Here is a 50,071-nt window from a genome sequence, read left to right as displayed (position 1 = left end):
CATGGAGTATTTTAAGCTTAAAATAATGCAAAAAGTTGGCTACCTAAACAGCCGTTTTGCCCTGCAATGGAAGTATGACCCTGAATCCAATTAAACCCCTATCCCCACAAAAAGAAGAAAGAGGCAATAAAGTGTCTCAAAATTGTTCGAAAAGTGCCATTATTTGTCTTAGGGGATTGGATTTGAGCTGATCTTCATTAGGTTTGATTTCTTTTGGTATTGATTTTGTTATATCAAAGGATAGGAGCCTTTGATGATGGCAAACAAAATTGCAACATTTATAATTTTTATGGGAGCTTATTTTTTGGGAGCCTGTTCTGCCGTTAAGTTTTCTCAGAGTTTTGATTGTGAAAAGGATAAATCTTGCGTGGTACAAAACGGAAAACCCGTCTATCCCGGACAGGATTATGTTGTAGATGGCGGTAAGGTCGATATTTTAATTGTAACTGATAATTCAGCTTCCATGTCCTATGAACAAGAACGAATGGCAATTCGATTTGGGCAATTTATTAATAATCTAGAAAAAAAATCTGTAGATTATCGAATAGCTTTTACAACCACAGATATTTCTTCTCCAGAAAATGGTGCCAGAGGGATCAATCAAAACGGAGCTTTACAAGATGGAAAATTAATTACCATGTCCAGTGGTAAGAAGTTTTTATCAAGAGATGATGGAAATTTAAGTCAAAAAATCGAGATTTTTAACCAAGCTGTAAAAAGAAAAGAAACACAAGACTGTGAAACATTTATTAGAAATTGGATTGCAGGTGGAAGATCTTTAAGTGAATCAAGTTATGATACGGAATACAGTCAGAATTGCCCTTCAGGTGACGAAAGGGGTATTTACGCGGCTAATATAGTAGTCAAAAACAATCCTGATTCGTTTTTAAGAGATGAGGCTGACTTGCAGATTATTTTCTTATCTGATGAAGATGAGCGAAGTCAATTGTACGCGAGTCTTGGGTCTTATGCCTTGACTGACTTGGATTTAGGAAGGCAGTTACCACAAAATATACGTACTCAATATCCAAGTAAAAATTTTGGTATTCATCCCATCATTGTGGCCGATGAGTACTGCTTGCCCCTTCAATCACAGCAATTATTAAATGTGGTAAAGGGATCTTACGGATTTGAATATAACAATGCTCGAAAAGCAGCTCAATCGCTCATTAACACGGAAAGAAAAGTTAAGGGACTCGCGCCAGTAGCGATGGTTTTGGGAGATGTTTGTAGTGATGATTATACTCAACAATTGCAAAATATTTTCGATCAGGTCACAGGTCCTATCGTTGATAACTTTGCAATTAAATGTTCAACTCCAGAAGGATTAACGGTTACTGTTTCTACTTCTGACCCATCAGTAAGTCATGAGATTGTGGGGAAAGTGATTAAGTTTAACAAAAAACTTCCCGTTGGAACCAAGGTATCCATTAGCGCTTATTCTTGTAATGACTAGTTGTTAGTATTAAAATCTCCAGTACAGATCAAGAAAAAAATAATAACCTTCAGTGTAGGACCACTTTAGGGTTCTGATGTCGATCGTATTTAAGCTTAAATAGAGATGCAAACGGTCCCATACTTTGACGTAGGAAAAATAACCGCCAATGCTTTTTCTTTCGAAATTATAGTTTGGACCAAGCAGTATTCTATCCCAGCTGGGTAAAATAAATTCATAACCCGATTGTATGGAGCTCGATGCAAAGGATTTAATGGCTGTTGTTTCAGCCGCCTTATCATAAGATAAAACAGCAAGGCTTAAGTAATTGTGAGTGATCATTGAAGTGTTACTATAAGAATCCCACAGAAAAGTTAGATTCAAAGTGCTTTGATCTGTATTGGGTATGCGAGCAAAGCTTAAACCAGTAGCTAAGGTATTTTTCTCTGTAGAAAGAAGCCTCATCTTGGAAGAAAAATTAATACCTCCAGCGGCATTTAATGGAGCCGTCGTTCCCAGGGTCCAATAAGGATAAAAACCATAGTAAATTTGACCTAAATAAGTGATCAAAAACTCGTCTTTTTCGAGAGGCTCCGCGGTTTCACCGGCGACAACTCCTTGGGTGAATAGGGGCTTGTATCGGGAAGAAACATTGGTTTTTGTCTTTTTCACCAGGAGTTCGGTGGATCCTTTATAATTTTCGTTATAGGTTGTTAGATTTATTTCATTTAACTCGTCACCAACCTGAATGATTTGATTATCAAATACTTTTTGCAGATAGAAAATGTTTTGATATTTTCCATTTTCAAGAATTTCAACTTTCTTAAGTTCGGCCAAGCCTATGGTATCACCAGAGGTGTTGTTTTTTATTAAAAAAACGCTATTTATGTTTAATTTTTTATTCCAGGTTGGTGATGCAAATGATTTAGAATCAATTATTTGGTTAATAAAGAAGGGTTCGATATTACTAGCAATTAAAGGTGAGGAATTTAAAAACCAAAAAGAAATTTGAATACAAAAATGTAATTGAGTAAATAACTTCATTGCGTCACTAGTCATATTTTTAATTAGGTATGAAATCAACGATTTAATTGGGATACTGACCCTAAGGGCCTAGGAGTACCCCTGCCTAAGCAATTTTTTTAATCTGCTCCAGCTTGTTTCTTAGTAAGGCTAGTTCTTGTTTCAAATGTGTGTTTTCTTGAATAACACTGTTAAGTTTTCTCTTTAAGAAATCTAATTCATCTTTTGACGAATCTGTTTTTGAAAAATCTGCTTTCTCCTCGTGTTTGTCATCCTTGGTTTTTTTGTGGCGATTGGCACCACTGAAATCAAGACTTGTTTCAGGTTCACCTTCGGAGGTGGAGGTCGCTTGTGAATTTGACGTCACTTCTCCTGGGATTGGATTTTCAGGGAAATGGCCTTGGCTTTTTTGATTGAGTTGATCTTCTATATTATCTGGGATAGCTATTTCAGGATCAATTTTCTCTAGTTTGATGATTCCTTGTTGGATTAAAGTGCGGACTTCCGAAATGATTTTTGCGATGCAGGTCCCAATTTCTGCAGGAGTGGGATTCGTTTCAGAGACGAGATTTTGAATTTTTCGTTGTTCGCTTTGGGTAAGAACATTTAAGATTTCGGCCTTTTTCTCTTCTGAATAGTGGCGCAAGGCTACGGCGAGAGTGAGAGGCTGAATTCTGGAGATAATTTCCGATAAGGTACTTTTCTCCCAAGAGGTCACTTTATCAATACTGAGAATTCTTTTTTTAAGTGCTAATTCCCAATGTGAATTCTCTTGATGGATGAGATTTAAAAACTGATCCTGCTTTGCTTTATTAGATGTCTCTAATAAATTTAGCAATTGAATAAAGCCACCTTTTTTTTTATATCTATCTAGCATTCCCATGAGAAAAGTATCGGCAAAAAATGGATTTACTTTAGAGCGAGGTTCTTTAAGAATGGTCCCTAAAATCATTCTCCTTTAAATCATGCTCCAAAGAATTCCATTTCTAAGTCCTACGGAGGGGATAATAATTTTATTGACGCCAGCCTGTCTCATAATGGTTTTCACAATCAAAATGGCGGGCAAGATCACATCGGCGCGATCTGGCCTTAAGTTGAGCTTTTCCACACGGTCACTCAGAGATAAGGTTTTAATTTTCTGATTCATTTCTACAAGTTCATGAAGAGTGACATAAGAGTTGGGAGTTTTTTTTAACAGGTCTAATTTTAAACGAGCCATGCACTCTAAATTTCCACCAGTGCCAATTGCAGAGGCTAACGAATTGTGTAGCGGGTGATTGCCAATATAGGTGGATAAAGGAGAAATAAAGTCTCCCATAACAATTTTTAAATTATCTTCTTTTAGATTTCGTTTGATGAGCTGGTCTAAAATTCTGACAGTTCCCATGGGAAAACTTTTAGAGTCCATCATTTTTCCCTTTTCGCAGAAAGTGATTTCAACACTGCCCCCACCAATATCGATCAAAATATGGGCACTTGAATCAAGATGAAGCTCCTTGCTGACGGCCAAAAATATAAGATTGGCTTCTTCGTGACCATCAATGATATCGATTTTGATTCCAGTGGATTTTTCAATTCTTTCAACAAACTCTGTTTTATTTTTAGCTTCTCTTAAGGCACTTGTACCTACGGCTTTACAATTTTGAACATGGTGTTTTAAGTTCATGGTTTTAAAATGAGAAAAAGTTTCGATAGACTCAAGGATCGTTGATTCAGAGATAGGTTGATCTAGAAAGACTTCTTTCCCTAGGCGGATAGAGGATCTTAGTTTTTTAACTTCTTTCAAAAAAGGTGGTTGATTCTCATTCTGAATAACATCAGCGATCATCATTCTTATTCCATTAGAGCCAATATCAATTGCAGATAATATTTTAGACATTCCATGACATCATCTATCATCTATTGTTACTTGTAAAGCAATCAGGCACTCTTCTGGATATGAGAAAATTATTTTTTGTTTATGTGTTGGGTTTTTTTGCCAGCAGGATGTCCTTTGGTGCAACAATGGATGTGGGTGGGGAGGTCAATGTTTTTACAAAAATCTCGTCAAAGCCCTCGGCAAAAAGAGGGCAAGTGGCTTTTGTCTTGCCATCGACTCTATTGAACGTAGATGCCACTTTGGATGGGCAAAATTCTGTTTTTATCGAACTTCAGTTATCTTCTGAACGTGATAATTTTAATCAAAAACTTCCTGCGGATCTTGCAAAAGTGTTCTATCAATGGATTTCAGAAGGCCAGGAAGTGTTTTTTCGATATGGCTTATTTCGTAATTTTATCAATGAAAATGACTCAGAGATTTATAACTACGATTTTTTTGATGAACTCAAGATGGCATCTCGGCGTTTTAAGTATCTGCCCGATGCGGATTTAGGGATCGAAGTGCATTATCTTTTTTCAGATTTTTTGTCCATAGGTATGGGTATATCCAACGGAGAAGAAAACAAGAAAGAAGAGTCTGGAAATCAAAAAGATAATTATTTAGTTTTGGACTATAATGATTCTGTATTTAATTTAGGAATAATGTACATGGACGGGTCTTATGATGATTATGAAAAACCATTCAATCTCAAAGAAAGATGGATCATGAAGCTTGGATGGAACTTTGGGTTTCTTAAAATGGGTTTAGAGGCATTAAGAACCCAAGACGCAGCCATAGGTGTGTCGCAATATCATCGGGCCGAAGGCTGGGATAGCACGGCTTTCCCAGAGCAAGTGATTAGTGGAGAGGGGGGATCTTTATGGTTGAAATTTGAAGTTGGCGAAGATAAATCCCTTCTTTTCAAAGGAGATTTTTTCGATCCTAATTTATCTCAAAAAGAGGACGAAATTAAGTCCTATCAAGCGTTTTTCGAAATAACAAAGGATGCCAGATCAGGATTTCTTGGCTACAGTTTTACTTCCTATGGGCAGAATCATTCAAAGTATTCACCTGAAAAAGAATTTGCTTTTGTTGGGGTAAGGCAATTATTCTAAACGAGCCTGTCCCTAAAAGGTCATCTACTTCGTTGGACCGCCAAAAAATTCGTTCCAACTTACAAAAAGTAAGCCTCCACGAATTATTTGACGGAATCACGCCTTGTATCTGACCTTTTGGGGACAGGCTCTAAATATAATAGGAATTAGTATGAAGCTCGTACTTGAAAAGTTCTAAGACTTTTCAAGTACATGCTAAGAAGCTGCCGACGCTCTCAGTTATGGATGAAGTTTATTGATTCTCAATTTTTTTTGTTAGGAAATGATAGAGGTCTAAGTGTATAAGAAGGTAATGTTTGTCGGAAGAAGGAAAAGGTAAGAATTGGAAAGAGCATTAGATTCACAAATTGATGAGGTGAAAAGATTAATTTTAATAATGGGGGGAAGTGTTGAATTAGCTTTGCTCGATGCTGTTAAAGCCATAAGCACGCGAAGCGTGAATCCACTGAAAAACATTCATCAAATTGAACAAAAAATTAACGAGGATCATATTAAAATTGATGAATCCTGTTTAAATATTTTAGCCAAACAAAGTCCAGTGGCCAAAGACTTAAGAATTATTTTATCGATTTTAAAAATTAACACAGATCTAGAGCGTATGGGTGACCAAGTTTCAAATATTGCTTATACAACAAGTGATTATTTAAATCGAAACTCCCTAGAGCAAGTGGTGATGATTATTCAAATGGCTGAATTTGTGCGCAAGATGGTCAAAGAATCTTTAGATTGTTTCGTGCGTGGAGATCACGTGCAGGCTCGTCAAATCCTCTTGATGGATGATGATGTGGATGATTTAAAAAATAAAGTTTTTCATGATTTATGCGAGCATATGAAGAAGAACCCTCAGGATGTGGACGCCAGTTTGGATTTAATTTTGATTGCCCGAAACTTTGAAAGGTTAGGAGATCATGCAACGAACATTGCAGAAGATATTATTTTTGCCTGTACCGGAGAAGACGTAAGACATGGTGGCAAGGGTGCAGGCTAGAATCCTTATCGTAGAGGATGAAAAAGAAATTCGAGAATTGATGGCCCTTCATTTATTGCGTCATGGTTTTAAAGTTGTTGAGTGTGGAAGCCCCATGGAGGCCGTAGCGGCGTTAGAAAATAATATCTTTGATTTGACTGTGTTGGATTGGATGCTGCCGGGAATGAGCGGGGTTGATTTTATTGAGGTTATCAAAAGAAAAAATCCAAGTTCCAGTATTTTGATGGTTACTGCAAAGACAGAAGTTAAAGATATTGTTTTGGGGTTAGATAAAGGGGCGGATGATTACCTAGCTAAACCATTTGATCCCCAGGTATTTATGGCTAGAGTCAAGGCTATTTGTCGAAGAGCCTTGATGGCAGGGACACCCCAAGCTGATGAGCAAATGACAATTTCTGATTTGACAATTAATTTTAAAACCTACGAGGTGAAGATCCTGGATCAGAAGTTACATCTAACTCCCAGTGAATTTAAATTACTTTCTTTGATGATCTTAAATCATGGAAGAGTTTTAACTCGAGAAAAATTAATTGAAAATATCCAAGGAGAGGGTATCAATGTCATTGGTAGAACCATTGATACTCACGTTTTTGGATTAAGAAAAAAATTGGGTATATGGGGCGAGCATATCGAAACAATCAGAGGAGTGGGTTATCGAGTCAGGTTGGACCTCAATTAATTTAAAAAGATACCCCTGGCGCATCTATAGTCAGTATTTTCTGGTGCAGTGTATTTCGTTTAATTTATTGTTTTGGATTTGGTTAATTTTTTTTCCAAATCATTTCTCTTCAGCTCTCTATTTTTCTTTAGGATCTTTATTTATTTCTATTTATAGTTCCTACGTTTTTACTTTTCCAATTTACAAACTTTATCTTAAAACCCTCAGGGTTTCTGATCGGAAAAACAATCCCGATTTGGATTTTATATCTGAAGATTTGACAGAAGAGCAAATGGGTGAATTTTCAGCCTTAGAACAAGGATTGGATCGATTACAAAAAAAATTAAGAAAACGAAAAGATCAGCTCTTCAGGGAGCGTGAAGAGATGCAAGCCTTTATGAGTTCGGTTCAAGAAGGACTTATTAATGTAAGCCTTGAAGAAAAAGTTATTTTCTTTAACTCCAGATTCGCTACTTTGTTTTTAAATTCTGAAAAAATGGCAATGGGACAATTAAAATTAACTGATATTTTTAGAACTCCCGATGTTTATGATTCATTTAAAAAAGTTTTCTTAACTGGACAAACTCAAAAATCTACAATGAAAATGGAAACCGTATTAGATCATTATCATAGAAATTTTTTAGTATCTCTTACTCCATTAAGAAAAACCAAATCAAATGAAATTTATGGCGTTATTGGTGTGTTCCATGATATTACGGATCTGAAAAAGCTCGAACAAGTGCGAATCGATTTTGTTGCCAATGCTTCCCATGAATTAAGATCTCCATTAACCTCGGTTAAAGGCTATGTAGATACGTTGAAGGAAGATTTAAAGAATGGTCAGTTGCAACAGGCCAGTACTTTTCTTGATATCATTTCTAGAAATGTGACTCGGTTGATTGAATTGGTTAATGACTTGTTGACTTTGTCTTCACTTGAATCCCATGGTGAATTACAGCTGGAAAGAATTGTGCCACTTCAGATAACTGATTTGGTAGTCTCTGACTTATCACTCTTTGCGAAAGAAAAATCACAGGTCATTATTATAAAAAGTGGGGTAGATTCTTTTTTCGCAGATGCGCAAAAAGTGGAGCAAATTTTAAAAAATTTAATTATGAATGCCATTAAATATATTCCTCATAACAAGAAAATTCAGGTCATTTGGGAAAAGGACGTGGAGGGAAATACCCTTCTTAGAGTTATTGATGATGGACCTGGAATTCAACAAGAACACCATGATCGGTTGTTTGAAAGATTTTATCGAGTAGACAAAGGCCGATCTAGAGATCAGGGCGGGACGGGTTTGGGCCTAGCCATTGTGAAGCACATTATGATTTCTCACAACGGTAAAGTAGAATTAAAAAGTCAACTGGGTCAGGGATCTGAATTTATTTGTACTTTTCCACCACTATAGAATTATTTAATTAGATATCAATTAGGAGACTTTATTTTTTCAAATTTCCACAATTACTTTGAAGGCATCTATGGTTCTCGGTGGGCACTCATTTGGGAATCCTTGCAGAAAAAAGAAAAACAAGTATTACGAAAAAATCAATTTAGCACAGCTAAAAATGATTTTGATTTGGAAAAAATTAAAGAGGGTGTTTATTGGTTGTCTGATTCTTTTCAGAAAAATCATAAAGAAATAATAAGAGATGATTGTCACCTTCTTGATTATTACATCATGGATCCTGCAAGTTATTTAGCAGCAGAGCATTTTCCTCTATCTGGATCGGATAAAGTTTTAGACATGTGTGCGGCGCCAGGGGGAAAGGGGCTTATTCTTGCCGAAAAAGTTTTTTCCCATGGTGAACTGATACTTAATGAGTTATCAGAGGCGCGAAGGGATAGATTGATAAAAGTAGTGAAAAATTACATCTCTCGTGAAAAAAGAGATTCTATTTGGGTTAAAGGCTGGGATGCCCAGTTTTACGGTTTAAAAATGCCTGAAACCTTTGATAAAATTCTTTTAGATGCTCCTTGCTCTGGGGAACGTCATTTAATTGAAAGTGCAAAAGATATTTTTGAATGGTCACTGAAAAAAAGTGAGAGATTGGCTATCAGACAATATTCACTTCTTGCATCGGCTTATATGGCATTAAAACCCGGCGGATTGATAATGTATTCAACATGCTCTTTGAATCCAATTGAGAATGACAAAATTATTCTCAAGTTAATAAAGAAGAAGAAAAAAGTAAAAACTGTAAAAATTAAATGGCAGTTCGAACATTTAATACCAGAAGAGACTGAGTTTGGTTATATTTTTTTACCAGATAAATTTTCATTTGGGCCCATTTATCTATCTCTGTGTGAAAAAGAAGTATTTTAGTTTTTAAGAATTTTGGCGATTCTGAATTCTTTTAGCGATTGATAACCGTAAGTTTTTTTTCGGTAGATTTCGATAACTTCCTCTTCGATGTCTTGAACCACTTCTCGGTAGGCGGGTGCAGGAATGGTATTCGAAAGTAATAAATACTTGATGAACTGGTCTCTAATTCTTTTAACAAACTGTGCTGAAGTCTCGTTAAGGTTCCTAGAATCCCTGAGATAGGTAATGATAAGTTCAATAAGCACTTGTTTATCGTTCATGAAAAAACTATCGGAACTATTTTGGCCTCCTTAATAGAATTTTTAGTTAAAAAGGACTTGTTTTAAAAAAAAAAAATTCACATTTGCCAAGGTCCTGCAGAAGCTGGTTTTCGAACCGTATCAATATTATACGCCCCATATTTGGAAACTTAAAAAATATCTTTCATGGTTAAAATTTCCTCAAAATATTCGCAGTCAAGAAGGGCTTGGGACACGCCATTAGGTGCAATTAAAACTTTGTGTAAAGACTCTGATGGCTTCAATGGCAGTTTTTCAATTTTTCGATTTATTTCTGGAATAATTTCTGTGGATATCGGTCTTGTATGAAATTTCATTTCACAGAGTGTAATTGTTTTATCAGATCGAGCATAAATTAAGTCTACTTGGACTTTTTCTTTTTTTCCATAGTAGGGGCCATAGGACTTGACTCTTTCTGAGAATCCCATTTTCTCAGCAAAATACATCGCATTATTAATCACATAATTTTCAAAAGCAAATCCCAACCAGACATCAAGATTTTTAGTTAAGTCATTTTTAAAATAATTAATAGCATTATCTGACTCGTAAATTTTTCTTTGTGGATCGATAAAATGGAAATAAAAAAGTAAGAACTCATCACTTACTTTGTATCGTGGGTATTTAGATTTAGGATGAAAATAACTATTTACAGATCGAATAAATCCAGCAAGCTTCAGATTTTCAATGTAGTTTTTAACGCCACCACTTGATTTCATTTTTAGTTTATTTGAAATTTCATTTAAGATGAGAGTGTCTTTTTTTATTATTTGAATAATGTGATAGTAATTTTTAGGTTCACGAAAATGAACTTTGAATATTTTGTCAAACTCGTCTCTAAAAAGAGCATTTTCCTTAAAAAAAAGTTCTTCTAAATTTTGATCTAGCGACAATTTTGAATTTATTTCTTCTAAATACTTGGGAACGCCTCCAAAGATTAGCCATTTGATGAATACCTCTAGAGATGCTATTGTACCAGTTCGGCGAAATCCCATTCCTCATTGATTTAATAAACTGGATAGATGTATAGTCTAGAAAATGAAGTCAATTAATTTCCAAGAGTTTCATCATATTATTGAATATTTGAAGTCCAAAATTATTTCAGCTCAGCTGCAAGAAGTGTATCCCTTTGAAAGGGGCTTGGTTCTTGGATTATATCTGCATAAATCTTTTTGGTTGGTTATAGATTTATCTCCATCGCCGATGTTGTTACTTTATGAAACAAATAAGCAACCAGTCGTTAAAAGTCAAAAGCCTAGACCGGTGACCTTATTTATCAATTCGAATCTAAAAAATCGTCCCCTTGTGGAGATAGAATACCAACCAGAATGGGGACGTCGAGCTTTATTTTATTTTTCTCATTTGGAATCTAAACATCAAATAGAAGTTATTCTTATTCCCAATAACGCTAATTTAATTGTTACCGCAGAGGAGAAAAAAATCTCTTGGATAAAACCTCAAAATCGAGATTTTTCTGCAATTGAGAAGATGACAGAAGCCGAGGAATTCAGATCTCACCAAGTTCTCAAAGAAGAATGGGAAGCGCAATTCTCATCCAAAAATGCGGCAATTCGTGATGAAAAGAAATTATGGGAAGTAAAAAATCTTAAAAATATAACAAAAAAACAAGGTGCCATTGAAAAAATTTTGGCGACCTTGGAAGATAACAAAGAAGAGACCTATTATAAAATAGGAGAGTTCCTAAAATACAATTCTTTAGAAAATTTGCCCTTTGAATGGCTAGAATATGTAGATAAATCTAAAACCAAAGATTGGAATAGAGAAACTGTTTTTAATAAAGCCAAGGGTTATGAACAGAAAAGATCAGGGGCCATCCAGCGTATTGAAAAATTGAAGGAAGAAATTAAGAACTTACAAAATACAAGTTTTGAAGAAAATCAAAAGCTGACGAAACATAAAATTTCTCCTGTACAATCTGCGACGATGGCCTTAAGAAAATTAGAATTGAGCCAGCAGGCTATTGCCTACATGGGGAAAAATGCACAATCCAATATGGAATTATTAAAAAAATCCCAGGCATGGGATTTATGGTTTCATCTAAGGGATTTTCCAAGCGCCCACGTTATTGTAAGAAGAAATAAAAATTATAAGTTATCAAATGATGAAATCGTTAAGGTTATTGAATGGATGGTGTCTGAATATAGCAAATCAAAGATCGAAAAATCGAATGGATCCTTCGATGTAGTTTATACAGAATGTCGCTATGTTAAGCCTATTAAAGGTGATAGACTGGGACGAGTTCAGTTCGCTAATGAACAAAATTTCTTATGGAAAAACCCCCGGTTTTAAAAAAAATAAGACTTAAATGACTAGTTCTTGACTTCAAAACAAACTCTCAAGAGAATATTTTTCGCAGGTGTTTGCCTGCGAATTTATTTATATTGTTTCATAGGAAGGTGAAAATGATAGAAGTCAAAGAACTCTGTAAAGAGTATGGAAATCTAAAAGCCATTGAAAATGTCACTTTCTCAATAAAAAAAGGTGATGTGGTTGGCTTTTTAGGTCCCAATGGAGCTGGAAAATCAACCACAATGAAGATCATCACTGGCTTTATGGCCCCTTCAAGTGGATCCGCATCTATTGCGGGTTTTGATGTTTTTGAAAACCCTATTGAAGTTAAAAAAAGAATTGGGTATTTGCCAGAAATACCCCCAGTATACTCTGATATGTTTGTCAGGGACTATTTAAAATACGTAGCCAAGCTTAAACAAGTGGATAAAACTAAAATAAATTCCTTTGTCGATCGTGCCATTGAAAAAACTAATTTAAATGCTGTTTCGACCAGATTGATTCATAATTTATCAAAAGGGTTCAAGCAAAGAGTGGGAATAGCGCAAGCTATAGTTTCAGATCCTGAAGTGTTAATATTGGATGAACCTACAGTGGGTTTGGATCCCAAACAGGTTGCCGAAATCAGAGATTTGATAAAAGAACTTAAGGGCCAACATACAATTATTTTGTCTACGCATATTCTACCTGAAGTTCAAGCGACCTGCGAAAGGGTTGTCATTATAAATAAGGGAAAAATTGTGGCTCAAGATACAATTCAAAACCTTTCCAGCTTAGAAAAAGGCCAAGGTCGTGTATTTGTCAAGTTGAGGAAGGAAATTCAGGATTTAGGATCTCTCTTAAAAGATGTAGCTGGCGTTCTTGATGTGGATTCCGGGGCTAATAAAAAAGAATGGAAAATTGGATACAAAGGGGATGATGAAATCATTGATCAATTATCTTCTAAGATTGTTTCTAATGGACTTGGATTAATCGAGTTAAGTCCAAGCAAGGTAGATTTAGAAGATGTTTTCTTGAAGCTTACCTATGGTTCAGAGAAAGGAATATAAAATGTCGAATATGCTTACCATCGCTATGAAGGAGTTTAAAAGCTTTACCAAAAATCCCACTTTTTATATTATGATGACATTTGTTACCTTAATATTAAGTGCTCTTTTTACCATGCAGTTGCAGAGGTTTTTCCAAATGGGAGCTATGTCGATGATGCAGCCTGGGGCTGCAGGGCAGGCGAATATTCATTACACTGTCTTTTTAAATCATTTGCAGATACTCAATTTGATTTTAATTTTTATCGTTCCCGCCATCACCATGAGGTTGTTTTCAGAAGAAAAAAAATTGCGGACTTTTGATTTGCTGCTGACTTGTCCTTTAAAGTCTTTTGAAATTGTTGTTGGAAAATACCTTGGGGCTTTGATGGCCCTATTTGTGATTTTTTTCATTGCCTTCCTATACCCTTTGGGAACGGTTTTATTTGCAAAGTTGAATTGGGCCCCTTTACTTATCGCTTTTTTCGGTATTTATTTAATTTCGGCAGTTTATGCAGCAATGAACTTATTTTGTTCGAGTTTATCGGAAAGCATTTTGATTTCCTACGTGACTTCGGCTCTTCTGAACATTGCTGTTTGGTTTATCTCACAAGCTGTTGAATTTGCTGATACCCAATGGGTCAGGGATATTTTAGAACATATTTCTCTTAGCTTTCATATATCGGGATTGATTGAAGGAACTATTAGAACCAATTCGTTAATTTATTTTTTTAGTACAATTGGATTATTTTTGTTTTTAAATGAGAGAGTCGTTGAATCTCATCGTTGGAGGTAATCATGAGTAAATTAGGTCAATTAGGATTGTTATTCGCAGGTATCACTCTGGCGGCATTTGCTGTCACTCGTTTTTTTATCAGAGAATGGTACCCTTTCTATTGGGTGCTTCTTGGATTAATTGGAGTTTTTCTTGGTCTTTCTATTTTAGTAGATAGAAAATTCTATAAAGAGTTTTTTTCAATGAAAACCACAAAAAATGGAATGAACATGGGGGTGATGATCATTCTGGTTTTTGTTTTGCTTTTTGTTGTGAACTTTCTGGGCGCAAGGAATGTAAAGACTTTTGATTTCTCTCAAGCGCAAAGGAATTCTTTGTCGGAACAGAGCTTGAAAATCATCAAAACATTAACAGAAGAGCTAAAAGTTAGATTTTTTTATGCCCAAAAACAAGATGGGAATGAAGAAAATAGAAAGGCCTTTCGGGAACTTATAAGAAAATATCAGGACAACACGAATAAGATTAATCTAGAGTTTGTCGAAGTGAATGAAAGACCTGACTTGGCAGAAGCCTATGGAGTTAAACAAGGTAAAGGGATAGTCTTTCTTGAATATAAAGGGAAAAAACAAAGTATTGAAAAAATAGACGAGCAAGACATCACCCAGGCACTTATCCGTGTGATGAGTGATAAGTCTAAGAAGATCTATTTTTCTGAGGGCCACGCTGAGTATTCCTTGTCTGATTCTCAAGGAGCAAAGGGCCTTGGAAGATTAAAGACTGTATTGGAAGGCAAGAATTATGAAGTCAAAACCTTCGCCCTTTCACAGACGGGAAAAGTTCCAGAAGATGCTGATGTTTTAGCTATTATCGGTCCAATGCAAGGTTTCTTAGAGCATGAATTGAAAGCCCTTACTGATTTTGTGGCAAAAGGTGGAAATTTGATTCTGGCTCTGGAACAGAAAAATAATACCGGTCTTGATAAATGGTTAACATCCTATGGTCTTGAAATGGAAAATAACTACCTTATCAGCGTCGCAGATTCTCCCTTGCCAAAAGGAATTACCTTTGCTTTTCAATACTCTTCGCAAAGCGAAATCACCAAGCTTTTTGCAAAAAATCAGGTTTCACTTTTCTTGCTTCCACAAGCGGTTAAAAAATTAGGACAAGCGCCCTCAACGATCGCCTATGATGATCTAGTAAAAGTGGGTCCGGCCGTATCGTTAGAAAGTTTATCTGCAAAGAAACCAAGTGCTGAGGGTAATTTTACTTCAGTTATTTTTGCTAAAGGAAAATTAAGTTCGTCTGATAAACATGATTTTCAAATGGTTGTTTTCGGAGATGCAGATATTTTTAATAATGAGCTCATTGATGCCAATATGAACAAAGATCTCGTGGCTAATTCCTTTTCTCAATTAGCTAAAGATGAAAATCAAATCAGCATCAGCCCTAAGGAACTGAGTAAAACAGAACTAGATCCTTCACAGGCTAAGCAGGCTTTGTTTTATTTTGGAATCATTATTCCCTTACCATTAATCATGTTGATCACATCAATTGTTATTTGGTTCAGACGAAGAAACGCTTAAAAGGAGTTTTAAATGAGAAACAAAGGAACATGGATATTATTTTTAGTAGTCGTGTTGCTTTCTGCCTATGCCTACTTAGGAGAATATAAAGGAAAAGAAAAAGAAAAAGTAGTCAAAGAAGAACAGTCTAAAATTTTCAAAGATTTAAAACCGGAACAGATTAATTATATTCTTATCGAAGGGGATAAAGAAAAAATTTCTTTATCCCGTACTTCTGAAGGTTGGAAGATGGCAGAACCCGTGCAGGACATGGGGGATAGTGAGGGAGTTGAGTCTTGGTTAAAACAACTTGTTGAGGAAAAAACTATTTCAACGGCGGTGGAAGGAAAAGACATTCAGTGGCAATTTTTTGGATTTGATAAGAAAGCTGCCAAATTAACACTTTCTACCACGGCTGGGGCCAGTGCCTCTGTGGAAGTGTCGGATAAAAAGAATTTTGAAAATAATTCATTTCTGCGAATTCCAGGCCAGAGCAAAGTCTTTGTTGCAAGCTCTTCCTGGTCCGGGCACATTGGAAAAAAATCATTTGATCTGAGAAATAAAAAAATTTTTAGACATCAGATTTCAAATGTTCAAAGTGTGGTGATTAAAAATAAAAAAGATAAATTTAGCTTTGTAAATAAAGAGGCTAAATGGTTGAGTCCTGAAAAATCAAATTGGATTTTGGATCAAAATAAAGTCCGTGAATCAATTTCTAAACTCAATGAGACTATGGCCCAAGCTATCTTGGTTGAGTCTTCGGAAGTCCCAAGCCAAAAAAGTAAGTACAATTTGACAAAGCCTGAAATTCAAATTGAGGTGAATTTATTGGATAAAAAATGGACAGCCTCTCTGGTGAAAGATAAGGACAATTCTTTTATCATGTTAATTAATGATCCGTTTTTGATTGTTAAAGTAGATAATTCTTTTGGAAAAAAATTTGAGTCTGTTCAATTAAATGAATACAGAGATACCAAACTTCCTTTTTTGGCATTAGATAAAACCAAAGTGAAAAATATCGATTTTGAAACTTCTTTAAAAAAATCGAGTTTTGTGGAAAATAATGGAAAATGGGAATTAACTAAAGAGGATTCCAAGATCGAGGTTCAGCAGGAAACAGTTAAAGGCATGATGGATAAAATTAAAGATTTAAATGTTCTTAATTACATTAATGATGCTGAATTTAAAAAAACGAAATTATCCCACAAAATACAGTTTTTGGATCAAGATAAAAAAACAGTATTTGAGCTGACGATGTCTGACTCCATTAAGAAGAAAGTGGCTGATTTAGACAAAAATGTGAGGATTGCAAGAACAAATCTTTTTAATGAACCTTTTATCATTGAAGATCTTGAAATCGACAAATTGCAATTGAACGAAATGACAAAGATGAAAGAAAAAGTTCTAGAAAAGACTCCAGAAAAAATACAAGATAAGTTACCAGGGACTAGCAGTGAAACCTTACCGAAGAAATAAAATATGTCTTTGAATCAAGTGATTATTAAATCGCCAACAAGGGTTGATCTTGCTGGTGGAACCCTTGATATGTGGCCTCTGTATTCCTTTTTGGGGGGTGCCGTCACCGTAAATGTGGCCGTAGATATTTTTTCGGAAGTTGAATTGATTCCAAACTTAAAAGGCAATGTGGACCATGAGTTAATCACTATTGATTCATTGGACTTAAATTATCATAAAACGTTTAAAAATAAAGATGATCTTCTTAAGTCTGATGATAAGGAACTCTGTTTTTATAAACCTCTGATCTCTTTTTTTACTTTCGAACGGGGTTTTAAATTAAAAACTAAATCCCAAAGCCCGGTTGGTGCTGGCCTCGGTGGTAGTTCTAGTTTGTTAATTTCATGTTTGAAGGCTTTTTATAAAATGACAAAGCGTCAGATGCCATCAGCCCATGAGATGGTCTTCTTGGCCCATAATTTAGAGGCTCAGATATTAACAACTCCAACGGGAACCCAGGATTATTATCCTGCAATGAGCGGTGGGTTAAATATTTTAACTTATCATCCAACTGGCATTGAGCAAAAAATCATATCTACAGAGAATACGCCGCTAAAAAAACATTTTTTATTGGTGCATACGGGAAAAAGTCATCATTCAGGAATTAATAATTTTGAAGTCTTAAAAGCTGCTGTAAGAAAAGATAAAGAGACATTAATGACATTGTCAGCTCTCAAAGAGGTGGCCAGTGAAATGGCCTTGGTTTGTGAAAAGAATCGATGGAGTGAAATTCCAAGGCTATTTGATTTAGAATATAAGTTTAGAATTCAGTTAACTAGTGCTTTTTCAAGTCCAGAAATAATTAAGTTGAAAGAAATAGCCATGAAAAATGGCGAGCAATCTATTAAAATTTGCGGTGCGGGTGGCGGAGGTTGTGTTCTGATCTGGACAGAGGAATCAACCAGAAGTAGCATTATTAATGAATGTCAAAAACAAGGCTACCAAATATTGAATTCTCTTCCCGTGGATCCGATTTAGACTCGGATAAGGGATTTACTTTATCTAAAGGAACTGACCCCGTTCATCGCTTTATGGGCTTATCCTTGGCCGGAGGTAAAACAGATAAGGCCTGTCTCGCCATTGTGGAGTATTACCCTCGTTATCATAAGATATTTTTAACTAAAATTTTTGATAAAATTAAAAATGAGGACACGGTCTCTGCAGATCAAAGAATTATTCAACTTGTTAATGACTATAAAGCATTTACTGAATATTTTGCGGTGGATGTTCCTTGGAATTTACCTTTATGTTTAAATTGTAAATTAAAGTGTCCAGGTATGGAAAACTGTCATCAAGAACATATAAAATGGATGAATAAGTTAAATAATAAACGAAATAAAAATAAAAAACCAAAAAAATCGATCACTCCCTACACCCAGCGAGCTGCAGAGCTGTATATTAACCATGAACTTGAAGAGACCTTTGATTTGTCTGCGGCCTTAGGAGCAAATATGGCGCCTTTATTAGCGAGGGCCATCTTTTTAAAGAAAAGAATTCCCATGAATTGGATAGAAGTTTATCCCAAACTTTCGATCTGGCGGTTAGGTAAATCCTTTAATATTAGCAAAAATTATTTAAAATATCACCGTCATTCCATTGATGGAAATGAATCCAGAGAAATTATTCTAGATACTCTCTGTGAAAATAAATTAGCCTTTGTTTATGAACAAGACTTTAAGATCATGATTCAAAACAGCCATGCCTTTGAAGCCTTTATCTGTGCCTTTACTGGGGTTCTTAAGTACTTCAAGTTAACAGAAAAAAAACCTGATGGCTTTCCCAAAAAAGAAAGTTGGCTTGAGATTCCATTGGAAAAAATAAATTGGGAAAAAATTTAGATGGAATAACGCGAGTTCTGAGGGAAAATCTGTAACTGCGAAGAAAGTCTTTAAAAGAAAGCTATTCAAAACATTTCTGATCGTCAGTGAGCAAATTATTTAAGTGGGCCTCAATACCAGCTGACTGCATTTTAGTTTCAACAAATATTTTCTGGTAATTAGTTTTTAAAACATGCCCCACTTCTTTTGGATTGCACTCGAGCATTTGGGATAGAACCTTAATGGTTTCTCCACTCCCACGAGCGGCATCTCTTGAAATACTCAATTTATTGTTTTCGATAAATTCAGGCAAGCTTTCAGCTCGGTTAATCTCTGAGGGGAGGGGTTCGTGACAATTTGAGGTCCCTGATGAAATTCCAAAGGCTTGGGAAGAGGTAATATGGTTTAGAGTCATGGAGAAAAGTTTATTTTCTTTCGGTTCAAAGACCATGGACCCAAAGCCACAACCTGGCATGCCAAATTGACCCTGTCCCATAAGTTGCGGCTTTAAGCCTTGGTTTTTAGTATTTGCAAAGGCAACAGTGGAAAAATTCAATAGATAAAATAATGATAATAATAAAAAGGAATAACTTTTAATTAAAAATAGTTGGCTCATTTTTTTCATCAGAGTCCTCGCCTTCGTGTTTAATTTTAGGAAGAGGACGAAAGAAATCTTTTAATCCTGTGACACTCATTGGGGATGAATTCACAGAGGTAGCCCAAGTCTCTGGAGTTTCCATACAAAGAAAAATATTCCAGTTGGGGCTGTGGTTTTTAAACCGTTTATAAATAAATTGAAACATTTCATTCCTCTGATGCCAATCGTAACGCATTTTTCCAGTATCTGACAAAAACATTTCTGAATTATTGACATAGGAGTCCATTCCGAAACGTTCCTTCATGAGATACCTTTGTTCTGGTTGAAACCTCAAGGTTCCCAACGAAAAAACTTTAATATCTTCTGGCGTGAAATTTTTAATGATTTCATCAACTAAAAAAGCATAGTTTTCCTGCCAGTTCTCATGCCAAATAATGGGATCGATATGAAAGGCTAAGGGAAATCCTTTGTTCTTGCATTTGATAGCCGCACTGATTCTTTCAGAAAAACGAGCCGTCGAGTGTTCTTCTTTCTCAATGATATGGGGTGGATTTATCGACCAACTGACGATAACATTCGGGCAGGGCCCCAAGTCTAAAAACTGATCCACATTATCTGACTTGGTTTTAAACTCAAGGGTCCAGTGTGGAAATTCATTAAAAACAGGTATGAGGTCTCTAGAAAAAAGAGTCAGAGGATCCAGACTCAGGCTATCAATAACCTCTCCAGTTCCCACCCGATAGGGGAGTTTGGGAAACTCTTCCATCATGGATCTGAGTTCTTCAATGGCCTTATCAATATTTGCATAGGCTTTCATTATGGGAGTATTTAGATAGCTTTGTAAATAACAATAACTGCAATTGAAGTTACACTGGGAACCCAGATTCAGAACATAGTAATTGCAACAAGTGATTGTTTTTTTTTGGGTAGCGCCTGGGCATCTTTTGAAAAAATACCCTTTGAAATTGGTAACGAAAAGATTTTTTTTACTCCATTCAAATTGGTCCTTAGATAAATTTCCTTTGTGATCCTTTGTGAAATCAGAAGTAACGATTTCAATTTTATCATTTGGGTAAAGAGAAATAAGCCTTTGGCTTAAACGTGAATCAAGAGTTTCCCTATCAATATAGATTTTATCTAACACTGTATTTAACACTGGATTTGTCACTGGATTTGTCATGGGCATCGCCATTCATTTTGATTTTTTTGTAGAAGCTGGATCACATTTTGTAATTCATCGGAGGAGGAAACAAAAAATTGAATTTGTAACCCGGCACGATCTTGCTTGCGAAGAAATTGTGATTGTACCTTTGAGCCCCAGTTGAGATTTAGTTTTTGAAGGGGGTGTTGCAGAAAGCTCTTAGGATAACGTAACTCCTTAATTTTAATTAAACTGGCATCGGTAATCAAATTTTCAGTGATTTCAGAAATATCCATTTTTAGCATTATTAAATCACAAGCCCATTCTAAAAATTGAAGAGCTTGGCTTTTTGAAAGCGGAGAACTAGATATCGAATGAAGAAGAGAGGCTCTTTCTTTGATTTGCAAATTCAATAGAAAGAGTAAATCCTGAGGTCGAATTTTCTTTTCTGAAATCCAATTCAAAGTTTCGGAAGTCCAGTGAAGTTTAGATTCCCTCATCAGATAAAGAACTTTTTCATTGGGAGGAATATGGTATTTTTTGAATAACTCTTCTTTGTTAATCAATGGAGACAGCGTTGGATTGGAAATAATTTCATAAATATCTAGAAAATCAAGACAAGGAAAAAAATTGAATAGCAATTCAACCCATTTTGAAAACTCAGCTCCTATGCTAAAATTTAAATACTCAGATTGATCTTTATGAATACAAAACCCAAAGCGATTAATTGCTAAGTTGAAATGTTCTAAAATAGAAGATTTATTTCCGCTTAAATAAACAATTCCAGTTAACGCTTCTTTTGATATAAACGACTTTTCCATAATGGATAGGATTTCTAGCATAGCTCTAGCTTAATGTCTAGGAAAGGACCCATGGAATGATCATCTAGATTATCCCATGGGTCCTAAGGACCAAAATAGAATGAGGGCTTCCGAGTTTATTCAGTTTACTCTTTAAGCTCGAATAGAATAAACTTAACCAAAGAACGAAAATAGTAGGAACAATATTTGTAGGCACTTTGCAGTAGGGTTAGAATGGCGGATTGGAGAAAAACAGCAGAGATCAATGGGGATGTGGTATTCTTTAGATACGCTCCAGAGGGAGTAACTAAAGGAATCGAAGAGGTGTTTATTTGGGATCTGGATAAGACTTATTTAGATACTTCGATTGATTCTATTCAGGGCCTTATCAAGACGGTGATGGAAAAGGCCCTAAATAAAAAAAATGTACCTGGAACAGACACCTTATTAAGAAATCTGGCAGAGTTTCGAGCCAAAACAAAAGGAAGTGAATACTTTCCCATATATTTTATCACAGCAAGTCCTCCACAGCTTGAGGATCGAATTACAGAGAAATTGTATATTGATAACATCAATCCTTTGGGTTGTTTTTATAAAGACAATTTGAAGAATATCAAACCTGGTCGTTTTTGGCGCTTAACTAAACAAGTAGGATACAAACTTCAAGCCCTGATGCAGTTAAGAACCCTACTTGGTGAGAATGTAAAACAAATTTGCTGGGGAGATGATAGTGAAAGCGATGCCATTATCTACAATTTATATTCAGATATCTGCGCTAGAAGAATCAGTCCTAATGATATACGAAATATCTTAGAACAGCTCTACGTCACCGGTGATCAGGTCGACGTTATATTAAATTTGCAATCCCAAATTCCAGTTAATGATCCTATTGAAAAAATTTACATTAATTTAGCGACAGATACAGATCCTGAATATTATTTAAAATTTGGTCGTCGAACCTTACCCACCTACAACACGTTTCAAGTGACGCTGGATTTGTATCAACATCAAAAAATCAACTTTGAAGGAATGTCGGAAGTCATGCAAGATATGATTTACAATTACCATTTTACAGTTGAAGAATTAATGAAGAGCTTTGATGACCTCATACGAAGGAGCGTGATCACTGAAGATACTTTTATTGATTTAAAATCTCATTTTGTAGAAAAGGGACTTCTTCATAGCACCTATGCCCCCTCTCATAATAATTTTGATAAGAAATTATTTATCGAAGAACCTTGGGTTCAAGACCATATTGATTACATAAATGAATACAGATAGGGGTTACGCCTATGGCTCAACTCTTCGTTCTCGTCGGTCGGGCTCCCTGCGACTTGGCCTTGCCAAGCCTCAGTCGCCGCCCTCCTGCGGCCTCGATTTGAGCCATAGGCGTAACCCCTTGCAAAGGGACCATCTAGAAATAAATTTTACTCGAAATTTAGTGGGATCACTGTCGAGATCGGCTCGCCTTCAAAGGCTTTGAATTCAATTCTTTTTAGAACCTCAAACAAACAAGATTTAAAATCGGAATCTCTCAGTTGGGAGCTGGCGATATTGGGATTAGAAACTTTACCTGATTTTTCAATGGTGAAAGAAAGGGTTACAGATCCTGAAAGACCAGGGGTTTTTTGTAATAATTTATTATAGCATTGAAGGAACTTATGTTTGTGGTTTTGAATTAAATTGGCAACATAATTCTCTGATAAGTTTTGATCTGACTGAAAGGAGTTAAGAACTTTTTTTTGATCCTCGTAGGAGAGGACTTTATTTTTTTTATAGACTTCCCATTCACGAAGTTGAACTTTGAGCCCCTGAAAAGAAATAAAAATGTGCTCATTGGAACCATAATTTTGAATTTCAATATCTCCTCGATGAAGAATGAGATGTATCATTTCATTTTCTTCATCGACAATCAGTTTGCTGTTATCTAGAAGATGAATTTTCTCTCCCGAGGGAAATTCAATTTCAGCCTTAGAGGACTCGGATGTTTCAATAGAATCCAAGGAATTTAAGAAGATTTTTTCAGTAACACTTTTCTTTTTTAGTTTAAATTTTTTTGTAATAAAAACCTCACCAGAAATTTTTTCAAGAGTCGCAATATTTTTTTGTGAGGGCAGTTTTTTTTGGTAACTATTGGTTAACAGATAAGCAACAGTAACGAAGCCTATCCCTAGAGCTAGGAATAAATAAGTGAAAATATTATCTTTAAACATCATCTTTATAGTTAAAGATTATTTTTTATCATTAGCCTCAGGTTGTCCAGAAGTAGTTGGAGTTGCAGGACTAGCTGCTTTAGGAACAGCGTCTGTACCAGAGGCAGGTACCCCAGAAGAAGACGCCCCAGGAGGAGCCGTTTCTGCGGGAACGGCAGGAGTGGATTGAGTCGCTGCAGGCATAGCCGGAGCCGTAAGGGCGGGTGTTCCCAGTTGATCAACCACGCTCTTATTTTGGTGGGCGAGAAAGTAAGTTAAAGCGACACAAGAAATAGCGAAGAAAATCGCCATGTATCGAGTGAGTTTTGAAGCTAAGCTTTGGGCTCCGGTGGCTCCAAGAAGAGAATTTGAACCGCTGCCGCCGATACCAAGTGCCCCACCCCCTTTGGAATCTTGGACTAAAACAAGGGCGCAAAGTGAAATAGCAATGAGAATGTGGACAACAGTTAAAAAACCTATCATATGGATCTCCGATATTGTGTAGCGCCCATATCATCATTTATTGGGAAATTCACAATAAATTACACCGTGCGTTGGTTTAATTTTTGGTTTATTTCAGTATTTTGTATGACACATATAGGGACATGCCATTTATCGTTTTTGAAGGGTTGGATGGTTCTGGGAAAAGCACGCTGATGGGGCTGCTTCTCAAGGAGCTTGATAATCAAAAAATTAATTATGTGACCACCCGGGAACCTGGTGGAACCCCTTTGGGGGATAAACTAAGAGACTTGATTGTGAACAAAGGGGAAACAGCCCCCGTTCCTAGGGCTGAACTGCTTTTGTATGAAGCTTCCAGGGCTCAGCTCATCGAGACTCTTATTGAGCCCAAATTGAAGGAAAAAAATTGGGTTCTTTCTGATCGTTTTTCTGCCAGCTCCATCGCTTTTCAGTGTGGGGGACGATTTTTAGATCGAAAAGATGTCGAGTGGTTGAATCAATTTGCAACCAAGGGACTCGAGCCTGATCTTTATATTTTATTAGATATTTCGGTGGAGGAGTCTAAACAACGCCGACAAAATCGAGCCCTTCAATTTGGACTTGAAGAAGATCGAATTGAGTCTGAGAAAAATGAATTTCATCAAAGAGTTCGTGATGCTTTTTTACAATTAGCAAAGGAAACGCCCGAGCGATGGCTTATTGTTGCAGCCTTTTTAAGCAGTGAAGAGATGTTGAAACAAGTCATGCAAAAGCTGAAAGCGCGAGGATGGCTGGATTAAAAGAAAAAATAACGGGTCATGATCGAGTGTGGAATCGGATGGTTCAAGCTATAGATAGTGAAAACCAATCAGGATCTTTTCTTTTTACAGGCCCTGAAGGCATTGGGAAAAAGAAAGTAGCGATGGCCTTGGCTCAGTATTTTTTGTGTCAGACAGAAAATGGTTGTGGGTTTTGCAATTCTTGTAAGCGGGTGGCGTCTGAATCAAAGACAAAGGAAGGTTCAGAACCTTCAGATTATCTTGGCCATGAAGGGCTGCTTTTTCTTGAACCACAAAATAATATTATAAAAATCGATCAAGCGGAAAGAGTGAAAGAATTCTTAAGACTCAGAGCTTTGTCCAGAAAAAGATTTATTATTATTGATGGGGCTCACAGAATGAATTTATCTTTTGCCAATGCCATTCTTAAAACTCTTGAGGAACCTACGGAAGGGGTTATCTTTATTCTCCTGACTCATTCTCTAAAATCAATATTAACCACCATCAAATCACGATCACGAGTGATTCGATTTCATAGCTTATCTGAAGAGGAGATGAAGAGGGTCACTCAGGAATGGGCCTACACCGCTGAGAACTTTATCTACAGAGGTCAGCTTCATCTTATTAAAAATTTAATGGAAGAGGAAGGGCAAAAAACTTTACAACAGACTTTAAAGTTTATTAAAGAACTTTTCTTAAATCCCCATTTGTTTTCCCAAACAGAGTGGCGGTTTTTTTATAAAGATAAAAGCCAATTTATGGATTTTATGACCTTGGCCCCCTTGGTTTTAAGAGATGTTTTAGTATTAAAACAGGACGTGGATTCTCTTAGTTTGATTTTACCAGATAATAAAAAAGAAATCTTAGAATTAGTTAAAGTTTCGGTTGAAAAAATATTTCTCATTAATGACTTTTTTAGAAAAACAGCAAAGGAAATGGGTTGGAGTCCAGACCCCATTTTTCTCTTAGAAAAATTAATCTGTGATTTGAATCAAAATAAATCTATACCAATCCAAAATAGAGATCATGGGTAGAGATCTTGGATAAAGGAGTGTTTCATGTTAAGTGATCAGGAATTAAGATGGATGGACATGCATGCTCATTTGGACAAGCTCGAAGAGGGGCCAGAAATGGCCATTGAGAAGGCACTTTCTGTAGGGGTGGATCGTATTATCACCATTGGAACCGACCCTCAGGATTTGCCGGTGGTTTTAGAACTTGCTAAAAAATATGCTCCCCATGTCTATTGTACATTGGGAATTCATCCCCATGATGGAGTTTCGTACAGCAAAGAAGTAGGAGAATTCATTCTACGAAATGCCCGCCAAGAGCGAGTCGTGGCCATCGGTGAGATTGGCTTAGATTACTATTACAACCAATCTCCCAAAAATGAACAATTAGAGGCTTTTCGTAGTCAATTAGATTTAGCGAGGCAATTAAAAATGCCTGTCGAAATTCATACCCGCGATGCCGAAGAAGATACGGTCGCGATTTTAAGTGAGTACAAAGATCAAGTTAAGGGTTTGATTCATTGTTTTACCGGCACTCAATGGCTTGCCGATCAGTGTTTAGATTTAGGTTATTTTATTTCTATTTCAGGGGTAGTGACTTTTAAAAATGCCCATGAATTAAAAAAAACAGTGAGCGCGATACCATTGGATCGCTTGCTTATCGAGACGGATTCACCTTTTTTATCTCCGGTACCCATGCGAGGTAAACCCAATACGCCGGCCTACGTCGTTCATACCGCCAAAGTGGTGGCCGAAATAAAAAATATTTCCCTGAAGGAATTGTGTTTACAAACAAGAAAAAATGCAGAGACAATATTCCCCAAACTTAAAGCAGAGTCAGGAGTTTTATGAAATTCATGTTACCGATCCCTTTTAATGGGATAATCAGAACCTTCATTATTCTTATCATCAGAACACTTGTTGTAGGAATCTTATTTTTCAGTCCGTCAATTAAGGCCGTTGGCAATGAAGAGTTAAAGATAGGTGTTGTTTCAGAGTTTGAAACTTTAAATCCAATTCTGAATTCAACTGCGGTAGGAAACTACATGATGTATTTTTCTTATAGGCCTATGGTTTATTTGAACAATGAAAATAAATTTGCTCCGCTTATTGTAAAGAAAATTCCCAATCTAAATGATAAGTCAGTAAAAGTCATTTCCGAAAATAATTTAAAAAAGATCATTACGGAGTGGGAGTTTGTCGACGGAATAAAGTGGGGCGATGGTGTTCCCATAACCTGTAAGGATTTAAAATTTTCTTGGCAAGTAGGACTTAGTAAAAATATCACTTTATCTAGTAGAGATGAATATGAAAACATTGAAACAATCGAATGGGATCCAAAATCCCCCACCAAATGTAGCGTTAAATTTAAGGAAGCGAAATGGGATTTCTTCATAAACATGCCTAGTGTTTTGCCTTCTCACTTGGAAGAGGAAATTTTTAATAAGTTTAGCAAGGAAAAAGAGGGATATGATCGAAATACTTTGTATCAAAAAGACCCAACTAAAAAAGGATTATGGAATGGCCCCTATCGGGTTTCTGAGGTTAAGTTAGGATCCCATATCATTTTGGTGCCCAATGAAAATTTTTATGGGAAAAAACCAAAAATAAAAAAAATAGTGATTCAAATTATTCCTAATTCTGGCACCTTAGAAGCCAATCTGAGATCCAAAAATTTAGATAAAATTTCTCGGATGGGATTAACCATGGACCAGGCCTTGGCCTTTGAAAAAAAGATCAAAAGTGAAAACCTTCCCTATAAGATGATCTTTCAAGATGGGGTGACATACGGTCATATGGATGTCAATTTATCTCATCCCATTTTATCAGATTTAAGCGTGAGAAAAGCCCTTTCCTATGGTTTAAATAAAGAAGAGTTGGTTAAATCTGTATTTGAAGGAAAAGTCACGGTAGCCCACCACCTGATCTCGCCGTTGGATCGATTGTATACCGAAGATAAAAAAATAATTACCATTTATGAATCTGACAAACGAAAAGCCAAAAAATTGTTAGACGAAGCTGGATGGAAATTAGGAGCTGATAATTATCGGTATAAAAATGGGCAAAAGCTGAGCTTTACCTTGGTGACTTCTGCAGGATTAAAAGCAAATGAAACCATACAAGCGATGTTGCAGTCCCAATGGAAACAGATTGGCGTCGATTTAAAATTAAAAACCGAGTTAGCAAGATTTTTATTTTCAGAAATTTTGCCAAAAAGAAAATTTGATATGGCTTTTTTTTCTTGGTCCAGTTTTCCTGAAATTTCATCTAAGGCAGTTTTGCGATCCAACAACATTCCAAATGAAAAAAATACGTGGACAGGCCAAAATTTTACAGGATTTAAAAGTGATAAAGTAGATAAGCTTGTGGATGATTATGAAAGCGAATTTGATTTTGAAAAAAGAAAGAAAATTTCTTATGAAATTTTAAAGGAGTACACAGAACAAATTCCTGTGATCTCCTTGTACTTTCGAGGCGAGTCCGCTGTTATCCCCAAAGATATGAAAAATTTTAAATTAACAGGTCATAAATTTTATGAATCTTTAAATGCAGAAGATTGGGAATTTTAATTTATGACTAGGTCATAAGGTGGTTTTATGAATTTTATCAAGATTATCAAGATTATCAAGATTATCAAGATTATCAAGATTATCAAGATTTCTGACTTTGTTCTTTCAGTAAAAAAAAGTTCGGTGTTTTTTGCCTTTGTGTATCTCTTTTTATTTTTCTATATGGAAAACTCTTTTGCCAAGCATGAAGAGCTTCGTATAGGTGTTAATTCCGAATATGAAACTTTGCATCCCATTCTGTCTTCATCTGCCGTAGCACGGTACATGATTTATTTTTCTTATAGGCCCCTCGTTTATTTGGATGAACAAAGTCAGGTGAGACCTATGATTGTCAAAAAAGTTCCTAGCTTAACAGACAAATCAGCAAGTCTGGTTTTTGAAAAAAGTAATGAAAAGTCACCCAGTAAAAATATTAAAAAATTAGTTGCTACCTGGGAGTTTATTGAAGGTCTTAAATGGGGTGATGGCGTCCCCATAACATGTAAAGATTTAAAATTTGCTTGGCAGTTTGGCTTAAATCCCAATGTTTCATTACCCACCAAAGATGATGTAGATGACATCGAAGATGTGATTTGGAATGAAAAAGAACCAACAAAGTGTCAAGTAAAATACAGGGTAGCTAAATGGGATTTCGTCTTAAGAACACCTTCGCCTCTGCCGGAACATCTTGAAAAGGAAATTTTTCAAAAATTTGGGAGCGAGAAAGAAGGTTATGAACATAATTCTTTGTATCAAAAAAATCCTGCAACTAAGGGATTGTGGAATGGGCCTTATCTTGTTTCAGAGGCCAAGCTGGGTTCCCATATTGTGCTTGTTCCCAATGAAAATTTTTATGGTCCCAAACCTAAAATTAAAAAAATAATTATAAAAATAATTACGAATTCGGGAGTATTGGAGGCCAATCTAAGATCCAAGAATTTAGACATGATATCTCGGATTGGTTTAGATTTTGATCAGGCATTAGCTCTTCGAAGTAAATTAGAAGAAGAGAAGTTGCCCTATCAAATTGTCTTTCAAGACGGTGTGACCTATTACCATTTAGATATTAATTTAGATCACCCTATTTTAAAGGAAATCAAAGTTCGCAAGGCTTTGTCTTTTGGATTAAACAAACAAGAAATACTCAATTCCGTTTTTGAAGGTAAAGCCACTTTAGCGCATCATTTTACCTCTCCACTAGATCGGCTTTATACTGAAGATAAAAAAATCGTTACCTTTTATGAGCCAGACAAACGAAAAGCCAAAGCCTTACTCGAAGAGGCTGGATGGGTGTTAGATCCTGATGGTTATCGATATAAAAAAGGACAAAAACTATCCTTTTCATTGAGTCTAGATGCGGAATCAAAGGTGAATGAAACTTTTGGATCCATCATTCAGGCTCAATGGAAAACCCTTGGTGTCGATTTACAAGTGAAGTCAGAAGTGGCTCGGTTTTTATTTACCGAAGTGATTCCTAAGCGCAAATTTGATTTAGCCATGTTTGCCTGGATTAGCTTTCCTGAAAACTCTCAAAAAGCAGTGATGAGTTCAAAAAATATTCCTTCTGAAAAAAATACATGGACTGGGCAAAATTTTACTGGCTATATAAATTCCCAGGCAGACAAGTTTGCCGATGGCTATGAGTACGAGCTTGACCCACAAAAAAGAAAACATATAAATGATGAATTAATTAAGTTGTACACCCGGGATATCCCTGTGCTTCCTTTGTATTTTCGAAGTGAAAATGCAGTGATACCTAAAAACATGAAAAATTTTAAATTAACAGGTCATCTTTATTTTGAGTCCCTCAAAGCTGAAGAATGGGAATGGTAAAAAATCCATGCGGCACACAGAGTCAACACACGAGAAGTTTACTTCTATGATTGAGGAAATGCAGGTTTTGTATTATGAAACCTTCTGAGTTGTATAAATTAAACTTATAAATGAAGAACAACAAAACAAAAACGAAGATAATTAACAAGGAGTCCGTATGTCTAAGAAAATCAAAGTAGGTATTAATGGTTTTGGTCGAATAGGAAGAGTCTTATTTAGAGTCGGTTTTGAAGAATTGGATATTGTAGCCGTTAACTCGTTGGACAATATTGAATGCGCAGCCCATTTATTACAATACGATTCAACCCATGGAAAATTTAAAGCTGAAGTTACTCATAATGAAAAAGATTTTTTTGTAAATGGCAAACAGGTCAAATACTTTTCTCAAAAAAATCCTGCAGAAATTCCATGGAAAGACTTGGGAGTGGATGTAGTTCTTGAGTGCACAGGTGTTTTAAAAGGAAGAGATGATTATCAGAAACACATTCAGGCTGGTGCCAAAAAAGTGTTTATCTCTGCCCCTGCAGATGGTGTTGATTTAACGGTTGTGTATGGAGTGAATCATGCAGATTACAATCCCGTAAAACATCAATTTCTATCCAATGCTTCTTGCACGACAAATTGTTTAGCCCCTTTAGCTAAAGTACTTAATGATACATTTAAGATTGAAAATGGAACCATGACAACCATTCACTCATACACCAATGATCAACGAATTCTAGACACAAATCATAAAGATTTAAGGAGAGCTAGATCTGCGGGTATTAGCATGATTCCGACAACCACCGGTGCCGCTAAGGCCGTAGGTTTGGTGTTGCCAGAACTTAAAGGGAAAATTGATGGTATGGCAGTTCGTGTTCCAACTCCCAATGTGAGTGTTGTGGATTTTACTTTTTTAACACAAAATACAATGACTGTGGATACGATCAATGAAGCTTTACGAAAAGCCGCAAAAACAAATTTAAAAAATGTCTTATACTGTGAAGAACAAGAACTCGTTTCTGTTGATTTCAATGGAAATACTCATTCTTCAATTGTAGATATGCAAAGCACAATGGTGGTTTCGCCAAAAATGGGCAAAGTACTTTCTTGGTATGATAACGAGACCGGATTTTCACAAAGAATGGTCGATTTCGTAAAATACATGGCTGAAAAAGGTTTATAAGAATTTTTTTAGAAAGGTGATCTTGTGTCCGGATTAAAAGGAATAAAAACAGTTCGTGATTTTGAATTTCAAGATAAAGTTGTTTTTTTAAGATTGGATCTGAATGTGCCTTTGGATAAGGGCACTATCACTGATGAAAATCGAATCAATGCGACTTTAGAAACTATTAAATATATTCAGGGAAAAGGTGGAAAGTTAGTTTTAGCTTCTCACCTTGGGAGACCCAAATCTGAAAAAGATAAGGAGTTTTCTTTAGAGCCTGTGGCAAAGAGGCTTTCCGAAAAATTAAATATGGAAGTCATCCTTGTTGAGGATCCTAAAGCCACGGCAGTAAAGCAATTGTTACATACTTTAAGAAAAGATCAGATGATTCTTCTAGAGAATGTGCGATTTGAACCAGGCGAAACAAAAGATTCTGAAGAGTTTGCTCAAAGAATTGCTTCCTATACAGATATTTATATTAACGATGCTTTTGGCGCTTCTCATCGTGCCCATGCAACAATTCATGCTTTACCCAAACTCATTCCCCAAAGAGGGATTGGTTTTCTGATTGAAAAAGAAATCAATATGCTTGACCAGCTATTAGAAAATCCAAAGAGACCCTATGTGGCTGTTTTAGGTGGCTCAAAGGTATCAGATAAGATTGCGGTGATTGAAAAATTGATGGAAGTTGTGGATGCTTTTATTATCGGTGGAGCGATGGCTTACACTTTTTTAAAAGCTCAGGGACAGCCAGTTGGAAAGTCCTTAGTTGAAAACGATAAACTCAAGTATGCGAAAGAGATGATTGAAAGGATCGAAGCGAGGAATAAAACCATTTTATTGCCAGTAGATCATTTAGTGACAACCTCTATTTCAAATACGACGGATGCCAAAATTTCCAAAACCATTGGCGAAAATGAGTTGGGAGTGGATATCGGCCCAGAATCTTTAAAAAAATTCAATACCTTGATTGCTGAAGCAGGAACGGTTTTTTGGAACGGTCCCATGGGTGTTTTTGAAACCCCTGCCTTTTCTAAAGGAACCTTTGGCTTGGCCAAAGCTATTGCCGAATCCAAGGCTGTTAAAATTGTAGGAGGTGGAGACAGTGCTTCCGCTGCGGAAATGAGTGGTTATGCTGACAAGATGACTCACATTTCTACAGGTGGTGGAGCCAGTCTTGAGTACTTACAAGGTGATAAGCTTCCAGGACTTGAAGTTCTGCGATTTAAAATCAGAAATTGAGAATTTGAGAAATTGAATAGTGAGTCATTAATAATATTTTTTTAGGATTTTTATGAAGCCATTGATTTTTGCTGCTAACTGGAAGTTAAATAAAAACCCAAAACAAACCAGAGAATTTTTTTCTGAGTTTTCTGGCTTTTGTTCAGAGTTTTTAACAAAAATAAAAAATGAAAAGAAAATTAATGTTGTTTTTTTTCCTCCAGCTTCAAATTGGGAAGCAGCATCTGAAGGTATTTTAAAAATAAATAAGAATGCGGACTTGGATGGGGTTTTGGGATGGGGAGCCCAGAATGTCTATCCAGAATCGAGTGGAGCATTCACAGGTGAAAACTCCATGCAGGTTTTAAAGGATTTGTGTGGAAAGTATAGCTTGGTGGGTCACTCGGAAAGACGAAGCTATTTTAATGAAACAAATGAATTTTTAAATCAGAAGATAATAAAATTACAAAATCAGTCGCTAACTCCAGTTTTCTGCGTGGGCGAGTCTTTGCAAGAACGCGAATCTGGCCTGACTGAAAAAGTGTTAGAAAGCCAACTCAAAGCTGGTTTAAGGCAGGTTACTAATGAAAACTTAGTTGTCGCCTATGAACCTGTTTGGGCCATTGGGACTGGTAAAATTGCCTCTATTGAGCAAGTTCGAGAGACCCATGCTTTCGTCAAAAAAATTCTATCAGAATTAAATCTTTCAACTGTTTCTATCTTGTATGGGGGATCTGTTAAAGCTGATAATTCAAAGGAACTTATTGCTATTGAAAACGTTAATGGTTTTTTAGTGGGCGGGGCCTCCTTAGAAGTAAAGAGTTTTTCGCAAATTATTGAAAATGGAACTAAGTGAAACTGCTTTTCACAATTCTTTGTTTAATATTTTTTTCGCGCCTTGCGATGGCCAGTCATATCGGTTGTGTTCAGTTTTATGAACATTCTCTTTGTGAAAATGAACTTGAATACACCTATGCTTCCACAAATGTAAATTGGTCCGTAACTAAGAAAACTTTTCAAGAAAAAATACGTTCCATCTTGTCCACTTACCTACCATTAGAAGGAACGGTCCTCTTGGATGTTCATTTTTGGATTAACGACTATAACACTCTCCAGTCGATTAGAGTTCAAGGATGGCATGCTGATCGAAAATTTATGCTATCGCTTCCTGTAAATTTTCAGTTATGGGGGATCAAAGAATCTACAGTGTTTCGGAGAATGAAAGATTTGCCATATCCTATGGATTATGGAAACTCCTTAGGGGAGTTAATTTTAAGTTGCAATGGAAAATGTGTGGAAGAGCATTTTGAATTTTTAAAGGAATTTGATAATGTAAGTCCCGTCAAAATAACTGATGAACTTTTGTTACTTCAGGTTCCAGAATGGAAAGAGCCTGAGTATCTTCAATGTATTCAAAATAGGGATGGATTTTCTAAATATTTTCAAGGAATTGAATTTTCACCAATTGTTGAAGCTATGGGCTATAGTCAACTGGCTTTTCGATTTTCATTGAGTTTGTAATTAATTGGCCCGAATCTTACATAAATGAATTTAATTGATTTATCCATAAAACGACCCGTTTTTGCCTGGATTTTGATGAGCGCTCTTATCATTTTTGGGGGGATATCCTTAAGTCGTCTAGGGGTGAGTCAATTGCCCGACGTGGATTTTCCGATATTAGATATATCTGTTAATTTTGAAGGAGCTTCGCCAGAACTTATTGAAACGGAAATTCTAGATCCCATTGAGCAAAGACTTTTAAATATTGAAGGCGTTAAAGAAATGAAGTCTGTGGCCAGACAAGGTTCAGGCAGTGTTCGTCTTGAGTTCAATATAAATAGAAATATTGATGTGGCCTTGCAGGAAGTTCAATCCAATTTAAGTCAGCTTATCTTGCCTGCAGAGATAGATCCTCCTGTAATTAGAAAAACAAATCCCGAGGAAGATCCCATCATGATCCTAGGAGTTTCTTCGGGTCAGTCCCTTAAGGAAACCATGAGGTGGATTGATAATTATTATTTGGATAAAATTAGGTTTGTTCCCAATATTGGCGAAGTTTCTATTGCGGGTTTTTCAGCTCGCAACTTACGGGTGTGGATTGACCCCATCAAACTGAAAAAGCATGAGTTAACCATCGTGGATGTTCTGGAAGCCATTTCTTCTCAGCATCGAGAATCAGCGGCCGGGCAGTTTGTCGCGAAGGATAAGGAGCTAAGAGTGAGATGGCTCGGGGAGCTTATTTCTCCAGAGCAATTTGCAGAGATTCGAATTTTGAAGCGTGGTGGACAAATCGTGCAGCCAGAAACAGCTTTAAAAATAAAAGACGTGGCTCGTGTGGAAGATGGTCTGAGTGATATTCGAAGAATGGCAAGAATTAAGGGTCAAGAAGCTGTTTTCTTGAGTGTTAAGAAGCAGCGTGGTGCGAATGAAGTGGATCTGTCTGAAAATATTCGAAAAAAAATGGAGGAATTAAAACCCAATTTGCCCTCTGGCTTTTTCACTCAAGTTAATATCGATTTTACGTTACCAACGAAGGCGACGGTTCATTCGACAATTGAAAAACTCATTGTAGCTGGATTCATAACTATTCTTGTTTGTTTTGTCTTTTTAGGAAGTTTAAGTTCGGCCATCAATATTTTATTTTCAATTCCGACGTCTATATTTGGTACTTTTATCATTCTTTATTTTTCGGGAATGACTTTAAATTTATTTACATTACTTGCCCTCACGCTCTCTATTTCGATTGTGGTAGATGATGCGATCATGTTGTTGGAAAATATTGTTCGCCATTACCGTATGGGAAAAAGTCCCAATAAGGCAGCAAGTGATGGTTCAAAGGAAATACTTCCTTCAGCAATTGCTGCCTCCTTGTCTGTGGTAGCTATCTTTTTACCTGTTGTGTTTATGGATGGAATTTATGGGAAGTTTTTCTTTCAGTTTGGGATTGCCATGTCTGCAGCTATCTTGCTCTCTTTGCTGGAGGCCGTAACCATCACGCCTATGAGGGCTGCAGCCTTCCTATCTGGAAGTCCAAAAATTTCTAAATTTGAACACAAACTAGATGAAATTTCTGAAAAGTTTTCTCATGCCTATCGGAAAATCTTAGGTAAAACATTACAGTGGTCAAAAACAGTCGTGATAGGCTCCCTCGCTGTGTTTATTGTTTCGTTACAATTAATTAAGCTTGTTAAAAAAGAACTACTGCCACCGCAAGATCAAAATATTATTTTATTGACGGCAATGACTCCTCCAGGAAGCTCTCTAGACACCACTTATACTAAATCCATTGAGGTTGAAAATGTAATTAAAGATAATCCCTATCTGGAAGGTTATATTGTGAGTGTAGGTTTAGGTGGTTTAAGCACCTCAGTGAATAATATTACCATTGCCATGAAATTAAAATCTAAAGAAACAAGAGATTTAACCCATCTTCAGCTCATGGATCAATTCAGAGAAAAATTTAAGGCGGTTAAAGGCGTTCGTATTCAGATGCGTGATATCTCAGCTCGAGGAATTACTTCTGGAAGATCCTTTCCTATCGCTTTTAATTTAAGGGGCCCTGATTTAATTTTTCTTAAAGATAAGTCTGAAGAACTAATGAAACGCTTAAGTGATGAAAAACTTTCTGTGGACTTAGATACAGATTTTAAATTAGGACTGCCTGAGCTGCTAGTGCAGCCTAAGCCCTCTGGAGAGTTGTATAATTTGGGGCTCACCAAAGATAGCGTTTCAAAAACTTTAAATGCGGCACTCGGTGGCATTCGGCAGGGACGTTTTACTTCCGATGGGAAGCGTTTTGACATACGTATTAAAATTCCCGATGAGTACGTCAAATCGGAAAAAGATATTTCAAATTTAGAAATACGAAATTCATTTGGAAATTTGATTCCTTTAGAGCGTGCTGTGAATATGGAAACAAAGGGGGCTTTGCAGACAATCACTAGAATCAATCGGCAGCGAATTGTTTCGGTTTTCGGGGGGTTGGCTCAAGGTCTTTCCCAGAGCGCCGTTTTGGATAAAACCAGAAGTTATGCCAAGGAAATTCTTCCAGCAGGTTACGACTTTGCGCTAGAGGGCGCGGCCTCTGGTTTAGAAGAAGCTTTCAAAAGCTTGATCAGCGCTCTCCTTGTTGGAATCGTGGTAGCCTACATGATTTTGGCCATTCAATTTAATTCGTTTATTCACCCGGTTGTTATTTTGGTGGCCCTTCCTTTTAGTATCACCGGAGCTTTTTTAGCTTTGTGGCTTTTTGGAGTTTCTTTAAATCTATTTAGTTTTATTGGAATTATTGTGCTTATGGGGATTGCTAAAAAGAATTCTATTTTGTTGGTGGAATTTACAAATCAAATTCGTCGTAAATTATTTCAACATCACAAGGTTCAACATGAAGTTCAACCTGAAAAGAACACTCAACTTTCCTCTAAAAATAGTGGACTAGTTAAAGAGGCTTTATTGGAAGCTTGTCCGATACGATTGCGTCCTATTCTGATGACCTCAGTAGCCACAGTACTTGCCGCATTGCCTTTGGTTATTGGTAATAGCATAGGTTCAGAAACAAGAGCTCCCATGGGATTGACCATTATTGGTGGAAGTATTGTCTCAACTTTTTTCACCTTGATTGTAGTACCTTCTTTATATTTACTCCTCAGCCGAATTGAAAATGAAAGAACAGTGAACGACGAATTTTAATGGCTTTTATGGCCAGTCCGCAAGCAGTTGTAAAAAATACATATTTGCTCAAATCTCTACAGTGGAAATAATTAAAACAGTCTTTTATATTGCCGGTTCAATTTAAGTGAGGAGCTTAGATCATGAGCCAAATACAGAAATGGAAATTAAATTTTCTAGCATTGATCTTGATACTTGGTGAGCCCGTCGTCGCTTGTCCGGCATTGCTAGAGAATATGAAAACTCAATTTCTTGGCACTTCGAATTTTTGTCATGTCTATGATCGGTTTCAAGAAGCCAAGGTCATGTTGAAGCAAAAAGGAATTCCTAGTTACGACAGGATCAGTGATTACATTGGGCCACAATTTATTAATGGACCTGATTGGGCCCATCATCGCTATTTATCAAAATTTAATCCCTATGTTGTTTATGACCCAGCACCTGAAACTTGGATGAGTTGGGAAAAAGGTCAAGCCTTTATGGAGCTAACGATACCAAAATCAGATGACATCGTGAATGAGTTTCCATTGTCATCTATTTCTGAAGAATGGATCCTTAAAATGCACGAGCAAATGATGGACAAGTTGATGATGAATGCAGGCCAAATTCGAAAACAAGATGAAGTTGGCTTATTTATTTATCGTAAAAAAGCAGTTAGTAAAGAACAAATTAAATCTCTTAAATTAGGGGCAGGTTATAAAAGTTATTTAAACCCATCTAAAAGTCTTTTTATTTGGAATCCTACAATTTGTTACGACCAGCAGATTTCAGGAATTATTGATAAAATTGAAACTCGAATTAAAAATAAGGAACCTTGGTTTTTTAGAAACGAGTGGGCCGAAGTAAATGCGTCCAAATTTTTTAAAAACGAAAGAAATGAAGATTCACAGTGTGGTTATGTAGATTATCCATCAGCTGTGGAAGTGCATAAATCTTTTGAAATGTGGCTAGCAGATCTTAATCAAATAGTATTAAAGTGGCGGCAAGAAGGGCAAATAAGTGAAGATTTCTTGCTTACTTTGGCAAGAATTCAACGTCAGTTTATAGGTGTTCATCCCTTTGCTGATGGAAATGGAAGAGTGAGTAGAAATATAATCTCATTTTATATTCAAAGTTTAGGTCTGCCGGCCCCAGTTTTATCAAACATGGATGAAGATATGTATTTAACTGAATCTGAATGGGCCAAGGCCATTGGCAAAGGGATTCTTCGCAGTCTCTATATTTTGAATAGATGTGCTCAAGATCCAACGACAGCTGGATGTAATGTGGTACCTCGGCCGCAAAAAAAAGGAGATGGCAATGAAGCTTAAATTTATAGGTAGTTTATTTTTATTATTTTCTGTGCAAGTTTTAAAAGCGGATTCATTGCACGTTTATGACGGCAAAGACATTACCAAATTAGTTGAATATTTTGCCACAAAAGTAAAAACACTAAAAAAATCTGTGACTGTCTTTAGTTGGAGCCAAGGAGGAGAGGTAGGGGATCAGAGCGCTCAATTGGAAAGAGCGAAAGCATTAAGTCATGTTTTCTGGGATCGCTTTGGAACTAATGGAAATTCATATATGTATGGATATGGGTTATATACTTCTGTTGATCCTGTAACAACACATAGCTATGGTTCATCAGATACCTGGGTTCTTTTAGAACTCAATTTACCCATTGGATTTAAGCTTCTTGATTTTACTTACGATTATACTTTATCAGAAAATCAAAGGCTGCAAGATAATGCCAAGGCTTCAGACTTCGATGAAATGAAGGATTATTTCCAATGTGAATCTTTTCAAAATATAAATTCATTATTTGAAAACGGTGGTGAAAGATTAAAATCCAAATGCAAAGCTTTAGTTAAAAAAATCTTTTTTGAAATTTTAAAGATAGATGGTTTTTCCTATAGTTACGGTGAAACTCTTTTTAAGGTTTGCCAAAATAGAAATTTTATTGGAAGGGCTATTGTTATTACTGGAGAGAAATGGCTGAAGCCAGGGTTTGCTCAATTTTACAACGCAAAGACAATTGATTTGAAAGATAATCGAATTCGAATTCAGACTCTTTTTTTTGATGCCCTTCAAAGTATAGATCCAAAATTATCTTTCCAAGCCAAACAAGTTCTAACCGATTTCCTGACTCTTTTCCCAACCTATAAAGTGAAAGGTTCAAAGAGTAGTTGCCGTGGGGATCAGTGCGAGGTTTTCCTTACACTTTGCGAAACAGAAACTACTTGCAAGGACTTGGCAATGGGGACCTATCCACGGCCGGGAGGGGGTTTGATAACTAGCCAAGAGGCTATGAAAACCCAAAGAGGTAAATTGTTATGGCAGGATCTAGAAGGTCTTCCCAAATCAACTACCACTAAAGAATGGCTACAAAAAAATAAATTTGGATGTACTGGAGAACTACCCTATGAAAAATAATTTAAGAAGAAATCAAATATTCGTTTGGATCTCTAATTCCTTGATGAGAATAGTTTTCAGCTTATTCTTTGGTTTGATGGTTACTAGTTGTTCTCCAACTTATAATTCAGAAGGCCTTTCAAGGAAAATTTCTATCGATGGAATTATGAGTTCAAATCTTCCTCCGGCAGAAAAGGCAAAAGAGCTCACAGATTCAGCTGAAGAAATTTTAACTACAAATAACTTCGTCGAAGCTAACAAAGTAGCCTCTTTGGCTGTGACTACGAATCCTAAAGATGCTAAAGCTGGATTTATCAAGTCACTGACCGAATGTTTAATTAAATTAAAAGGATTTGTAATAAGGTCTAAGCCATTATTTAAAAATGATACAAAAGCCTATGAAAATTTTAAAAAGGGATTTTCAAGTAGTCTCGTATCGGAAAAGTTTTTCCTAGATGGGAACCCGGAGTTTTTCGTTGAAAAGGACTTGCAGGAATATTTTGATGAATTAATTAAGTCATTTGAAAATTTGAATTATTTTTTGAATCATAATAAGAACGCCGAAATTTCCATTAAGTATTTACCGCTTTTTGAAAGAAATTTAAATAAGAGTTTTGTAGATGCATGCGAACTGAAAATAACGAAACAGTTTGATTATGAAATTAATTGCCCCGACGAGAAGATTCGCCATCAAATTGATTTAAATCGAGCAGACTTTGAAGAACTTCAATTATTTGTAAATATAACATTAATTTATTTCAATTTTTTAAATGCCTATGATTTAACTGGGTATTTAGAAGCTTTCCATCGATATGATGATCGTCAAGAAAATGATAAGGCAACTTTTTTTAATGATCTTTTAAATAATAAATCTTTTGGACTTCTTCGCGAAAATTCAAAAATAAACCAAATTCAAAATCTGGGTATTGATTCAATGCTGGCGGTACGATGGTTTATAGACAATCCAAAGTTGGCATGTCCAAAGGGTGTAGGAGCAAATCCAAATCGAATAGGCATGCTTTTTTTCGAAGGGATATGTATTGATAGTTATTTTAGTTCATTTCTAAATGATTATATGAATTTCTTTAAAGGTGTGCCGAAAGATCTAGAATTGAAGGACTCAGGTCGAAGTATAAAAACAAAAACGAATTATATTTCGTTTACTCAAAAGCCACCAAAAGACATTCGAGATTTAGGTCCTTTTACATTTAATCCATGTGGAGATTTGATCAGCGTCGGTGATCCAACAATGGCCGGGATATTTCCAAATCAGGACGCAAATACGGTGATACCCTTACAGCAGAAAAAATGTGAGAAGTAAAATCATGGTAAATTCGGCTAGTACGGTTTTAATTCTATTATTGATTTGGTGTTCAAGTTCCCCAGCAGTGATTTCTTTAGGAATGACGGACTTTGAAATTCATGAATGCCAACCTTCAAACCACTGCTTGATGCTCAAAGGTCCCAAAGCCTATCTATCAAAATCAATGAATGGACTGTCGGCATCAGAAGCTCAAATAGAAATTTATGTTTTTCGGAAAAACCTAAATCAAAAATCAAACCAAAACACGAGTCAAAATTCTAATCAAGTTGATAGAAAATTACAAAAAGAAAATAGCCAGGTGTTCTCTTGTCATTCTTTGAGCTACCGTTTTGATACGAAACTTTTACTTTGTGATAACAGTTTAGATTCAAAATATTCCAGTGTTTTAGTTGATGCGTCTTTAAACATCACTTACCTTAAACAGCCATCAGAAAATATTAAAAATTAAATTCTCGAGCCATCTCATATTATTCCTTTTCCTTTAGTTCATGATTTAGGTATTTTAATTGCGCTTCTTCCATCAGATCAATATCCACCTGGAGGATTTGAATGGACAGATCTTAATCCTTTTGCATCCATCAGGAAGTATGAAGAAGGAGCTAATTGTTTTTGACCCTAAGATCATTTCGAAATAAGACCTTTTTTCTCATCAGTGTCTAATGACGTAACGCAAAAAACCTAAATCTATTTAGAGTTATTTTCTAACAAAATTTTGAATGAACATCTAACCACCTTGAACGAGTAAGGATATTCGTTTTGAGGAACGATATTTTTTTTTCCTGCTTGAATTTGATACGGGGGCTTATCAATTGCAAAGAACTCAAGTAGAATCAAAGAGTGTGTGGGCGACACTCTTAGAAAAGAGGTTCGCTTGGGTATCAAAATTCATTTTCGCCGATGTCACGTCTGTGGAGCTACAAATGAATGCATAGGTGAATTAGTTACCGAGTGTCATAGTTGTCACAAAAGATTGCTGCCTTTTTTATATTATGATGAACGTGCCGCTATGGGAGTGAGTCATTCGGGCAGTCAGATTAAATTCAAAACAAGGTTGCCTCATCAGAGCTATCCACCCTTGCAAGGTCTATCTAGTTTTTGGCAGTTGGATGAAGATTGAATTTGCAAATATTTAAATAATTTAAATTTCAAAGAAATCCCTTGAGTTGTCACTCTAATTTGATATTCCTTAAATTGGTTTAAAAACTAAATTAAGGAGAACAAATGGAAAGCATTCAATTGAAAGGGATTCAAATGAAAAAAATTCAGATGAAAAGAATTTGTAGCAAGAGTTTTTTGCTCATGGCCATTCTGCTAACATCAGTTACATCCAACGGGGCTGGTTTTGAAAAGGCAGTTTTATGGGGCGCTAAGTATTCGGGAGTTGCAGGTGTTGCCGCCCCTGGAATTAAAGGCTCTGATTCTATATACTATAATCCTGCAGGTCTTGTAAATAGCACTGAATTTGGCGAATTTGTTTTCAATTTGTCTCAATCATCAACAACCGTTAAAGGTCCTGTTGTTCCAAGTTCAAATGTTGTTTTGGCTGGTCCTACCGTTTCGTCATTTACCTATGCCGAGAAAAAAGAAACTTCAAATAATGGGGCATCTATCATTCCTGGTGTGACTTACAGTATGAAATTAACCGATAGTCTATCTTTGGGATTGGGTTACTATGCGGTGGGTGGAGTGAAAGCCAATTATGAAGATGTGGACTTTGCTCCAAGAAATTTTAAAGCCAAAGTGAAATCAGATGTGGTGATCACTGAATTTGCAACAGGTCTTGGTTACAAAGTATCTGAATCCTTCCGTCTGGGAGCTGCAATTAGATACACGATGACCAACGCCAGTTTTAATTCTATGGGATACACTTCAAGTGCCTCTGGTGTCGCGGCCATTACAGCTCTTGAAGTGAAAGACATCAAAGCGGCACAATTGGATTCCGTCAGATTAGGAGCTCAATATGATTTGAGTGAATCCGTTAAATTAGGGTTTACGTTAAGAACAGAAACAAAGCTAAATGGAACAGGAAAAGCCTCTGGAAAGGCCAATGCTTGTGGTGCCGCTGTGGTTTCAGGTGTAACTAATCCCTGTGCAGCCGTCGTAGATTTAACTATTGCAGAGGTCGATGCCAAGGTGGAAACTTCTTTACCCATGGCGCTGGGCTTGAGCACGGAAATTAAATTAGCTGAGGCTTGGAAGTTTTTTGGTGAATATGTATTTACTCAATATTCCAAAATTGAAAAGGTGGTTGTGGATGGGACTATCACTGTAGGATCGACCTCTGCTGAAATCACAGATATTGATCTCAAATGGAAAGATCAGCACAATCTTAAACTCGCCGGTGAGTATGCAGGAATTTCTTGGCCTGTAAGGTTTGGTTATGTTTGGACCTCTCAGGTATCTAATACTGAATATGCCCGTGCTAGCTTTACCCCTCCAGGAGCAGCTTCGACCTACACCTTAGGAACTGGACATGAATTTCAAGCTGGTTCTCAACCCTTGGAGTTTAATTTAGCTGTTGATTACACCACAGTGAGTGGTTCGGCATCAGATACTCCAGCGAATAGTTTAAACTCTCCAAAAGGTGCTTATGAGGCTACCGCTTTAGGAATTCACACGGGTTTAAGTTATAAATTTTAATGGAGAGAAAAAATGTCTCTTAAAAGTTCGGAATTTAAAGTAGATATATCTGAAATTCAAAAAGCCCAGCAGCTGTTAAAGAATGTCGTGAAAAATACCGAGCTGGATTATTCTCCTTCAGCCAGTGAATTGCTGGGAAAATCGATTTACTTTAAATTTGAAAATACTCAAAGAACCGGAAGTTTTAAAATTCGTGGGGCTTATAACCGCATCATGAATTTAAGGCCCGAAGAAAAAAACCGCGGAGTTGTTGCCAGCTCTGCGGGGAATCATGCTCAAGGTGTCGCTCTGAGTTCTAAACTGGCTGGTGTAAGATCCCTTATTGTCATGCCAGAAACGGCGCCATTGAACAAAATCGCAGCCACTAAACATTATGGAGCAGAGGTGATTCTTAGAGGGGAAATCTATGATGAGGCCTTTGAGTATGCTAAAGAGTTAGAAAAAAAAGAGGGATACACTTTTGTTCACCCTTTTGAAGATCCCTGGGTCATTGCGGGGCAGGGGACTATCGGATTGGAAATTTTACATCAGCTTCCAGATGTTGATAGCATCGTTATTCCTATTGGTGGAGGTGGGCTCATCAGCGGTATCGGGATAGCCATAAAAACGTTGCGTCCTCAATGTAAAATTTACGGGGTTCAGTCAGCTCAAACTCCAGGGATGAGTCAATTATTTCACCATCAGGAAGTGATTCCTGGTGTCAAAAAAATTGCCACGATTGCAGATGGGATTGCGATCAAAAAACCAAGTCAGTTTATGTATGAAAATTTTATCTCAAAATATGTGGATGAAATTGTCACCGTAACGGACGATGAAATTGCTGAGGCCATTGTGTATCTGATTGAAAGAATTAAAACCGTGACAGAAGGTTCTGGCGCTGCAGGTTTTGCTGGGGTTTTGAAGAAGAAGTTAGATCTTGGCGAAAAGACTTGTGTTTTGCTTTGTGGTGGAAACATTGATTTGAATATAGTTTCTAAAGTTATTGAGCGTGGGCAAATACAAAGAGGTCGGCTTGTTAAGATGTCAGTGATTGTGGATGACACCCCAGGGACATTACAAAAACTGACTCAAATCATAGCAGGTCAAAATGCCAATATTTTAGAAGTTCATCATGATCGAGTCACTCAAGGTCTATTTTTAAGAGAAACCCGCATCGATTTTGTTTTGGAAACGATAAGTTTCGAACAGATAATTAAAATAGAAAAAGAAATGGAACTTTTTGGCGGAAAAGTTCTTAAGCCAAAATGACTTTTGAGCCAAAATGACACCATTTTGTTAGTTTTTCTTCCCAATACTTAACTAGTGCAATAACTTTACTGGATTTATTTCCTGTCTAATTATCTACAGTGGTGAAAAAGGTAATGCTATTTTATACCCTTTGAAAAACACAACGCATCAGCGCAACTGCGATAAAATACCTTGAACTTAAATTTCTAAGTAATAAAAATATCGCGTCAGGGGGGTATACATGAAATACCAAAGTATCCTAAATACAATACTCATTGTTGTTTTTTCTTCACAATCCTTTTCCTCTACTAAAAATGTACCGTTCTTGTTAGCCAATAAGAATACTGCAATAGAAAATCAGTACCAGAATTCAGTAAACTTATTATTAAGAAATCTTTCTTATATCGATGGCAGAAGAGGTGCTATACCGGCGGCTCCTTCAAGAGCCAATCCAGATTACTACTATCATTGGGTGAGAGATGCGGCTTTGACTACAGAAAGTTTAATTGGAGTTTATAATTCGATTCAGTCTAGATCTCCATTAAAAGAAAATTTAAAAAGATTTTTTTTAGATACTATTGATTTTAATATTTTGCTTCAGAGGAATAGTCTAAATCATTTAGGTTTGGGTGAACCTAAATTTTATGTGAGTGGCGATTCATTTAAAAAAGATTGGGGACGACCGCAAAATGATGGCCCTGCTTTGCGAAGCATTGTTAATATCGAGTTGCTGTCTTTAGCGGCACGAGAGCGTTGGTCAGAATACCCTTCCATGCTGGCTAACTTGTATAATCCTCGGCTTAATACTTTTTCAGTTGTTAAAAATGATCTTGAATTTGTGGCTCACAATTGGATGAGAGCTAATTTTGATTTATGGGAAGAGGTGTGTGGACATCATTTTTATAATTTAATGGCACAAAGAAAAGCGATGCATTTTGGAACGATGATTGCCAAATATATGAAAGATCCAGGAGCTGCTGATTATTATCAGAAACAAATGGCAAATATTTCCTCTCAATTGGATTTTTTTTGGAATCCAAGTGTTAACTATATTTTTGCGACCAGTTACTCAAATGAAGCATGCTACCAATCTTTTTCAAATAGAAATAGAGGAAGATCAGGTTTGGATAGTGCAGCTCTTCTTGGAGTATTGCATTCTGAGATGAATCAAGTATCTTTTTCCGTAGTTGATCCTAGGGTTTTTTCTACCTATTTGGCTTTAAAATCGTCGTTTTCTTCAATTTACAACATTGGAAAAATTCAATTTTTGAATACACCCTTTGGTCGATACCCAGAGGATACCTATGATGGTTACACAACGACTTCAATAGGGAATCCTTGGTTCCTAATTACTGCAGGATCTGGAGAATATTTATATAGATTGGCCACTAGTTACATTAGAAGCAATCAAGTGGTTATTAATTTTGCCAATCAGAAGTACTTTTCAACTCTTTTGAATTTAGATCTCAGAGATGGGCAGGTAATAAGTTCGGGTCAACCACAATTTAAGCAAATTATTGATCATCTTATTAGTGAGGCTGACCTTTATTTGTTAAGAGTCATTTTTCATACGGATGAAAACGGCTCTACTTCTGAGCAGTTTAACCGTGAAAATGGCTACATGCAAGGGGCTCCGAACTTAACTTGGAGTTATGCCGCTTTTATCACAGCTAAGCTTAGAAGAGATCAAATATTATCAACATATAGAACAAGGTAATTTGGAGAAAGTATGAAGTTTTTTGATAAATCATTTTCAGTATTACAAAAAGTTGGGCAGTCCTTAATGGTTCCAGTTTCTGTTTTGCCAGCTGCAGGATTGCTTGTCGCTTTAGGCAGAATTTTAAAAGACAATTTTTCTGAAATGGTTATTTTAAAAAATTTGGGAGAAATTTTATTTAGTGGTGGTCTTGCTATTTTTGAACAGTTGCCAGTTATATTTGCCATGGGTGTTGCTGTAGGATTTTCTCAAGGGGCAGGCGTGGCAGCGCTTTCGGCTGGTGTTGGTTTTTTTACTCTTTTAAATGTACTCAAAGTGATTTCTGGTTTTAATCCTGGTGAAATAGCCATCAATACAGGAGTTTTTGGTGGTATCATGGTGGGTGCCTTGGCAGCAAATTTATATAATAGATTTCATCAAACTCAACTTAATCCTGTTTTTGGATTTTTTTCTGGGAAGAGGTTAGTACCGATTTTGACTGCGGCTTCTTGCTTAGTGCTCGGTTTAATCCTAGGCGTCTTTTGGCCTCCCATTCAGCATGGAATTCATAGTTTTGGTCAGTCCGTTTTAAGCTCTGAATATGGTCCGGCGTTGTATGCTGCTGGGAAACGACTGTTAATTCCTTTAGGTCTACATCATGTTTATTACCCTCCATTTTTATTTGAATTTGGGGAATTTGTGACTTCTGCAGGGCAGATTTTAAAAGGAGAGTCGGCTCGATATTTTGGAGGTGATCCTCAAGCCGGTAAGTTCATGGCCTCAGAGTTTCCCATCATGCTCTTTGGATTGCCATTGGCGGCCCTTGCAATGGTTCTAAGAGCTCCAGCAGAGAAAAGAAAGGCTGTGGGGGGAGTGATGCTATCAGCTGCATTAACTTCTATTATTACGGGTATTACAGAACCCATTGAGTTTGCTTTTATTTTTGTGGCACCCTTGCTGTTTGTATTGCATGTCTGTTTGGCTTTCTTATCCGGAGTTTTAACTCACCAATTTGATATTCATTTAGGATACACCTTTTCAGCGTCCTTGATAGATTTTGTCGTTGGATTCTTTAATCAAAAAAATAGCTGGGCTCTTTGGTTAGTTGTTGGCCCTTTAATTGGATCTGGTTACTTTTTTGGATTTTACTATTTAATTGGTTTTTTAAATTTGAAAACGGTAGGTCGTGAGGTTGAAGAAACTGAATCTAGTGAAAAACCTGTAGTGAAGTTGACTGGTAAATTGGCAATGGATGTTTTAGTTGGCCTTGGTGGTGCCGCAAATATTGCAAGTTTGGATGCTTGTATCACCAGACTAAGAGTTTCAGTAAAGGATTCGTCTTTAGTGAGTAAAGATACTTTTAAGAGACTTGGCGCCGCTGGGACAATGAATACCGGAAATAATTATCAAATTATTTTTGGAGTTCAATCGGATAAAATTAAAGAAGAAATAAAGTCTCTCATAAATCAGAATGCAAGTGTTTCGACGGGTCCAACATCAACTTCAACTCCAAGCTCTAATCCCAGCTTAAGCTCTAATTCCAGCTTGAAGGCCACAACTTCAAATTTAGAAGTAAATGGTTTTTTAGTCCCGGTCGCTGGAGAAATTTTAAGTATTGAGATGACTCCAGATGATACTTTTTCTCAAAAGATATTAGGAGAAGGTTTTTTAATTAACCCAAAAGAAGGTGAAGTATTGGCTCCCTTTGACGGCGAGATCGTACATTTATTTCCGACAAATCATGCACTCGTGTTAAGGCGGAATGATGAGTTGGAAGTTCTTATTCATATCGGGATTGATACCGTTAATATGAAGGGCGAGGGATTTAAAGCTTTTGTAGGTATTGGCGATAAGGTCACAAAAGGACAAAAAATGATTGAGTTTAATTTGAGCTTGATTAAGGAAAAGGCAAAATCCCATTTAACTCCCATTGTTTTTACAAACAACGAACAGGGTTCTCTTTATCAGGATATTTTGAAAAAAATAAAGTTAGTTGAAGCCAAATAGCCTCATAGCAAATGGCTAAATAGCCTAATTGCTAGATAGCCTACTAGATAGCTCAGTCAGCCAAAAATTAAAAAAGCAGAGCCATGATTGGTCTCTGCTTTTTTTTGTTTGCAGCTTTTATTTTTAGTCGGATCCTAACTAAGTATGAGCTTAAAATCTCCCTCGATTTATAAAACCTAAAGCTTGTGAAGCTTTTAAAATATCAATTCTACCGCTTCCGTAGGTGTTCGGATCTTGACCTACTTTTGTGGCTGTGTTCTTTAAAACGGTGGCTAACTGATCAACTGTTAAAGTTGGCTGCAATTGATACATTAAGGCCACGACCCCAGCAACATGAGGGGTTGCCATCGATGTCCCTGAAAGTTCAGAATATTTATTTCCAGGGAAGCTGGACTTAACTTTCACTCCTGGAGCTAAAATATCAGGTTTAACAAAACTTCCCGTTTTCCAAACTGCTGGTCCACGAGAGCTAAAACTCGCAATGGCATCATTGCTGTCCGTGGCTCCGATAGTGAAGGCATTAGGACAGCCGCCTGGTAATCCAACTGTTTTAGGACCGGGACCAGAGTTTCCAGCGGCAAAGATAGGCATCACACCAAGCTTAACCCATGAATCAAGAGCTTTGCACATAGCATTGTCTTTTGGATCGCCAGAAGGAGAACCGCCGCCCCAAGAGTTGGAAACAAGCATCAATGAACTTCACTTCAGGAGCCACGCCTATTCCTGTTCCTGAAGCATAGCCTCCAGCGATAGTTCCTGAAACGTGGGTTCCATGACCTTGGTCATCATAGGGAGTGGTCTTCTTTGAAACCAAATCAGCAAAGGCAACTACTTTTCCAGCAAGATCAGGATGAGTAGCATCAATTCCTGTATCGATCACGCCAACTCGGATTCCTTTGCCGAGAACCTCGGGCTTAGCCGCTCGAAAAGCAGGAATGTTAATTTTTTGAAGGCCATAGGTCAACTGAGGTTCTTCTCGCATTTGTACGGGAGCCAACATGCGGCCACCTACGGGAGCGATGAGTTTTACTGTGTTGTCAGCATAAACAAAATCCAGAGAATCAATACTCGCAAGTTTATTTAGATCTTTAACTGGAAGGTCCAAGATCATTCCATTAATTAACCATAGAGAATAAAATTGATTTTGAATTCCAGAACGTTTCCAGAGCCCAAGAGTTTGAATGAAATTATTTTGTGATTGTTGCGTACTTTGCATCATCATGCTTTGCATCTGAGCGCGAGCCCTAGGGGAGCGTAACTGAACAGGTGCAACCCTTGATGTGTCCATGGCTGATTTAAAGGTAACAACCAACCTGATGATTCTATTGTCATTGGATCTGCTCAAAAAAGGTTGTAGTAATGGATCAAATTGAACGGCCCAAGTATTTAGGCCTAAAAGTGTGGCACATAGAACGACAATATATTTCATGGTTTCCCCTCCGTGAATGATTTAATAAAAAAGCCAAGCCTTTGGCCCTTTTTTTTTGTTTACAAGTGAGCCTAGATTTTCATCGAGGTCAGATCAATGACTATTTTTCTAATTGCAATAAAAAATGGAATTATAGACCAAGGGCGAGATTAAGCAAAATACCGCTTATGAAGACGATAAGATTTGGTGATGAAAGAGGCGAGTGAGTGGGAACTTTCTAAAATTAGTGGGAAATATGTGGAAAACTAGGTTTAGATAATTTCAACTTTTACTTAAAGTAAGACTTTAAGTTTTAACAGGTCCAGATTTCAATTTAATTCCAAAGTATAAAC

At 36.6% G+C, this 50,071-nt stretch carries 45 protein-coding genes; 33 read left to right on the top strand and 12 right to left on the bottom strand.

Annotation, left to right across the window (positions count from 1 at the left end):
* The first annotated feature begins 253 nt into the window (after nucleotides 1-253).
* The gene (locus tag J0M15_14795; GenBank protein ID MBN8538319.1) at nucleotides 254-1,456 is read left to right on the top strand and encodes a hypothetical protein; all 1,203 of its coding nucleotides are present in this window, start codon (nucleotides 254-256) and stop codon (nucleotides 1,454-1,456) included.
* A 9-nt stretch (nucleotides 1,457-1,465) separates the two neighbouring features.
* Here the strand turns inward: J0M15_14795 and J0M15_14790 are convergent, their stop codons facing one another.
* The 3 genes from J0M15_14790 to J0M15_14780 all read right to left on the bottom strand — a co-directional run bounded on the left by J0M15_14790 (nucleotide 1,466) and on the right by J0M15_14780 (nucleotide 4,337).
* Nucleotides 1,466-2,479 (bottom strand): hypothetical protein, encoded by a 1,014-nt coding sequence (locus J0M15_14790; GenBank protein MBN8538318.1) that lies wholly within the window; start codon nucleotides 2,477-2,479, stop codon nucleotides 1,466-1,468.
* Nucleotides 2,480-2,564: 85 nt separating this feature from the next.
* Nucleotides 2,565-3,341, bottom strand: a complete 777-nt coding sequence (locus tag J0M15_14785; protein ID MBN8538317.1) for a hypothetical protein — start codon at nucleotides 3,339-3,341, stop codon at nucleotides 2,565-2,567.
* Between the two features lie 75 nt (nucleotides 3,342-3,416).
* Complete coding sequence (locus J0M15_14780) at nucleotides 3,417-4,337, bottom strand: hypothetical protein (GenBank protein ID MBN8538316.1); 921 nt, start codon at nucleotides 4,335-4,337, stop codon at nucleotides 3,417-3,419.
* A gap of 59 nt (nucleotides 4,338-4,396) precedes the next feature.
* Here J0M15_14780 and J0M15_14775 point away from each other — a divergent pair, with 59 nt between their 5' ends.
* From J0M15_14775 to J0M15_14755, 5 genes are all read left to right on the top strand, one after another.
* Nucleotides 4,397-5,431 (top strand): hypothetical protein, encoded by a 1,035-nt coding sequence (locus J0M15_14775; GenBank protein ID MBN8538315.1) that lies wholly within the window; start codon nucleotides 4,397-4,399, stop codon nucleotides 5,429-5,431.
* A 322-nt stretch (nucleotides 5,432-5,753) separates the two neighbouring features.
* Complete coding sequence (phoU, locus tag J0M15_14770) at nucleotides 5,754-6,419, top strand: phosphate signaling complex protein PhoU (GenBank protein ID MBN8538314.1); 666 nt, start codon at nucleotides 5,754-5,756, stop codon at nucleotides 6,417-6,419.
* Nucleotides 6,420-6,426: 7 nt separating this feature from the next.
* Nucleotides 6,427-7,098: a response regulator transcription factor gene (locus J0M15_14765; protein MBN8538313.1), complete on the top strand. Its 672-nt coding sequence runs from the start codon at nucleotides 6,427-6,429 to the stop codon at nucleotides 7,096-7,098.
* A complete protein-coding gene (locus J0M15_14760; GenBank protein MBN8538312.1) occupies nucleotides 7,094-8,491 on the top strand; it encodes a PAS domain-containing protein in 1,398 nt (465 codons plus the stop codon). Before J0M15_14765 ends, J0M15_14760 begins: the two co-directional genes overlap by 5 nt.
* Nucleotides 8,492-8,593: 102 nt before the next feature.
* Nucleotides 8,594-9,406 (top strand): RsmB/NOP family class I SAM-dependent RNA methyltransferase, encoded by an 813-nt coding sequence (locus J0M15_14755; protein ID MBN8538311.1) that lies wholly within the window; start codon nucleotides 8,594-8,596, stop codon nucleotides 9,404-9,406.
* Here the strand turns inward: J0M15_14755 and J0M15_14750 are convergent.
* Together J0M15_14750 and J0M15_14745 are read right to left on the bottom strand one after the other, a co-directional pair.
* Nucleotides 9,403-9,666 (bottom strand): hypothetical protein, encoded by a 264-nt coding sequence (locus tag J0M15_14750; GenBank protein ID MBN8538310.1) that lies wholly within the window; start codon nucleotides 9,664-9,666, stop codon nucleotides 9,403-9,405. The genes J0M15_14755 and J0M15_14750 overlap by 4 nt on opposite strands.
* 149 nt (nucleotides 9,667-9,815) lie before the next feature.
* On the bottom strand, nucleotides 9,816-10,676 hold the full coding sequence (locus J0M15_14745; GenBank protein MBN8538309.1) for a hypothetical protein: 861 nt from the start codon (nucleotides 10,674-10,676) through the stop codon (nucleotides 9,816-9,818).
* Nucleotides 10,677-10,719: 43 nt separating this feature from the next.
* Between J0M15_14745 and J0M15_14740 the strand changes: the two genes are divergently transcribed.
* The 7 genes from J0M15_14740 (at nucleotide 10,720) to J0M15_14710 (ending at nucleotide 18,667) form a co-directional block, all read left to right on the top strand.
* Entirely contained in the window at nucleotides 10,720-11,991 is a 1,272-nt protein-coding gene (locus tag J0M15_14740; protein MBN8538308.1) for a DUF814 domain-containing protein, read from the top strand.
* A 113-nt stretch (nucleotides 11,992-12,104) separates the two neighbouring features.
* On the top strand, nucleotides 12,105-13,040 hold the full coding sequence (locus J0M15_14735; GenBank protein ID MBN8538307.1) for an ATP-binding cassette domain-containing protein: 936 nt from the start codon (nucleotides 12,105-12,107) through the stop codon (nucleotides 13,038-13,040).
* Between the two features lies 1 nt (nucleotide 13,041).
* On the top strand, nucleotides 13,042-13,812 hold the full coding sequence (locus tag J0M15_14730) for an ABC transporter permease subunit (protein MBN8538306.1): 771 nt from the start codon (nucleotides 13,042-13,044) through the stop codon (nucleotides 13,810-13,812).
* 2 nt (nucleotides 13,813-13,814) lie between these two features.
* Nucleotides 13,815-15,335, top strand: coding sequence for a GldG family protein (locus J0M15_14725; GenBank protein MBN8538305.1), 1,521 nt, complete (start codon nucleotides 13,815-13,817; stop codon nucleotides 15,333-15,335).
* Nucleotides 15,336-15,347: 12 nt separating this feature from the next.
* Nucleotides 15,348-16,790 (top strand): DUF4340 domain-containing protein, encoded by a 1,443-nt coding sequence (locus J0M15_14720; GenBank protein MBN8538304.1) that lies wholly within the window; start codon nucleotides 15,348-15,350, stop codon nucleotides 16,788-16,790.
* Nucleotides 16,791-16,799: 9 nt separating this feature from the next.
* On the top strand, nucleotides 16,800-17,807 hold the full coding sequence (locus J0M15_14715; protein ID MBN8538303.1) for a galactokinase: 1,008 nt from the start codon (nucleotides 16,800-16,802) through the stop codon (nucleotides 17,805-17,807).
* Between the two features lie 53 nt (nucleotides 17,808-17,860).
* A complete protein-coding gene (locus tag J0M15_14710) occupies nucleotides 17,861-18,667 on the top strand; it encodes a DUF429 domain-containing protein (GenBank protein ID MBN8538302.1) in 807 nt (268 codons plus the stop codon).
* Between the two features lie 61 nt (nucleotides 18,668-18,728).
* Here J0M15_14710 and J0M15_14705 read toward each other — a convergent pair whose 3' ends face one another.
* Genes J0M15_14705 through J0M15_14695 form a run of 3 tightly spaced genes read right to left on the bottom strand, consistent with a single transcriptional unit; the run spans nucleotide 18,729 to nucleotide 21,206 of the window.
* Entirely contained in the window at nucleotides 18,729-19,271 is a 543-nt protein-coding gene (locus J0M15_14705; GenBank protein ID MBN8538301.1) for a DUF3015 family protein, read from the bottom strand.
* A complete protein-coding gene (locus tag J0M15_14700) occupies nucleotides 19,240-20,424 on the bottom strand; it encodes a hypothetical protein (GenBank protein MBN8538300.1) in 1,185 nt (394 codons plus the stop codon). The genes J0M15_14705 and J0M15_14700 overlap by 32 nt, the downstream gene beginning before the upstream one ends.
* Entirely contained in the window at nucleotides 20,421-21,206 is a 786-nt protein-coding gene (locus J0M15_14695; protein ID MBN8538299.1) for a hypothetical protein, read from the bottom strand. The genes J0M15_14700 and J0M15_14695 overlap by 4 nt, the downstream gene beginning before the upstream one ends.
* Before the next feature lie 213 nt (nucleotides 21,207-21,419).
* Between J0M15_14695 and J0M15_14690 the strand changes: the two genes are divergently transcribed.
* Nucleotides 21,420-22,466: a hypothetical protein gene (locus J0M15_14690; GenBank protein MBN8538298.1), complete on the top strand. Its 1,047-nt coding sequence runs from the start codon at nucleotides 21,420-21,422 to the stop codon at nucleotides 22,464-22,466.
* Between the two features lie 146 nt (nucleotides 22,467-22,612).
* Here J0M15_14690 and J0M15_14685 read toward each other — a convergent pair whose 3' ends face one another.
* Nucleotides 22,613-23,398, bottom strand: a complete 786-nt coding sequence (locus J0M15_14685) for an AgmX/PglI C-terminal domain-containing protein (GenBank protein ID MBN8538297.1) — start codon at nucleotides 23,396-23,398, stop codon at nucleotides 22,613-22,615.
* Between the two features lie 18 nt (nucleotides 23,399-23,416).
* A complete protein-coding gene (gene secG, locus J0M15_14680; protein ID MBN8538296.1) occupies nucleotides 23,417-23,860 on the bottom strand; it encodes a preprotein translocase subunit SecG in 444 nt (147 codons plus the stop codon).
* A 122-nt stretch (nucleotides 23,861-23,982) separates the two neighbouring features.
* Here secG and tmk point away from each other — a divergent pair, with 122 nt between their 5' ends.
* The 19 genes from tmk (at nucleotide 23,983) to J0M15_14585 (ending at nucleotide 48,310) form a co-directional block, all read left to right on the top strand.
* Nucleotides 23,983-24,618 carry a dTMP kinase gene (gene tmk, locus J0M15_14675; GenBank protein MBN8538295.1) on the top strand — a complete coding sequence of 212 codons (636 nt, stop codon included), beginning with the start codon at nucleotides 23,983-23,985 and terminating at the stop codon, nucleotides 24,616-24,618.
* Nucleotides 24,606-25,631, top strand: coding sequence for an AAA family ATPase (locus J0M15_14670; GenBank protein ID MBN8538294.1), 1,026 nt, complete (start codon nucleotides 24,606-24,608; stop codon nucleotides 25,629-25,631). Before tmk ends, J0M15_14670 begins: the two co-directional genes overlap by 13 nt.
* A gap of 24 nt (nucleotides 25,632-25,655) precedes the next feature.
* Nucleotides 25,656-26,459 carry a TatD family hydrolase gene (locus J0M15_14665; GenBank protein ID MBN8538293.1) on the top strand — a complete coding sequence of 268 codons (804 nt, stop codon included), beginning with the start codon at nucleotides 25,656-25,658 and terminating at the stop codon, nucleotides 26,457-26,459.
* Nucleotides 26,456-28,177: a peptide ABC transporter substrate-binding protein gene (locus J0M15_14660; GenBank protein ID MBN8538292.1), complete on the top strand. Its 1,722-nt coding sequence runs from the start codon at nucleotides 26,456-26,458 to the stop codon at nucleotides 28,175-28,177. The genes J0M15_14665 and J0M15_14660 overlap by 4 nt, the downstream gene beginning before the upstream one ends.
* Before the next feature lie 27 nt (nucleotides 28,178-28,204).
* Nucleotides 28,205-29,989, top strand: coding sequence for a peptide ABC transporter substrate-binding protein (locus J0M15_14655; protein MBN8538291.1), 1,785 nt, complete (start codon nucleotides 28,205-28,207; stop codon nucleotides 29,987-29,989).
* A 157-nt stretch (nucleotides 29,990-30,146) separates the two neighbouring features.
* Nucleotides 30,147-31,154, top strand: a complete 1,008-nt coding sequence (gap, locus tag J0M15_14650; protein ID MBN8538290.1) for a type I glyceraldehyde-3-phosphate dehydrogenase — start codon at nucleotides 30,147-30,149, stop codon at nucleotides 31,152-31,154.
* Nucleotides 31,155-31,196: 42 nt separating this feature from the next.
* Nucleotides 31,197-32,378, top strand: coding sequence for a phosphoglycerate kinase (locus J0M15_14645; protein MBN8538289.1), 1,182 nt, complete (start codon nucleotides 31,197-31,199; stop codon nucleotides 32,376-32,378).
* Between the two features lie 52 nt (nucleotides 32,379-32,430).
* Nucleotides 32,431-33,213, top strand: a complete 783-nt coding sequence (locus J0M15_14640) for a triose-phosphate isomerase (GenBank protein MBN8538288.1) — start codon at nucleotides 32,431-32,433, stop codon at nucleotides 33,211-33,213.
* Nucleotides 33,210-33,878 carry a hypothetical protein gene (locus tag J0M15_14635; protein ID MBN8538287.1) on the top strand — a complete coding sequence of 223 codons (669 nt, stop codon included), beginning with the start codon at nucleotides 33,210-33,212 and terminating at the stop codon, nucleotides 33,876-33,878. The genes J0M15_14640 and J0M15_14635 overlap by 4 nt, the downstream gene beginning before the upstream one ends.
* A 24-nt stretch (nucleotides 33,879-33,902) precedes the next feature.
* Nucleotides 33,903-37,046, top strand: a complete 3,144-nt coding sequence (locus J0M15_14630; protein ID MBN8538286.1) for an efflux RND transporter permease subunit — start codon at nucleotides 33,903-33,905, stop codon at nucleotides 37,044-37,046.
* A gap of 122 nt (nucleotides 37,047-37,168) precedes the next feature.
* Entirely contained in the window at nucleotides 37,169-38,335 is a 1,167-nt protein-coding gene (locus J0M15_14625) for a Fic family protein (protein MBN8538285.1), read from the top strand.
* Nucleotides 38,325-39,437 (top strand): hypothetical protein, encoded by a 1,113-nt coding sequence (locus J0M15_14620; GenBank protein MBN8538284.1) that lies wholly within the window; start codon nucleotides 38,325-38,327, stop codon nucleotides 39,435-39,437. Before J0M15_14625 ends, J0M15_14620 begins: the two co-directional genes overlap by 11 nt.
* On the top strand, nucleotides 39,427-40,737 hold the full coding sequence (locus J0M15_14615; GenBank protein ID MBN8538283.1) for a hypothetical protein: 1,311 nt from the start codon (nucleotides 39,427-39,429) through the stop codon (nucleotides 40,735-40,737). The genes J0M15_14620 and J0M15_14615 overlap by 11 nt, the downstream gene beginning before the upstream one ends.
* Before the next feature lie 4 nt (nucleotides 40,738-40,741).
* Complete coding sequence (locus J0M15_14610) at nucleotides 40,742-41,188, top strand: hypothetical protein (GenBank protein ID MBN8538282.1); 447 nt, start codon at nucleotides 40,742-40,744, stop codon at nucleotides 41,186-41,188.
* A 423-nt stretch (nucleotides 41,189-41,611) separates the two neighbouring features.
* Entirely contained in the window at nucleotides 41,612-41,857 is a 246-nt protein-coding gene (locus J0M15_14605; protein MBN8538281.1) for a hypothetical protein, read from the top strand.
* 104 nt (nucleotides 41,858-41,961) lie between these two features.
* Nucleotides 41,962-43,380: an outer membrane protein transport protein gene (locus tag J0M15_14600; protein MBN8538280.1), complete on the top strand. Its 1,419-nt coding sequence runs from the start codon at nucleotides 41,962-41,964 to the stop codon at nucleotides 43,378-43,380.
* A 12-nt stretch (nucleotides 43,381-43,392) separates the two neighbouring features.
* Nucleotides 43,393-44,628 (top strand): threonine ammonia-lyase, encoded by a 1,236-nt coding sequence (locus J0M15_14595; protein MBN8538279.1) that lies wholly within the window; start codon nucleotides 43,393-43,395, stop codon nucleotides 44,626-44,628.
* A 220-nt stretch (nucleotides 44,629-44,848) separates the two neighbouring features.
* Nucleotides 44,849-46,324, top strand: coding sequence for a glycoside hydrolase family 15 protein (locus J0M15_14590; GenBank protein MBN8538278.1), 1,476 nt, complete (start codon nucleotides 44,849-44,851; stop codon nucleotides 46,322-46,324).
* A gap of 12 nt (nucleotides 46,325-46,336) precedes the next feature.
* A complete protein-coding gene (locus J0M15_14585; protein ID MBN8538277.1) occupies nucleotides 46,337-48,310 on the top strand; it encodes a PTS transporter subunit EIIC in 1,974 nt (657 codons plus the stop codon).
* 150 nt (nucleotides 48,311-48,460) lie between these two features.
* Here the strand turns inward: J0M15_14585 and J0M15_14580 are convergent, their stop codons facing one another.
* Both J0M15_14580 and J0M15_14575 read right to left on the bottom strand, forming a co-directional pair.
* Entirely contained in the window at nucleotides 48,461-49,000 is a 540-nt protein-coding gene (locus J0M15_14580; protein ID MBN8538276.1) for a S8 family serine peptidase, read from the bottom strand.
* Nucleotides 48,924-49,739, bottom strand: a complete 816-nt coding sequence (locus J0M15_14575; protein MBN8538275.1) for a S8 family serine peptidase — start codon at nucleotides 49,737-49,739, stop codon at nucleotides 48,924-48,926. The genes J0M15_14580 and J0M15_14575 overlap by 77 nt, the downstream gene beginning before the upstream one ends.
* Nucleotides 49,740-50,071 lie beyond the last annotated feature (332 nt).

This window comes from Deltaproteobacteria bacterium, from assembly GCA_017302835.1.
GTDB lineage: Bacteria > Bdellovibrionota > Bdellovibrionia > Bdellovibrionales > Bdellovibrionaceae > UBA2316.
The sequence above is the reverse complement of the archived record's forward strand: the minus strand, read 5'-3'. Positions and strand labels throughout refer to the sequence as shown.

Bases quoted from the DNA above. Each gene is read 5' to 3' on its own strand.
- secG (MBN8538296.1), bottom strand. From the start codon at position 23,860: ATGATAGGTTTTTTAACTGTTGTCCACATTCTCATTGCTATTTCACTT.
- J0M15_14640 (MBN8538288.1), top strand. From the start codon at position 32,431: ATGAAGCCATTGATTTTTGCTGCTAACTGGAAGTTAAATAAAAACCCA.
- J0M15_14620 (MBN8538284.1), top strand. From the start codon at position 38,325: ATGAAGCTTAAATTTATAGGTAGTTTATTTTTATTATTTTCTGTGCAA.
- J0M15_14610 (MBN8538282.1), top strand. From the start codon at position 40,742: ATGGTAAATTCGGCTAGTACGGTTTTAATTCTATTATTGATTTGGTGT.
- J0M15_14720 (MBN8538304.1), top strand. From the start codon at position 15,348: ATGAGAAACAAAGGAACATGGATATTATTTTTAGTAGTCGTGTTGCTT.
- J0M15_14590 (MBN8538278.1), top strand. From the start codon at position 44,849: ATGAAATACCAAAGTATCCTAAATACAATACTCATTGTTGTTTTTTCT.
- J0M15_14580 (MBN8538276.1), bottom strand. From the start codon at position 49,000: ATGCTTGTTTCCAACTCTTGGGGCGGCGGTTCTCCTTCTGGCGATCCA.
- J0M15_14785 (MBN8538317.1), bottom strand. From the start codon at position 3,341: ATGGGAATGCTAGATAGATATAAAAAAAAAGGTGGCTTTATTCAATTG.
- J0M15_14690 (MBN8538298.1), top strand. From the start codon at position 21,420: ATGGCGGATTGGAGAAAAACAGCAGAGATCAATGGGGATGTGGTATTC.
- J0M15_14695 (MBN8538299.1), bottom strand. From the start codon at position 21,206: ATGGAAAAGTCGTTTATATCAAAAGAAGCGTTAACTGGAATTGTTTAT.
- J0M15_14790 (MBN8538318.1), bottom strand. From the start codon at position 2,479: ATGAAGTTATTTACTCAATTACATTTTTGTATTCAAATTTCTTTTTGG.
- J0M15_14630 (MBN8538286.1), top strand. From the start codon at position 33,903: ATGAATTTAATTGATTTATCCATAAAACGACCCGTTTTTGCCTGGATT.
- J0M15_14735 (MBN8538307.1), top strand. From the start codon at position 12,105: ATGATAGAAGTCAAAGAACTCTGTAAAGAGTATGGAAATCTAAAAGCC.
- J0M15_14685 (MBN8538297.1), bottom strand. From the start codon at position 23,398: ATGTTTAAAGATAATATTTTCACTTATTTATTCCTAGCTCTAGGGATA.
- J0M15_14740 (MBN8538308.1), top strand. From the start codon at position 10,720: ATGAAGTCAATTAATTTCCAAGAGTTTCATCATATTATTGAATATTTG.
- J0M15_14700 (MBN8538300.1), bottom strand. From the start codon at position 20,424: ATGACAAATCCAGTGACAAATCCAGTGTTAAATACAGTGTTAGATAAA.
- J0M15_14660 (MBN8538292.1), top strand. From the start codon at position 26,456: ATGAAATTCATGTTACCGATCCCTTTTAATGGGATAATCAGAACCTTC.
- J0M15_14655 (MBN8538291.1), top strand. From the start codon at position 28,205: ATGAATTTTATCAAGATTATCAAGATTATCAAGATTATCAAGATTATC.
- J0M15_14710 (MBN8538302.1), top strand. From the start codon at position 17,861: ATGGGCTTATCCTTGGCCGGAGGTAAAACAGATAAGGCCTGTCTCGCC.
- J0M15_14795 (MBN8538319.1), top strand. From the start codon at position 254: ATGATGGCAAACAAAATTGCAACATTTATAATTTTTATGGGAGCTTAT.
- J0M15_14730 (MBN8538306.1), top strand. From the start codon at position 13,042: ATGTCGAATATGCTTACCATCGCTATGAAGGAGTTTAAAAGCTTTACC.
- J0M15_14625 (MBN8538285.1), top strand. From the start codon at position 37,169: ATGAGCCAAATACAGAAATGGAAATTAAATTTTCTAGCATTGATCTTG.
- J0M15_14775 (MBN8538315.1), top strand. From the start codon at position 4,397: ATGAGAAAATTATTTTTTGTTTATGTGTTGGGTTTTTTTGCCAGCAGG.
- J0M15_14670 (MBN8538294.1), top strand. From the start codon at position 24,606: ATGGCTGGATTAAAAGAAAAAATAACGGGTCATGATCGAGTGTGGAAT.
- J0M15_14750 (MBN8538310.1), bottom strand. From the start codon at position 9,666: ATGAACGATAAACAAGTGCTTATTGAACTTATCATTACCTATCTCAGG.
- J0M15_14615 (MBN8538283.1), top strand. From the start codon at position 39,427: ATGAAAAATAATTTAAGAAGAAATCAAATATTCGTTTGGATCTCTAAT.
- J0M15_14575 (MBN8538275.1), bottom strand. From the start codon at position 49,739: ATGAAATATATTGTCGTTCTATGTGCCACACTTTTAGGCCTAAATACT.
- gap (MBN8538290.1), top strand. From the start codon at position 30,147: ATGTCTAAGAAAATCAAAGTAGGTATTAATGGTTTTGGTCGAATAGGA.
- J0M15_14595 (MBN8538279.1), top strand. From the start codon at position 43,393: ATGTCTCTTAAAAGTTCGGAATTTAAAGTAGATATATCTGAAATTCAA.
- J0M15_14585 (MBN8538277.1), top strand. From the start codon at position 46,337: ATGAAGTTTTTTGATAAATCATTTTCAGTATTACAAAAAGTTGGGCAG.
- J0M15_14600 (MBN8538280.1), top strand. From the start codon at position 41,962: ATGGAAAGCATTCAATTGAAAGGGATTCAAATGAAAAAAATTCAGATG.
- J0M15_14665 (MBN8538293.1), top strand. From the start codon at position 25,656: ATGTTAAGTGATCAGGAATTAAGATGGATGGACATGCATGCTCATTTG.
- J0M15_14725 (MBN8538305.1), top strand. From the start codon at position 13,815: ATGAGTAAATTAGGTCAATTAGGATTGTTATTCGCAGGTATCACTCTG.
- J0M15_14780 (MBN8538316.1), bottom strand. From the start codon at position 4,337: ATGTCTAAAATATTATCTGCAATTGATATTGGCTCTAATGGAATAAGA.
- J0M15_14705 (MBN8538301.1), bottom strand. From the start codon at position 19,271: ATGAAAAAAATGAGCCAACTATTTTTAATTAAAAGTTATTCCTTTTTA.
- tmk (MBN8538295.1), top strand. From the start codon at position 23,983: ATGCCATTTATCGTTTTTGAAGGGTTGGATGGTTCTGGGAAAAGCACG.
- J0M15_14745 (MBN8538309.1), bottom strand. From the start codon at position 10,676: ATGGGATTTCGCCGAACTGGTACAATAGCATCTCTAGAGGTATTCATC.